We start from the raw sequence: 57671 nt of genomic DNA on the forward strand, positions 1-57671 counted from the left end.
GGTTAAAACCATTGTAACCTGTGATCCACATTCGTATAACACGCTTAAAAATGAATATCCTGGTTTGGGAGGTGTTTACAAAGTTTACCACCACACACAATATATTAGTAAACTCATTCAGGAAAAGCGTTTGGATATTGATGATTCGATACTCAAAAACAAGAGGCTTACGTATCACGATCCTTGCTATCTTGGTCGTGCAAATGACGTGTACGAAACTCCTAGAGATCTGATTCGAAGACTCGGTGTTAAGATGACTGAAATGAAACGAAATAAAACAACAGCGCTTTGCTGTGGAGCAGGAGGAGCACAAATGTTTAAGGAGCCGGAGAAGGGCAATAAAGACATAAATATTCTCAGAACAGAGGATGCCTTAGAAACAAAGCCCCAGATTATAGCAACAGGGTGTCCGTACTGTAATACTATGATGACGGACGGCGTAAAGTTTAAAGAACAAGAAGATCAAATCGTAGTTAAAGATATAGCAGAATTGATTGCAGAGGCAAATAGCTTATAATCTTACATATAATTATTTTTCAAAAAGTGTAATGGTCGTTTTCATTACACTTTTTTTATGAAATTATAGGATTTGTTTATTATTTTATTTCTCTAAAATGTCTTTTTTTCGATAATAAAAATGTGCGATTTTACCCGCTACAATAGCCTATATTATCCTTAAATTTACTTCTAGTTTCTCCCTTTTATAAGTATCTTTGGAAGATAGAATATTTTTATGAAAAATTACATAAAAGCTGCTCGCTTAAGAACATTACCCTTGTCTATATCAGGGATTTTAGTTGGAAGCTCTCTAGGTTTAGTAGATGTAAATAGAGAATATTTAGGTAGTTTACAAAGTCTTGGGATTTGCGCAGGTGTAACACCAATATACAAATCAACTATATTTTGGCTAGCTATTTTTACCACTATAGGCTTTCAAGTACTCTCCAATTTTGCAAATGATTATGGTGACGGTGTAAAAGGAACCGATGATAATAGAAATGGTGAGTTACGAATGGTTTCCTCTGGAGCTATAAGTCCCCGGCAAATGAAAGTTGCAATGCAGATTACCGCAATTCTTAGCTTGTGTAGTGCAATATCATTAATTTACGTGGCTTTTGGAAAAACCAACTTCGGATATTCCCTAATTTTTTTCGGTATAGGCATAGCGGCAGTAGTAGCTGCAATTACATATACGGTTGGAAAATCTGCATACGGATATAGTGGTTTTGGTGATCTTTTTGTCTTTTTGTTTTTTGGATTAGTCGCTGTTTTAGGAACGTATTTTTTGTTTACAAAAAAAATAAATTTCTTTATTTTTCTTCCTGCTTTTTCTGTTGGCTTATTAAGCACTGCCGTTTTAAACCTTAACAATATGAGAGATCGTGTAAATGACGCGAAAGTTGGGAAGAATACATTAGTAGTTAAAATAGGTAGTGAATTCGCCAAGTATTACCATTATTATTTGATTGGAGCGTCTCTTCTTTTTGCTTTATTATACACTATTTTACGTTATTCCTCTCCCTACCAGTTTTTATTTTTAATAGCCTATATACCATTATTTAAGCATGTTTTATTTGTAATGCGCAACACAGAAGAACCTCTGTTAGACGGTGAATTGAAGAAAGTAGCTTTGAGTACTTTTGTTTTTGCTTTACTTTTTGGAATTGGGCAAACAATATAATCTGCCAGGAAATGTTTTATAGCTAGAATTTGAATAGTAAATTTGTAAAGTAGATTGGTTTAAATCTTACCTTAGACCAGAAATAGAATTAACTATTGCATGCGATGCAGTGCACAAAACAACTAAATTATGAAGATTACTTTTTATGGCCATGCGTGTTTTGGTTTTGAAATTAATGGAAAGCACATTGTTATAGACCCATTTATATCGGGTAACCCCAAAGCTTCCCATATTGTATTGGATGAAATCAAAGCAGACTATATTTTACTAACACATGCACATCAAGACCATGTTTTAGACGTGGAAGTTTTGGCGGAAAGAACCGGAGCTGTAATTGTATCGAACTTCGAGATTGTGGGGTATTACAATGCTAAAGATTTGAAGGGGCATCCTTTAAACCACGGAGGTACCTTTGCAACGGAATCTTTTTCAGCGAAGTATGTTACAGCAGTACACACATCTTCTTTTGCAGACGGAACTTATGGAGGCGAACCAGGAGGTTTTGTAATTTCAACCAAAGACCAAGCTGTCTACATAGCAGGAGATACGGCATTAACCATGGATATGAAATTAATTCCGATGCAAACCAAATTGGCCGCCTCAATTTTACCGATAGGAGATACTTTTACCATGGGTGTTGACGATGCAATTCTAGCTTCTGATTTTGTAGCTTGTTCTAAAGTAGTAGGCTGTCATTACGATACCTTTCCTCCAATAGAGATTGATACAGACGAAGCGAGAAATAAATTTGAAAGTCAGGGAAAAGAACTTTTGTTGCCAGAAATTGGCGAAACAATTGTATTATAAGTAGCCAAACAGATTTTCGTTAGATGAAGAGAGTAAAGATTATTTTAGGTATTATCATTGTTTTTTCCCTTGCATTTTTTTCCATTGGTTTGTTTGTTCCAGAGATTAATTACTCTAAAGAAATTCAAATTGATAAACCTCTTGAAGAAGTTTTTGGGTTATTTAGTAACCAGCAATTAGCATCCGAATGGATGCCCGAAATACAATCGGTAACTACAGTTAAAACAACACCAGAAGTCACTGGAAGTATTTTTAATCTCGTGGTTAAAGATCAAGGAAAAGAGGTTTCTTTTGAACAAAAAATTCTCGATTTTGAGGTTAATAAGAAAATTGTCTTGTTTTCTATGGTAGGAGGTTTGGTAAAAAGGGATGCATATACCTTTATCGCAAAAGATTCGAGAACTATTCTAAAGCTAAATGCCAACTTCAAGAGCAGTAATTATATTCTTGGCTGTATGTTCCCATTTGTAAAAGGAAGATTAGAAAAACAAGACCTAGGATATTTACAAAATTTTAAAAACTATGTAGAATCTAAATAATGATGAAAGCATCGTACAAAAGACACCTATTGCAATTCAAACAAGCAAGTGGAACTTCTAGGGGTGTATTAAGAACTAAGGAAACTTGGTTTATACAAATAGAAGGTACCAATGGAATTGGTATAGGCGAATGCGGTTTATTTAGAGGTCTTAGTATCGATGACAGACCAAATTATGAGGAAAAACTCCAATGGGTTTGTGAAAATATAAACCACGAATTATCTTTTCTCCTCAACGAATTATTAGAATATCCATCGATTCAATTTGGTGTTGAACAAGCTTTTTTAAGTTTGCAAAGCACGAGCCCTTTTCAGTTGTTTTCTTCAGACTTTTCAAATGGGAAGGATGTTATCCCTATAAATGGTCTTGTATGGATGGGGGATAAAGCATTTATGCAGCAACAGATAAAGCATAAATTAGCCAAAGGTTTTACTACTATTAAAATGAAAATTGGTGCCATTGATTTTGAAACGGAATTTGCACTTCTCAAGGCTATTCGAAGAGAATTTACAGCTAAAGACATCACGCTTCGAGTAGACGCTAACGGGGCGTTTACACCAAAAGAAGCGCTAGAAAAGTTACATAAATTAGCAGCATTAGATATACATTCTATCGAACAACCTATACGACAAGGGCAATGGCAAGAGATGGCTTTACTGTGTGAACAATCGCCCTTACCTATTGCCTTAGATGAAGAATTAATAGGAATATTTAGTTACGCGCAAAAAGTAAATTGTATCGCTACAATTCGGCCGCAATTTATTATATTAAAACCGAGTTTAGTTGGTGGTTTTACCGGTAGCAAAGAATGGATTTCTATCGCAGACCAATACCGTGCAGGAAATTGGATTACGAGTGCCCTAGAGAGTAATGTAGGATTAAATGCTATTGCGCAATGGACGTACACGCTAAAAAACCCATTACCACAAGGTTTAGGTACTGGAAGCCTTTTTACCAATAATATTTCGAGTCCTTTGGAAGTTACCAATGGAAATTTACAATACAATTCCAACGCAGCTTGGAACTTTAATCTATAAAAATTATGAACTTTATCCAACAAGCATACAAAGGAAACAACCAATGGTATATATACGTATTTGTACTCTTTATGGTGTTTTTTGGTTGGCAGTTTATCGGAGCATTGCCATTGTTGGGCTTGGCAGGTTTATACGCTAATAATACGCAAGAATTTATGCTAGCAGCGAACGATAATTTTACCTCACTTGGCATCGATAAAAATCTGTATTTATTTGTTGTTATTTTAATGTTTGTTTTTGCTTTGGCATTCTTGTATATCGGCGTAAAATTTATACATAAAAGAGCATTTAAAACGGTTGTTACAAGTAGAGAGCGTATCGACTGGAGTCGCTTTTTTAATGGTTTTGTAACTTGGGGGCTTGTATCTGCTGTTACTATTGGATTAGGAATAGCTTTTACCCCAGAGCACTATGTGTGGAATTTTCATCCAATTCCATTCATTATCCTGGTATTTGTTTCTTTTCTATTTTTACCCCTGCAAACAAGCTTTGAGGAGTTGTTTTTTAGGGGGTATTTAATGCAAGGAATTGGCGTATTAGTGAAAAACAGATGGTTTCCGTTGCTAATTACTTCTGTTATTTTTGGTTTGTTACATGGAGCAAATCCAGAAATTGAAAAATTGGGATATATTGCGATGGTTTTTTACATAGGAACTGGTTTATTTTTTGGTATTATTACCTTAATGGATGAGGGCTTAGAGCTTGCCATGGGATTGCATGCTATTAATAACATAATGGCTGCATTTTTAGTAACTACCAATTGGACAGTTTTTCAAACGGATGCTCTTTTTATTGATGTTTCAGAACCCTCGGTTGGGTTGGAAATGTTCTTGCCTGTATTTGTACTTTATCCATTGTTATTGCTTTATTTCTCTAAAAAATATAGTTGGAAAAACTGGAAAGAGAAACTTACAGGTAATATTACAAAGCCAATACTAAGTCCCTCCGAAGAGACACAAGCAATCAAATAGTACGACCGATGCATCCAGAGTTTAAGCTAAATGGAAATACCTTTTCCTCTACTACAGAGATTTTACGTTATGCGTCAGGTATATCTAGTGGTCTGTTTCGGTTTTTACAAGATTGGTTAGATGAAAAATCCTCTGTAGTTGTTAACACTTCAGGATCTACAGGGACGCCGAAACCGATTTCTATTCCGAAAGAATTTATGGAGAATTCTGCAAAGGCTACCGGTGCTTTTTTTAATCTGAACGAAGGGACATCTGCCCTGTTGTGTTTGACTCCAGAGTACATTGCTGGCAAAATGATGTTGGTAAGAGCCATGGTGCTAGGGTGGCACTTAGACATTGTATCTCCAGTGTCCAATCCGCTAGCAAAGACAAACAAAAGCTATGATTTTTCAGCAATGGTTCCAATGCAGTTGGAGGCTTCTCTTCACGACATATCAAAAATTAAGAAGTTAATAGTTGGCGGTGGTGCAGTTTCTTCCAGCTTACAAGCAAAGTTATCGAATATTCCAACAGAAGTATATGCAACCTACGGAATGACGGAAACAATAACCCATATTGCAGTTAAAAAACTTAATCAGTACAGCGAAGCTAACCACAATGCAGTAGACAAACAGTTGTATCATGTTTTACCGAATATTAGCATACATACTAATGCTAATGCGTGTTTGGTTATAGACGCTCCTAAAATTTCGAATACACAGATTGTAACCAATGATGTGGTTCGTCTTTTTTCTAACACTACTTTTATTTGGATCGGTCGAGCAGATAATGTTATTAATTCAGGTGGCGTAAAGCTCCATCCGGAACGAATTGAGGAGAAATTACGTACGGTAATTACGGGAAGGTTTTTTGTCTCGGGAATTTCGGATAAAATTTTAGGCGAAAAATTAATTGTAGTCATAGAGGATCCCGAAAATTGCAATGACAAAGATGCACTGTATCGCAATATTAGTGCGCTATCTACGCTTTCAAAATACGAGGTGCCAAAGGAGGTATTTTTTCTTCCTCGATTTGTAGAAACACCAACAAAAAAAATTCAACGGCAACAATCTTTAGCACTTCTTTTTAATACAGATGCATAAGAAATTAAAATACTTCTAACGTGTAGTGATTTTCATACGATTGCTCTGGTTCTAATGGTATAATTCCCGTTTTCTCTGAAAGTATCTGATTGCTTGTATCTGCGTCATTGATTCCCATCCATGGTTCAAAGCAAATAAAGGGGGCTCCTGTACTTTGCGTCCAAAATGCTAGATACTGCCATTTAGGAAGGTGCATATGAATACCGTTTTTATGTTTTTTGGAATGTAAAGAAACCTTTTTAGATTCGATGTTTTCGAAGATTAAAGCATCGTTTTCAAATAGTTTGTGCGATAATGGAAGTTTTTTGTTTATGCGTACATTTTTACTTTTACCATTCCTAAATCCAGTGGTTTTATTCAGGAATAGCTGTGAGGCATTTTCTGCGGTATCAAATGCAATATAGTAATCCTCAAAGGCATCCTCGGGCTTCATCGTACATGAAAATGCAGGATGCGCACCTAGAGAAAAATACATCCTTTTCGTGTCGTTATTTACGACTTTAAAATGAACCATTACGCTGTTTTGTCTTAAGCTGTAGGTTACTTCTAGATTAAATTTAAAAGGATAGATTGCTAGGGTTTTTTCCGAATAATTAAAAGCAAGAGTTACACTTTCTTTAGTTTGCCTAAGCACAGTAAAAACTGCATCTCTTGCAAAGCCGTGTTTAGGCAAGGTGTATTTGGTATCGTTTTCGATAAATTGATCCTCTTTTAGGCGACCAACTATCGGAAATAGAATTGGAGATTGTCGTTGCCAAAAGGGCTCTTTTGGACTCCATAGATAATCAATATTTGTTTTTTTAGCATATAATTTATTCAATTCTGCCCCTTTCTTATTGATTGATATTTCAAGGGTTTCATTTTCAAGAGTAATTTTCATGCAATATGCTTTTTTAAATTTTGAATCTTTCCGTTCTACTACAATTTTTTGGTACTCTCTATGCTGCAACTATCTTTCATTGGAGTGTATTTCTACTGGCAAAAGTATCTTTAACGGTGTTTTCTTTTGTATTACGTTTTGTACCAATATTGTTAAGGATACAAAAAGCTGCAAAATTATTGCAGCTTTTTATCGATTGGATAGTTTAAATTTATTTTAAACTTCCCGTCATTTCTTCTGGTTTTACCCATGAATCGTATTCTTCTTCTGTTACGTATCCAAGAGAAACAGCTTCTTCTTTTAGGGTGGTGCCATTCGCATGTGCTGTATTTGCTATCTCAGCTGCTTTGTAATAACCTATTTTAGTATTTAAGGCAGTTACAAGCATTAATGAGTTGTTTACGAGTTCTTTAATTCTTGTGTGGTTAGGTTCAATCCCAGCAGCACAATTTACATCGAAAGACACACATGCGTCTCCAATTAGTTGCGCAGATGCTAAAACATTGGCAGCCATCATCGGTTTAAACACATTTAACTCGTAGTGTCCTTGTGTTCCTCCAACCGTTACAGCTACATCATTCCCCATTACCTGAGCACATACCATCGTGATAGCCTCTGCTTGTGTTGGATTAACTTTTCCTGGCATGATAGAAGAACCAGGTTCGTTGGCAGGAATGATAATTTCTCCAATACCTGATCTTGGCCCCGAAGCCATTAATCGAATATCATTGGCGATTTTGTTCAAAGAAACCGCTAATTGCTTCAAAGCGCCGTGCGTTTCTACTAAAGCATCATGGGCAGCCAAGGCTTCAAATTTATTTTCTGCTGTTACAAAAGGTAACTTGGTGAATTCTGCAATGTATTTAGCAACGAGAACATCATATCCTTGTGGTGTGTTTAACCCAGTCCCAACAGCAGTACCACCAAGGGCTAGTTGTGCTAGGTGCTCTAAAGATCGCTTTAAAGACTTTAATCCAAAGTTTAATTGCGCTACATAACCTGAGAACTCTTGTCCTAGGGTTAATGGAGTAGCATCCATTAAATGGGTACGACCAATTTTAACCACATCGCTAAAAGCTTCTGATTTTGCTTGTAACGTATCTCGCAATTGCTCTATTCCCGGAATAGTTACTTCTACGATTTTTTTATAAGCCGCGATATGCATTCCTGTAGGAAAGGTATCGTTAGACGATTGTGATTTGTTAACATCATCGTTGGGTTGAATTGTTTTGTCGCCCTCTCCAATAGTCTTTCCAGCTATTTCATGTGCTCTGTTAGCAATTACCTCATTGACATTCATATTAGACTGTGTACCCGAACCAGTTTGCCAAATTACAAGGGGAAATTGGTCGTCGTGTTTACCTTCTAAAATTTCATCACAAACTTTTGCAATGAGGTCTCTTTTTTCTTCTGATAAGACTCCTAATTCACAGTTGGTATAAGCAGCAGCTTTCTTTAAATATGCAAATCCGTATACTACCTCTAACGGCATAGAGCCAGCAGGTCCAATTTTAAAATTATTTCGAGAGCGTTCTGTTTGTGCTCCCCAATATTTATCTGCAGGTACTTCCACCTGACCCATAGTGTCTTTCTCAATTCTATATTTCATTTCGAATGATTTATATTGCTAAAAAATATGAAGTTCAAAATTACAAATTCTCGCAGTTTTAGGAGATGATTTTTAGCATATTTTATTGCTCGTATTAAAAATTAGTTTTAATTTTGTCATCGTAACAAATTTTAATAGATACAGATGTTAGATTTTTCACAGTTTTCCGGATTAGTTTTATTTATGTTCATATTTACAGCCGGTTTTTGGTTATTAATATTTTTATTAACATTTGTAGTTCCATACTGGATTGGAGGAACTATTTGGGAAAACTTCAAATTGAAGAAAGAAGCAAAAAAAGTTGCGGAAGGCAAGTAGGTAACTTTATGTAATATATTTAAAAAGCTCGTTATTTTGTAACGAGCTTTTTTTAGTTATTCAAGTTTGTATATCGGGAGTCGTAGGTGCGCCTCTTCGTAATGTGGTGTTTTTTGGTATATAAAGTATAATTGCTGGTAAGGATTTTTTGCAAAGCTACTATCCGTTTTAATTTTTTTATCTAATTCGGCTTTAATTTCAGGGTTGTTTTGTAAAAAATCAAATGCGATATCTTCAAATACATAGGAGGAAAATCCTTCCTTTTGTTGGAGAATTGTGTCGAAGAAATTCCAGTTGAAAAAAGAATCTGTCGCCTCTGCTTCAAGCGTTTCTACCAAGTAGCGTATTCCTTGTTGACGGGTTGGAATGAAAAGATCTCCTTCAGAAAAAGTAAGGTGCTTTTTGTTTTTCCTCACCACGGTGTTATAGTGTAAATAATGTCCTTCGTATGCCTCCTTTTTGGTGTCAAAACTTTCAATATGTTGCTCCACCACTTGCATCATGGTATCCTTTTCTAAAACCCTGTAGGTAATATTATTGTTGTTTAGTCTTTCAATAACTTCATGCCATCCTTGTTTTAAAATATAGGCCTCAGGAACTTGTACTTCTTTGGATACGGTAAAATTATTAAAGTAATTTACCTCTTTTTCATACGGTTTACTTTTATCGTAAAACAATCGTTTTCCATTAGTCACTTTACTATCGATATAGTTTCCTTCATAACCCTTAAAAGTGATACTACTAGGATTTTCGTTATCCACACTGTAATGAATTGGATAGTCTTTTTTATTTTGCCAGAATTCTATGGCATCTTTTCGTTTGCTTTTAATAGTAAGGTTGTTTTCCACAGCAAAATTAACGACAGAGAACAGTAAAGCGTAGGTTTGCTCTACTCTTATTTTATATGGTTTTAGCATATGTGTTTCTACCATTAAGCCCAGGGTGTTAAATAAACTTGTATACCCTGTCGAGTATCTTGGAGAATCAAAAAACTGAGACCATCCTTTTTCTGGTGTACTTCCCCAAACATTAACATAAGGTGTAATTGGAATATCTTGCTTCGCTAAGGAACTTTCCAAATAAGGTCGCATTTCTTTTTCTAAGTAAGTGCCGAGAATTCCTCCTAACTTATTGTGTTGGGTAAACAAATGCGTTATGGCATATTGATAATCGGCACCATTACTTACGTGATTGTCTACAAATATATCTGGGTTAATAAGATGAAATATCTTTGCAAAACTCGCCGAGTTTTTAGTGTCTTGCTTTATAAAATCTCTGTTCAAATCATAATTCCGTGCATTGCCCCGAAAACCGTATTCTTTCGGGCCGTTTTGATTGGCTCTAGAATGTGAATTTCTGAATAAAGCGCCACCAATATTATACACAGGGATTATTGTAATAAGTGCATTTTGATATTGTTTTTTTAAAGTGTCGTTACGAACAATATCTCTTAAAAAAAGCATGGAAGCATCAATTCCATCGGACTCTCCAGGATGGATTCCGTTATTAATTAAAACCTTAATTTTTGTACTATTGGCTAGTTCTTTTTTTGATATTTCACCATCGGTGTTAAACACCACTATATGCAGCGGTTTTCCTGTATCTGTGGTTCCTATTTCAAACATGGAAATTTCTCGATACGCATTAGATAGTGACCGGTAATATTCGATTACCTCTTCATATTTCGGAGTTTCTGTTCCATTTGATGTTTCAAATAAGGTTATAAAATCACTTTTTGTATCCTTACAAGCAATTGCTCCAAGGAGCAGCAGGAATAGGGTAATTTTTCTCATAAATTAAATTCTTACAGCCTTAGGTACTAGACCGGTATAGTCTCCATTATTTCGGATAACATCTCTTACTATAGAGGATGATATATAGCTTTTTCCGGAGGATGTCAGTAAGAAAACTGTTTCAATTTCCGATAATTTTCTGTTGGTATGCGCAATTGCTTTTTCGAATTCAAAATCTGCAGGATTTCGAAGTCCTCGGAGTATAAATTGGGCATTTTGTTCTTTACAAAAATTAACGGTTAAACCACTGTAGGTAACTACCTTTATTTTTGGTTCGTGTGCAAATGTATTTTCTATAAAAGCTTTTCTTTCCTCTAAAGAAAACATATATTTTTTATCTGCATTGATTCCTATGGCAATGATCAATTCATCAAAAAGAGTAACTCCTCTTTCAATTATGTCAAAATGGCCCAATGTGATTGGGTCAAAAGATCCGGGAAATATTGCTTTTTTCATTTTGTTGTGGGTTTAGATCTGGAGATACCAGTATTTGTATTATGTTTTTTGTTGCGTCTGTGTAATAGCATTGTCAAATAAGTCCTCAAGAGAAATGCCATATGTTGCTGCCTGTTGTGGTAAGATACTGGCTTCAGTTAGTCCTGGAACAGTATTAATTTCTAAAAAATGTGGTTCTCCATGCACTATAATAAATTCTGATCGGGAGAATCCTCGCATTTGTAAAACTTCATACACTTTTTTGGCGATAGCGCGAATTTTTTCTTCTTGTGTTTTGGAAAGTCTTGCAGGTGTTATTTCTTCAGATTTCCCTAGATACTTTGCTTCGTAATCAAAAAAATCATTTTCAGAGACAATTTCTGTAATTGGAAGTACTATAATTTCATTTTTATACTCAATAACACCAACAGAAACCTCCATCCCGTCTAAAAAACTTTCTATTAAAATTTCTGAATCTTCTTTATATGCCTTTGCAATAGCAGGTAGTAGCATTTCTTTTGTATGTACCTTGGAGATTCCGAAACTAGACCCAGCATTATTTGGTTTCACAAAACAAGGAAGTCCTATCTTTTGTACAATTGCTTCGACATCGATACTATCTCCACTATTTAGGTAAACTGATTTTGCCGTTGGGATTTTGTAGTGTTTGATAACACTAAGAGTGTCTCTTTTGTTAAAGGTAAGTGCCATTTGATAAAATGGAGCAGAGGTGTGGGGTAAATTTAAAAGCTCTAAATACGCGAGAAAACTGCCGTTCTCTCCTGGATGCCCATGAATGGCATTAAACACACAATCGAAAATTATTTTTTTACCATTTTTAACAAATGAAAAATCATTTTTGTCGATAGGGTAAGTTGTTTCTCCCTCCTGAACATACCATCCTTCCACTACAATATGTACTTTATAAGGGCTGTATTTTTTTCGACTTAGATGTTGGTATACTACTTCGCCACTTCCTAATGAAATAGCAACTTCCGAGGAATATCCCCCCATAACAATAGCTATATTTTTTTTCATGTTATCCAAGTTTCGAACTGTTTTTTTAAAATTAAATGCTAGTTACAAACTTACCAAAAAAAACTCTTTATCCCCTTTGATATTTGGAAGTTTAATAATTCACCGAATAACCAATTTAGTATGGTTAGTTATATACTATTTTTAATGTAAATTTGTTTTTTATTATAAAAATCAGTTATGCATAATTTTATGGAACATATAAAAGGATTCTTTGGCTTTTTAAAAAGTAAATCATTTTTAGTACAAATAGGTATTGCTATTTTATCGCTTTTATTATTTGTATTTTTATTACAATGGTGGTTGGGAATGACCACGAATCACGGGCAAAAAATTCAAGTTCCTAATTTGGACAAACTAGCTTTAGCAGATGTGAAAACTAGGTTAGAAACACTAGATCTACAATTTGTAGTTATCGATAGTGCAAATTACAATCCGGATTACCCTAAAAAATCGGTAATTGAGCAAGATCCTGAGGCTGGAGATTTTGTAAAGGAAAATAGAAAAATTTACCTCACGCTAAATCCATCCAAATACCGAGATGTTGAAATTCCTGATTTAAATGGTAAAACCAAACGATTGGCTACTAGTATTTTACTTTCTTCCGGATTTTTAGTTGGAGATGAGATTACTTATGTGAAAGATAAAGGGAAAGACGTCGTTAGAGGTTTAAAACACAATGGGGAAGATTTACAACCTGGAACAAAACTACCCAAACAATCTACTATAAATTTTATATTAGGCGACGGCAATTAAAAATGTAAAGCCATTCGTAATGATGCAAGAAGACAAGAATAATAATTCGGAAACAGAGAACGATGATTTATACGAACATTATCGCTTTGTTGCAACAGAAGGTCAAGAACCGTTGCGCGTAGATAAATTTTTAATGAATTTCATTGAAAATGCCACTAGAAATAAAATTCAACAAGCTGCTAAAGCCGGAAATGTTTTGGTGAATGAACTTGCTGTAAAGCCAAACTATAAGGTAAAACCTAAAGACGTAGTACGCGTGGTTCTTTCGTATCCTCCACATGAGAATTTGTTAGTAGCGGAAGATATTCCTCTAAACATCGTATTCGAAGATGATGAGGTTATTGTGGTGAACAAGCCGCCCGGTATGGTGGTGCATCCAGGACATGGTAACTATTCCGGTACCTTGGTTAATGGTCTTATTCATCACATTGAAAATTTACCGAATAATAGTAGTGAACGACCTGGTTTGGTGCACAGAATCGATAAGGACACCAGTGGTTTATTAGTGGTAGCCAAGACGGAATATGCGATGGCACATTTATCAAAACAGTTTTTCGATCGCACAACAGAACGGTTATACTATGCCCTAGTTTGGGGTGATATTGCAGATGACGAGGGAACAATCACCGGGAACATAGGACGCAGTTTTACCGATAAATTACAAATGACTGTTTTTCCAGAAGGCGACTATGGAAAACATGCAGTTACACATTTTAAAGTAATAGAGCGTTTCAATTATGTGACCTTGGTGCAGTGTAAACTAGAAACTGGTAGAACGCATCAAATACGAGCTCATTTTAAATACATAGGGCATACGTTATTTAACGATGAGCGCTATGGTGGCGATCGAATTTTAAAAGGCACTACATTTTCTAAGTATAAACAATTTGTGGATAATTGCTTCAAAGTATTACCAAGACAAGCGCTTCATGCAAAAACACTTGGTTTCACACATCCAAAAACAGGTGAGTTTTTGCAATTTAATTCCGAACTTCCACAAGATATATTAAATTGCTTGGAGAAATGGCGAAGGTATGCTGCGAGTTCTACTACGGAAACTTTAGAGGAAGATTAAGCTACTATGCACGATGTAGTAGACCTTCTTTTGGTATTGTCTGATTTTTTTTTCTTTACTATCTCTTTAAAAACTAAAATATTATAATCATCTGTTTTTTAAAGGTTTATGTTTTGTTTAAAATAACAAAGTACTGTTTTCCAAAGGTTTAAAATATTGTTGTAATTCGTGAGAATTGCGTATTTGTTTTATTACGCACCTTTTACTTGAAATAGACGATTCTAAAAAACCTGTTTTTAGTTACTAAGATAATTTATCGTTAACCAAAGATAAGATTTGAGAGAATTGTTCGTCTTTATCTATTTTAGAGTTGTCGATAGCAATTGCGTCTTTTGCTTTTACCAACGGAGAATCGCTTCTCGTAGAGTCTAGATGATCTCTTTCTTTTACATTGTGAAGTACGGCTTCAAAACTCACTTGATCCCCTCTTTCGACTAGTTCTTGAAAACGCCTTTGTGCACGAGTTTCCGCAGATGCAGTCATGAATATTTTTAGCTCAGCATCCGGAAAAACAACAGTACCTATATCACGGCCATCCATAACAATTCCCTTATTCTTTCCCATTTCTTGCTGTTCTGCAACAAGTTTTTTTCTAACAGCAGAAATGGCGGCAATTTTACTTACTAAATTAGAAACTTCAATGGTTCTTATAGCTCTTTCTACATTTTTACCATTCAAATACATTTCTGCAAAGCCTAGGTCTTTGTTAAAGTGAAAACTCAGCGTGATAGTTGGTAATTTTGAGATAAGTTTTTCGGTATGTAAAAATGTTTCGGAAACAAAATTATTCTCCATAGCGTATAAGGTTACTGCTCGATACATAGCTCCTGTATCTACATAAATGTAAGATAATTCTTTTGCCAACTGTTTAGCAATGGTACTTTTTCCTGTGGAAGAAAACCCGTCTATCGCTATGGTAATTTTTTTCGTCATTTGTAAGTAATTAGGGATACAAATATACGTCAGATTTTAGTATCTACTAGGGGTTTTTCCTCGGGATTTTCTGTCTAAATCAATTTGCAAGCTGAAGGTACTTGTGTTTGCAGCGGAATGAAATTTTGAATAGGCATAATTGAATTTTAAACGGTTCATTTTTAAACCAAAACCAAAGGATAAACCACCAAAAGATCGCACATTTTGCAATTGCAGTTCTTTACTGCGTCTAAAATTGTAACCTATTCGTAAATTTACTGGGCTGGTTGGAAATAATTCAGCGCCAACAATTACATGTCTAAAAACATTGTCTAAAAATGTAATATTTTCTTCGGTAACGTTACATCTAAATCTGAGGTTTGGTTCGATGGATTGGGAACTGCTACCTTCCATTTTTGTAAATTATCTAGCGTTAGGTACCAACGCAATGGAACACGTTCTAAGCGATAAGAAACACCTAATGCAACTTCTAATGGTAATTTTTCTTTTGTTGCATCATACGCTACAAGTTGGGTTCCAATATTTCTAGCTACCAATGCTACTATAAAAGGATGGTTGGCACTGTAATAGGTAATTCCTAAATCGATAGCTACTCCTGAGGAAGAAAAAGAGTCAATTGCCGAATAAATTAGTTTTATATTTCCGCCATAATAAAAGTCACTACGTGGAATATTTCTCGCATACCCTATAGAGATTGCAATGTCATTCGCACCAAAAGTACCTTGTTCGTTTCCTTCTTGGTCTGCTCTAATTAAGGTACCGTAATTCACGTATTTAATACTTCCGTGTAAGGTTTCAAAATGTTTGTTAATTTCATAAGCATACGATATGGAACCAATATTAATCCCAGCAAGATAACTTGTGTAGTTTACTGCCAGTTGCTTGTGTAAGCTATTATTTATAACCGAAGGATTCCAGGTTGGCTGATTCACATCATCAATAAAAGTGAGAATTTTTCCACCCAAAGCAACCTGTCTTGCAAAGGTTGAAGTGTTTAAAAAGTTAAACGTACTTTCTCCGCCTACCTGTGCGTTTACTATTTGACTTAGCATTAATAGTACTATGATGTGTTTAACTTTATTCACAATGATTTTTAGTTCTGTCTCTAAAAAAACGCTAATTTAGGATATTATTATACTTCCGTCTTTAAAAAATCTTGTAATTATAATTTTAATTTTCTATTTTTAGCCAGTCAATTTTAACATTAAATTATGTTTTTTTAAAAACAATCGTTAAATTTGACCACCCCTAAATGCCCCTTAAATGAATAGTATGCTAACTAGAAGTATTAGACTATGCATTATAGCCTATACTCTAATCTTCTCGACCACATCTTTGGTTGCTCAGGTTCTCTTGAAGCCCGAGTTAAAGTTTAGCGATGCTTGTAGTTCTAACGGTAATCGTGATTTTCAAATAGGATTTAGATACAATACCAGTACTTTTCAAGACGATAACATCTTCACTTTAGAATTATCAGATGCTAGTGGAAGTTTCGCAAATCCTGTCAATCTAGCCACGGTGGCAAATAAAAATGCTACATTTTCTGAAATTTTAGTCGCATTTCAATTGCCCGATAATACAAACGGAAGCGGCTATAAAATTAGAATAAAGGCAGACAAACCGAGAACCTCTTCGCAGGAAATGTTCAGCCCAGCATCAGATGCTTTTGCAGCATATCTTTTGTTTTCAGAAACCTTGTGGATTAATGATAACAAGGCTAGTGAAACAATATGTGGTTCAGGTTCGGTGAGGCTTACTTTGAATACCGATGAAACCGCTTCTTTTGATTGGTTTAAAGATGGAGATTTTTTTGCTACGACAACAGAACCGTTTATTGAGGTTAGCGAGCAAGGAAAATACCAAGGAAAAATTAATTATTTCGAATGTGGGTATGTAGACTCCAGATTAATTGACGTATACGTCGTAAGTACTACAGACGCTGCAATACAAGGAGGAAATGAGGTGGAAATCTGCTCCGATGAGACCTATACTTTTGAAGCTTCTATTTCGGATACCTCGTACACCTATAATTGGTATTTGGATGATCAATTAGTCGCTTCGTCGAATTCCTCAACCTATACTACACCAAATACCGGGCAGTTCGGTATCTATTACCTTATACTTGAAAAAGATGGGTGTGAAGCAAAGTCACAGGATGTAGAATTAAAACAAAAAACAGATTCTGCAATTGAAGAGATTACCGGAGATTTTGGAACCTTTTTATTGCTTCCTGGAGAAAACAAAAAGCTAGAGATTTCAATTGCACCATCTTCAGTTTCTACCGATATCATTTGGTTGAAAAATGACGTGGTATTGCAGGGAGTTTCGGGCTTGTCTATGACCCCTAATGGTCCCGGAATTTATAAAGCTAGAGTTACCGAAACAGGTACGTCTTGTCCTTTTACCCAAGATTCCGATGTTTTTGAGCTCGTAGACCTGCAGTCTTTAAGCCCTAGCATTCGAACTGCTTCCGATTATGTTGCTTGTGGTATCGATCAAACAAGGTTGTTAATGGTAGGCATTACCGCTACTGGAACGGATGGTAACACCTATGAATTATCCGATACACAAGTAAACGATTACGTGCAATACCAATGGTACAAGGGCGGAAACATTATTAATGGAGCCACCCAAATGGAGTTTGCTATTGCTTCCTACCAAGAGAATGATAGCTATACTTTGGAAGTTAGTTCTGGTACTTTTTCAGGTGTTTCTGATGCAATCGATATTCAAGTCACTATTGAAAGTCCGGAGATACTCTCAAGTTCTACTTCCAATGCTTTATGTACGGATGGAACTATTGTTTATACTATAGAAGAGGTAGTTGCAGATTTTACGTATACCTGGTTTAAAGACGGAGAGGAAATCGAAACAGATACGCCAGAGACCCTAGAAGTAATAGAAGAGGGCGTTTATTTTTTGCAAATTTCAGGGTTTGGCTGTGTAACCGATCTAGAAAGTATTACTGTAGTACCTTTCGACGATTCTGCAGTAGAAGTCACTCCCTCTGAAGTGGTGGTAGTTCTGCCAGGACAAAATGTTACTGTAACAGCCAGTGGAGCGAATACCTATGAATGGTATGAAGACAGTTCAGGAAGCTTACTTTCTACCAATGAAACCTTAGACATTAATACAGTAGGTACGTATACATTAATAGCTACTGTAGATGATTGTGAAGTTATTAAAACAATAGAGGCAGTAGAACAAGACGATCAAATAATCGTACCAAACATCGTATCTCCATACTTACAAGATGGCATCAATGACACTTGGACTTTATCGAATAAATATGCTTTTCAACCATCGGTAACCATTGCCATATACGATGCTAATGGGGTAGAGGTTCTGCGAACTAACGAATATAAAAACGATTGGCCCAATAAAGATTTAAGGAACCAACAAGTTTTTTACTATAAAATTATACGGGATGACATGCTAATAAAAGCAGGAAGTATTTCTGTGCTAGATTGATAAACTATGATTAAAAAAAGAGTTGTATATATTTTATTATTTATTTCTGTCGTTGCTCAGGGGCAAGTATCGAGCAATGCAGATGTTTATAATAGTTTCACATCTCGAAACTTTATGAAATTTAATAGGTTCCTTACTGTTCCTACCTTTTCTGCGCTGCGAGAGAACAGTAGTTCTATGAGTGCGATTGTAAGGAATAGTTTTGTAGAGTTTGAAGATGCACCAAGGCTATATTTATTCAGTTATTCGGGGAAAATGCGTGAAAACGTAGGTGCCGGATTAGCGATATACCAGCAAGAAGTTGGCGTGTTTAAAGACTTTGGTGCTGTAGCAAATTATGCACAAAGAATAGCATTAAACCAAGATTTTGATCTGACTTTTGGTTTTAATGTGGTATATAGTAGAAGGAGCGCAGACGGATTAAAAGTGAATTCTGTAGTTCCAGATCCTGCGATTAGTAATTTTCAAGACATTCCTGTGGTAAACTTTCAGCCGGCATTAACGGTATCCTACGGAAATTTTGATTTTGGTGTATTTTTTGAAAACCTATTAGATTTTAATCTAAAGGAAAACGAATTACTAACCTCTTTTTCAGAAAAAACTTTTTCAGGGCATGCTATGTATTCGTATGAGTTTACCTATGCTAATGGTATTTTCGAAGGTGCTGATTTGCGTATTCTTGCTTTGGCTAGAAAACCAGGAAGCGGAAGTTTTGGTTTTGGAGGGAATGCCATAATCGATCTTCCCAAAGCAGGTTGGTTAAAGGCAGGCTACGATAAGGAGTACGGTATGTCTGCAGGAGTCGGGGTGAATTTGTCAGATCGTTTGTCTATTGGTTTTACCTATGAGAAAAATGATTTTGCATCTACTAACGAGGTTGGAATCATCTATAATTTCGGGATGAAATCCTTTACAAGAAAACGTCCTACGCGACGTGTTGGTAATGTAAGTGTGACACTTCCTGAACGCAAAACAAACAAAGAGTATAAAAATCCGGATCACAACAATTTATCTATTGAAATTCAAGAAGCTTATGATTCTATAGGAATTTTAAACGATAAGGTAGACGAGATATTACGCATACTTAAAAATAGACCTGCTCCAAAAAGCACTACCAATACTAACGTTGGTGTAGTGCCGATACTTCCTGCTGATGGAGCTGAGGAAAAAGATACCAGTTTACGAAGAAGAGCCGCTACACCATGGAGAAATCCAACCATTAGACGCTCTGGTGGTGGCGGAACCATGTATTATGTGGTAGAAGACCAATTCAAGAGCAAAGAAAATGTAGAGTCGTTTATTGCTGAAAAACAATGGAAGTACGATCGTGAGGAAATCGAAGCCAAGTATATCTATGATCCTACGACAGAACTCTACTACCTGTATTTTGATAGATTCGTAAAAGAGGAAGATGCTGAGGAGATGAAAGAAGAGTTTAAGGAAAAGAAAATGTTTGAAGGCGATGACGATGATCCATTAGGCTTAACCGATAAAAAAACCATCAAAGAAGCGGTATATGTGGTTAAAATTACACTTGGTGGAGATGGAGATTCGTATGAAGAACCCAAACCACAACCCCCTGCGAGAATTGCCAACCTAAATACCAATGGTGAAATTGAAGCTGGATATTACTTGCAAATCGGAGCTTTTGGTAGTAAAGCCAATGCCGATCGTTTTGTAGACGAATTGCGAAATGACGATATTGATGCCAATTATTTTATAAACCCCGGAACTGGTTTACGACATGTATACATATTCAAAACGAAGAATAGAGAAGAGGCTCTTGCAGCATATAATAGTAACTTGAATGGATCGTATTACGATCGTAAATCCATTGTAAACGTTAAATAAAAAAGATACAGAGCACTAGAAAATATTAATTCCCCTTTCCCCATGAAAAAACTCTTACTAACCCTAATTGTCATTTTTTCTGTTGTTATCATTCATGCACAGGAACAGAAAATTGTATCTGAAAGTACAAGACCTTTATCTGCTGCAGTCAAGAGAGCAGACGTACCTTTTCAAAATAGATTTAATACTGTTACAAGAGGTGAAATGACCTTTGTAGGAAACAATATTTTGAATAGAGCAGATTTTAACGATCCGTATGATGGAAATGAAGCAAATAGTAACTTTACCTTGGGGTATATTGACGTAGATTCCGATGCATCAACTTTTTCGTCCTCGATGTCTACACTTACTTTACCCAGTTGTTCAAAAATAGTATACGCCGGTTTGTATTGGACTGGTATTTATCCCTTTGAAAATTGGGCAGATGAAGCTGCAGGTGTTGATACTACAGATCCTGACTGGAACCGTATGAAGTTTAAGGTGCCTGGAGGAAATTATATAGACATCGTTGCCGATAATTCTGATGTTAATGCAGGGGATGTCATTTATAGAGATGGAGATCCTGATGAGAGGCCTTATGTTTGTTATAAAGATGTAACCGATTTAGTTTCGGGATTAAGTAACCCTGAGGGAGATTACTATGGCGCGAATATAAAAGCAACTTTAGGACAAGATACTTTTGATGGTAGATTGGGTTCCTCTGCGGGATGGGCTTTAGTAATAATTTATGAAAATGAGACATCCTCTAGCAAGAAGTTTTATATCTATGACGGATTTTCTACCATTAGAAAAGCAGATGGTAGTTCTGTAGATGTAAATGTTTCTGGTTTCCAAACCGTTCCTACAGGGCCTGTTCGAGCAAAGTTATTGGTTGCGGCCTTAGAGGGTGATCGTCAAATTGTAGGGGATGCTTTTCGAATTAAAGATGTAAATGATAATTTTGTTGATATAACTTCTGGAGATAACAATACCTCAAATAATTTTTTTAATAGTTCCATTACCCGCGATAATAATTTTGTAAATACCAGAACCCCAAATAGTATAAATACTTTAGGTTTTGATCTTGATTTGTTCGACTTAAATAATACAGGTAATAGTATTTTAGGGAATAATGATACCGAAACAACGTTGAATTTTACAACCGACGGAGATTCTTATTATCCATTTCTTCTTGGTATGGCGGTAGAAGTAATTGAACCAAATATTCAATTAGTGAAAACTATAGAGGATGCCGCAGGGAATGATATTTCTGGTCAAGCTGTGGCACTTGGAGGAGAATTGTATTATAATATTAGCTTTCAAAATGTAGGAACAGATAATGCTTTAAATACTGAACTAATTGACATATTACCAAAAAATGTCGATTTAATTGAAACGGACATAACTTTTCCGTCTGGTATATCTGCCTCCGATTATACGTATGAACAACCTGTTTTAGCCAATGGTTTTCGCGGTAAATTAACCATTGATATTCCAGATAATTTGGTGCAGGAAAATGGTGCTAAATACGATATACGTTTTAAAGTAAAAGTAGTTGCGACATGCAACGATTTGCGTGACGTCTGTTCGAACGTTATCCAAAATCAGGCCTTTGCGAATTACGATAGTGACAAAGGTGGCTTGCCTAGAGTTGAAAATGCACCTAGTTTTGCAGGAATTGATGCTTGTAATTTTGGTATTGTAGGTACCTCAAATTTCCTTGCAGATACAAGCGGTTGTTCTTTTGAGCGTGATGTAGTACTCTGTGGTACGGAAATTGTGTTAACGGCAGGAAGTGGTTTTGCTACCTATGAATGGACGGATAGCAGTGGAAACGTTATTGGAAACGAACAAACAGTAACAGTAACTCAAGCTGGAACCTATACTGTAAATAAAGTTGCACCTGTTGGATGTATCGATGGATCAGAAACAGTGAATGTTATCACTTTTAATAACGAGCCAAACCCCTTACTTCCCTTTGCAGATATTATGCTAACATGTCCGGATGATGGTTCTGATTTGGCAGAAATTTATTTATGTGGTACTGGAAGTTCAAGAACGATTAACTTACCTTTTGATGCCGCTACAGGAACCACGGTAACTTGGCAAAAGTTAGATGAAACTTCTTGCCCAGATACCGCAAGTACTGTTTGTGGTAATTTTAATACCGCTTGTACTTGGGATACCATAGGAACTAATTTTACACAAGATATTTCTGAAGAAGGCGAATACCGATTGGAGGTTTTATACGATGGTAGATGTCCTAAGACCTATTACTTTAATGTATTTTCTTCTACCTTAAACCCTGATATTACAGTAACAGACATACTTTGTGGGGCGAATGGAGAAATCGTAATTAATGGGATACCAAATAATTACCAGTTTAAAGTGGTAGGACCAAATGGTTATGAAGAAGGATACCAAGATGCCAATACGTTTGTAGTTACCGAGCCAGGAGATTACAATTTAAGTATCCGACTAAACGACGCTACTGCCGCTTCTTGTGAATTTACATTCGATCCTATAAACATACAAAGAAGAGATATCGCATTAGATTTATTACCCACAGATATTAATTGTCCTGGGGATATTGGAGAGGTTCGCGCACAAGTAACTAACGTACCAGGCTTATATACCTATACCTTAATTAAGGATGGCGCAACCATTGCCACTGAAGGTCCAACCGATGTTAACGATTTTACTTTCGACGTTAGTACTGGTGGTGAATATTCTGTTCAAGTAGATACCGATGCCTGTTCGATCACAGAAACAGTGATCGTTAACCAAGTGGACGATTTGGTTTTATCTGCTACCAAAACTAAAGATATTACTTGTACCGATGGCACATCGAACGGTATAATTACTTTAAATGCAACTGGAGGAACTTTAGTAGCCAATGCTAATTATTCGTATGCGATTTGGTCGTATAATGGAATCGATAGGTATGCCTCAGTGGATGCTATTCCTGCTGCAGATTTTCAAACTTCGAATACTTTCGATATTGCGAATGCAGAGGAAGGTACCTATGTATTCATAGTACTCGATAGTAATAATTGTTCTGCATTCTCGAATCCTGTTGAGATTGTTGTTGAGCCACCTCTTGAATTTAGAAGAAGTAGACAAAATATTTTATGTACTGGTGATGAAAACGGACAAATTACAGTCTCGGTTAAAGCAAGTTCAAATCCGGGCTATTTAGTTGAATATAGTATAAACGGTGGAGTAGATTATTTTACCTCAGGTACGTTTACCAATTTAGCGGTAGGGGATTATACAATTGACATTCGCGCCTCTAAAGATTCGTACCAATGTTTCTATCAAGAAACTTTTAAAATTAAAGATAAAACCGATATAGCTGCCACTGCTGCCATAACCCAAGAGTATACTTGTGCGCAAAATGCCACAATTACCTTTACCCAAGCTACTGGCGGAACTGCTCCTTTTACCTACGGTATTAATGGAACGTATTCTTCTAGTTTGGTTAAAGATAATTTACAAGACGGTACTTACCAATTATCGGTAAAAGATGCCAACGGTTGTGAGATTATCATAGACGAAATAATTATAGATCCACTGCCAAACCAACCAACTTTAGATGCTCCGATAACCTATAATTGTGATGGTACAGGAAATGTAACGGTTAGCCCAGCTGGCTTATCTATAGTATTGATAATGGTGCTTTTGATTCTTCCAATGTCTTTACTGGTTTAAGTACAGGAAACCACGTAATTACTGTAGCCTATGGAAGCGGATGTACTACAGATATTACCGTTACTGTCTTATCGAATCAAATTTTTAACGGTACTATTTTAGGAGAAACGGATAATTACTGTAATACGCGAGGTAATGGAACTATTACTATTGAGGTATTTAATTTTAACGATGGTGATTACGAGTATTCCATCGATAACCAAAACACATGGATTACTGTAACAGAAAGCCCTTATACCATAACCGATTTAGACTTCGGTACCTATAGCGTATTCGTAAGAGATAAAAATGCTATTGAAACCTGTGTTTTAAGTCTTGGCGATGTAAATATTAAAGAACCAGACGAATTAACCATAACTGCCACAGAAATTTCACCTGCTTCGTGTGCAGCTACTAATTCTGGGGCAACCGTAGAAGTGCAAGCTACCGGAGGAATACCTCCTTATCAGTACAGTATGGATGGTGAAAATTGGCAATCCTCTAATATTTTTACCGATGTCGCACCAAGCGATGACGAATATACATTTTACGTGCAAGACAGCCGAGATTGTAGTGAGTGTGATTGCGATTCTGATGGAGGTGGAGCAGTAGGACCAGGGCCTGCTTGTACCCCCGGATTTTACCAAATCATAGAAAAAGTTTTACGCGTTATTGATCCGGTGACAGGAAATAACGAATTTATATACAATCCTGTTACTGCCTCTGGTGCTCCTTTTGAAACCAATACTATTGCGGTTCATCCAACCAATTACTATATCTATGGGGTACAAATTAGTACTGGATATTTATACCGTATGGATCCGCAAGACCCAAATGGTCTCGTAGAAATTTTAGGACCGGTTACTAATGGCGGGGCTGATTTAAATTTTGATCCTAATATTTGCTCCTTTGATGATGATGCAAATTTATGGTTACGTAAAGGAAATGGCGATTTTTATAAAGTCGACGTAACTACCAGAGCCTACAATAAAATATCCTTTACTGGGCCAAATGCAAAACTTGCAGATATGGTAATTATCAATAACATAGGGTATTCTATTAGAGCAAATAAACTATATACCTTTGATTTAACCACTAATCCTATACAAGGAACAGAAAAAACCATTGCCGATTTAAGTGGAAGCGCGAATAAAGGTTTTGGTAGTGTATTTACTACCCAAGACGGTGATTTGTATGGGTTTAGTAATAATACTGGTGAGGTTTTCCGCATCGATGACTTTAAAACAGCAAACCCTGTTGCCGTTAAAATATACCAAGGTACTCCTTCTAATTTTAACGATGGAGCCTCATGTCCGGGAGCTTGTTTACCGGTACAATTCGAATGTGTATCTTCTACCACAACAACTTTAAAAATAAATGAACCAGAGTCGGTTATCCATACGGCTACTGTGGAAGGATGTTACGACGGAACCAATGGAGAGATAGCTGTAGAGGCTACACAAGGTGAAGGGAACTTCCAGTTTTTAATAGAAGGGCAAACTTGGCAAACTCCAGATCCGGTATCTGCAACTAATTACACCTTTACTGGTTTAATTCCCGGAACGTATAGAGTTCGTGTTAAAGATGCCTTGGGTTGTCTTTCAGAATGGAGCGAACACACCATTGCCGCTCCGGTCACTGCAACCTACACGATAGTTCCGGTAACTTGTAACGATGGCGTTGTAGAAATAACTGCTGCCGGTGGTGACGGTAATTTTGTGTATAGTTTTGTGCCAGTTGGACAAGCGTCTTCTTTTGATACAGTTACGACTTTCAATATTCCTACTGCTGGAAATTACGATCTTTTAGTTAGAGATAACGGCGGAAATTCACCTTATTGTGAATATACAGAAACGGTTTCTGTAACAGCAATTCCTAATCCAGTTGCGGTATTAACAGCAATACAGCCAAATTGTAATTCGGGTGAGGGTGCCATTAGCGTGGCGTTATCCGATGGGACAAACCCTTATGAGGTACAAATTTCGGCTACCGATGGCTCCTTCTCAAATACAGCAGGACCAAGTACTGCAGCCACAGTACTATTTGAAAATTTACTACCAAATACTTACGAAGTAACAGTAACAGATGCGAATGGATGTACAAGTGTACCGGTTACCACAACAATAATTGCACCCGATAGTATTGTAAGTAGTGCAAGTTTAACTACCGATTTTACGTGTTCGGGTAACGGTGTAATCACTTTCGTAGCAGCTACTGGAGGTACTGCACCTTATACTTATGGTATCGATAATGTTTATTCCGACCTTTTAGAGAAGGATGGTTTAACCGAGGGAACTTATGCGCTAACGGTAAAAGATGATAATGGTTGTGTGTTAGATTTGGGTAGTATTACTATTGACCCTTTACCAAGCAAACCAAACTTTAGTAGTGCAATTAGCTACAATTGTGACGGTACCGGAAACCTAACGGTTACCCCAGTAGATCCTAGCTATACCTATACCATCACCGATGGAACTTCTACTACCGGGCCGCAAGCATCTAATTTGTTTTCTAATCTGGTAGCAGGGGTAAACTATACCATTACCATAGATTATGGTAAAGCATGTACCACAGAAATAACTACTAAAGTACAACCTAATAATGAATTTGGAGGAACTATTGTATCGAGTGAAGACAGTTCTTGTTTTGAATCGAATAATGGTTCCATTACTATTGCTGCTAACAACATCACTAATGGAGATTTTGAATATTCTACCGACGGCGGAGTAACCTGGGAAACCGCTATAGACAACCCATACAAAATAGTAGGTTTAGCTGCAGATGCGTATGATATCGTAATTAAAGAAGATACCTGTGAGGTAGCTCTTGGTTCGGTAACTATTAACGAGCCTACGCCAATTACCTTAACGGCGGAGGTAACCCAGTTGCCATCGTGTACCGCAACAAATTCTAATGCTACTGTAACTATAAACGCTTCCGGAGGAACACCACCATACCAGTACAGCATAGACAACGGTGTAACTTGGCAAACCTCCAATGTATTTACCGATGTACCGCCGAGTACCACCGATTACATTGTTAACGTTATTGACAGCAGAAACTGTAACGAGTGTGGCTGCTCTTTAGACCCTTTTGAAAATGGAAGTTTTGAAGAACCAGTGTATAATGGAACTGGTTTTAAAATAATAGACGAAAATCTTGTTCCTGGTTGGGATTCGGATGCCACGGATAATAAAATTGAAATATGGCACAATAATTTTAAAGGAGTGCCTGCTTCTGATGGGAATAATTTTATTGAATTGAATGCTAATTTAGTTTCAGCAATTTACCAAGAATATTGTACGCAACCTGGAGATATTATCAGTTGGTCTGTAGACCATAGAGGAAGAAGTGGTGTGGATGTTGCGGAGGTGCAAATAGGCGGTTCTTTAGCAACAGCTACCACGCAAGAAACTATGAGTGATGGAAAGTCTGCTTGGGGAAGTTATTCAGGTACGTATACCGTACCTGCAGGACAAACTGCCACCATTATTGCTTTTAAAGCGATTTCCACAGCAAGTGGTAGTTTGAGTGTTGGTAATTTTATTGATAATGTAAATATTCAAATCAATAAAGTAAATTGTACACCAATTACCATAAGTGTTCTAGAACCAGAGGAGGTATTGCACCAAGCTACAGTAGAAAATTGCTACGATGGTACCAATGGAGAAATAGCAGTGAATGTTACCCAAGGAGTACAAGATTACTTGTTTAGAATTAATGGTGGTGCATGGATTTCTCCCGATCCTATCGATGCTACTAACTATACTTTTACAGGGCTTGTTCCAGGAACCTATACCATAGAGGTACAAGATGCTTTAGGGTGTATTTCTGATCCATCAACCCATGTTTTAAAAGATGTTTTAACAGCTACGCACACCGCCGGAATCATTACCTGTGATCCTACCAATGTTAGTATTGCCGCCTCGGGTGGTGATGGAAATTACGTATACAGTGTCGTACCAACAGGAACAGCACCTTCGTTTAGTGCTGCTACAGATATTAGTATTGCTACCGCGGGAAGCTATTCCATACTGGTAAGAGACAATAACGGAAATGCCCCATACTGCGAATTTTCAGAAACGATAACTATTGATGCCATTCCTAACCCTACTGCAACACTCGCGGCAACGCAACCTAACTGTGATGGGGATACAGGAAGTATTCGTGTGACCATTTCCGATGGGCAAGCACCATTTACAGTAACTATTGTAGACAGTGGTGGCGCCTCACAAACTACTCCAGCAAGTACCGATACTAATGTACTATTCGATACTTTAGGTACTGGTACATATACAGTTACTGTAACCGATGCTAACGGTTGTTCAAGTGTTGCGCAAACCGAAAGTATTGCAGTACCAAATCCATTGGTTAGTAACGCGAGCCTTACGACCCCATATACATGTACTGGAGAAGGGGTTATTACCTTCGACATTGCTACTGGCGGAACACCAGATTATACCTATGGTATTAATGGCGTATATTCTAATGATCCGGTAAAAACTGGTGTAACAGCGGGAACCTATGTGCTAACAGTAAAAGATGCGAACGGTTGTACATTGGCCCTGCCAGACATTACTGTTGCCCCATTGCCTAGTGAACCTACATTTGTACCTGCGGTAACCTATGCTTGTGATGGAACCGGAACGATAACCATGGATCCTAGCAATGCCGGATATACCTATCAAATTGATGGGATAGCGAACACCCCAGCAACTTCTAACGTATTTACAAATCTAGCTCCTGATGACTATGTAATTAGCATAGACTACGGTAGTGCTTGTACCAAAGAAATTACCGTTAGAATAGAAAACAACCAAGAATTTACAGCGAGTATTGTAAATACTACCAATAGCTCTTGTAATGGAGCGGATGATGGTAGTATCACGATTACCGCTTCCAATTACGGTACTTCTTATGCATATACTACCAACGGAACAGATTGGGTGACAGCTACTAGCGATACGGTTGAAATCTCGGGCTTAGCCCCGGGTGCTTACTCAAATATTCAGGTAAGAACTAGTGCAACAGGATGTACTTTAGACTTAGACGATGTAAACCTAACAGAACCAGCTTTATTAGAGGCTTCTGCAACTATTTTAAAACCAGTTTCCTGTACTGCTCCAGAAGGTGCTACTATAGAGGTAGATGGCACGGGAGGTACTGCAGGGTATACCTATAGTATAGACGGTACCACCTACCAAGCTAGCAAAATATTCACGGAACTTTCCGACGGAACCATTACCGTGTATGTTAAAGATGCCTTCGGTTGTATCGCTACGGAAGATATTACGATTGCCCCAGCTACTCCAATACTATTTGATGTTAGTGCAACCACTTGTTATAATGGTTCTAATGGAGAAATTAATATCACTGTTACCCAAGGAAATGGCAACTACCAATTTAAATTGAATGGTGGAGCTGCGCAAACGCCAAGTCCAGTAACTGCCAATAACTTTACTTTTACAAGTTTAAGCCCAGGTACCTATACCATTGATGTTACAGATGGTGTTGGATGTGAGGGAACACAACAGTCAGTTACTATTTATGATGAATTAGTAGCCACGGCAGTGCCTACCAACCAAAGTTGTGCTGCTGGAAAGATTGAAATTACGGCAGTTGGTGGTGATGGAAATTATGTATACAGCGTTGTACCAGCAAATACAGCAGTTGGTACTTTTGCTTCGGATAATCCTGTAGAAGGTTTAGCAGCAGGTGTTTATGACGTGTATGTTCGAGATAAAAATGGTCTTGCCGATTTCTGTGAGTATTTAATTGAGGATGTAGAAATTTTAAATACAGTTCCTGTCGGTATCACAGCAACGGCCAACCAGCCAACCTGTAATGGAGATTTAGGAAGTATAGAGCCACTATTGCCAATGGAAATGCACCACATACTGTAATAATTTCCGATACTGCTGGTGTTTTACGTACGATTAGTGATTATGTAGGTAGCACAATTGTCTTTAATGATTTACCAGCAGAAAATTATACCATAGCAATAACAGATGCCTTGGGGTGTTCTGTCACTACTAATGTTAGTATAATAAATCCTAATGCTTTAGTAATGGATATTAAGGAGGCTTTACCGGAGAATTGTGTAATTGATACGTCCCTAACTGGATTTGATTTTATAAATATAAATCCTGCTGATTATGCACCTTACCAATTACAATACAGTATCGATAATGGTGCAAGTTGGGCCGATTTTAATACCATTTCCGATGGGCAACTTAGAGGATTTAATTCTGGAGATATTGTTTTTCCAGTACTACGAACAGTAGAATCAGATGGTATAACCACTCGCTGTCTTATCGCATATGGGCAGTATGAAATACCATATCCAGTGGAAGGTTTAATCGTTGATCCTGTGGCAAACCCTACTTCATGTACCTCTGGATTTAGTGTAACTGTTGAGGCATTTGGTGGAACAGGGCCTTATGAGTTTGCTATCGGAACACCAACCACTTGGTTACCACCAGACGGAACGGACCCAAATACACTAACATTTTATAACTTAATTCCAGGATTGACCTATGAATTTTTTGTAAGAGATGCCTCAGGATGTATCAAAAAGAATAATGAAGATGTATATGCAGATTTTACACCCTCTGTTCCTATTAGCGCAACGGTAGATAAAGCATCTTGTAATGGTTCTTCTAATGGTGAAATTACTTTTTCTATAGACAACACCTCTGGTGATTTAGTAGCGCCGTTTACCTATACATTATTCAAAAGAGACGCAACCAATACCGGTGTAGCTGTAACGGGGTATGAAAATATTTCGCAAGCAGATTTTGCAGACATTACAGTTACAGGGCTAAACCAGGGCGAATATTATATTTTAATTACCGGTTCTGGTGCAGGATGTCAGTTTGGTAGTACCGATACATTAATTCAAGAAGGAGTAGCTATTAATGGTAGTATTTCAAAAGTAAACGATATTACCTGTGATGTTGATGGTGCCGTTCGTGTAGACAATGTTACTGGTGGTTTTCCCGGGTATACCTATTCTGCTAAAGTTTATGAAACTGGAAATAATACAAATGCCATTGCATTTAATATCACAAACGCTGGCTTGGTAACCGTTAACGATACCGATCTTGGTGGTGTTACTTCTGTAGATGTGGAAATTTCAGTTACAGATTCTAATGGATGTCCACAGGTACTAGGTATAGAAACACTTACCCTATTACCACCACCATCTATTGCTAGTGTGACCTCTAGTTCTTGTGATACGAACAAAACAATAACCGTAGTAGCATCTGGTGGAACTGCCCCTTACCAATATTCAATAGACGGTGGAAGTACTTATACCAATACAACTTCAAATACCACCTATACTTTTGATGGCTTAGTAGCCAACAGCTATGATGTTGTAGTAAAAGATGCTAATGGTTGTACCGATACACAAAATAACCAAATTGTATATCCGGGTACTAACTTTACTTTAACCACTGGTCAAAATTTAAATTGTGTTCCAGGAGAAGCCGAAATTAACGTTACTTTAAATTCTGGCGCAAGTTGGTACTGCGGGAGACTTTACTTATGTAATTAACGCTGTTTCAGCTCCAGCAATTACACCTTCACCGAATACAGGAACCATAGTAGGTACCGATACTACAGAGGTAATTACTGTTGCGGCAGAAGGAACTTATGAAGTTACGGTAACGGATGTAACCTCTGGTTGTGTACTGTCGCAACAAATTACCATCGCACCCACCATTTCACCAAACTTTGATTTGGTCGTTACTGCTGATGATATTTGTTTCGGTTCTGCGACAGGAGAAATTCAAATTACAGAGATAAATACTAATATTAATCCGTTAACTTATGCGATAACAAATAGCCCTGCTAATGCTTTTAATGGGCCTGTAACATCGTTAACTATTGGAAATTTAGTAGCAGGTAATTATACTATTGAAGGCACAGGAACCAATGGATGTACGTTTAGCAAGTCTATTGAAATAAAAGAAAACCCGCAATTGGATGTTCCTGATGCGGCAGTAGCAGTTTCAAACTTTAGTTGTACAACAAATACCAACGATGTAAACTTTGCCACCGTTACCGTTGATCCAACTAAAATAACTGGAGGAAGTGGAACTTTTGTCCGTTATGTGTTTGAATTTGAAGAAACTGGTTCCGGTATTGTAATTGCTACAGATACACAAGATAGTACCAACCCTAAGTATGTGGTTACTAACGAAGCAGGAGGAACGGTAAATATAACTGTATACGACAACCAAGGATGTGCAGGTACGGCAACTACCACTATACCGCCTTTCTCTAAACTAGAGACGATTAGTGTGGCTGTAGATAATGCAATTACTTGTACTACCCAAGAGGATATAACAGTTAGCTATACAGGAATTAATATTAATCCATCGCAATTAACCTATCGCGTTGTAAATGCAGATACTTCTGTAGATACAACAAATAGTTCGGGAGATTTTGATGGTTTACCAACAGGTTTTTATACGGTTTCTATTATAAATACGGCAACGAATTGTATCATTAGCACAACCCATGAGGTATTCGACAAGCCTGAATTTTTCTTAGAGCTAAGCAAAGACCAAAACGTATCTTGTTTTGGAGCCACCGATGGTGCCTTTACAGTTACTTTTAGTACTGCTACTCCGTATGCAGATACCTATGACTATGTGGTGTATGATGCAATTACTAATACGGCAACAAGTATTACTGGAACTAACATTACTGGAGGAGAAACAATAAATGGTTTAGGCGCCGGAAGTTACTACGTGGTAGCTACCATGACAGCTTCTCCGTTCTGTCCGGTGACCTCACCAACCGTAACCATAGAAGGTCCTGCAGCTGCCTTAGACCTTTCGCTAACAAATACTCCTGTTAGTTGTGTTGGCGGTAGCGATGCATCGATAACTGCAACTGCAACTAATGGTTGGGGTGGCTACGAATTCCAACTAGAAAATGCTAGTGGTATTATAGAAGCATATAGTACTACTAAAGTGTTTAATGGTTTATCTGCAGGTACCTATACCATAACAGTTCGCGATGCAAATGGTTGTCCAGTTTCTCAGGATATTACCATAGATAATCCAGACCCAATAGTCTTTACTTTAGCTAAAGACGACCAAGCTTGTGATGCTACTTCTGGTGGCAGCATAACAGTTATTGCTACTGGAGGAACTGGTAGTTATACCTATGTTCTTTTAGAGGGAACAACAGTTATTCGTACCCAAACTACCAATGTTTTTGACGATTTGGGGGCCGGAACTTATACGGTAGAAGTATCGGATACCAATTCTTGTAGCGCTGCAGCTAGTACTCCGATAACCTTAGTGCCAAATTTAGTATTTACAGTTACAGAAACGAAAAAAATAGATTGTTCACCAACACCAGATGGTACCGTTGAAATAAAGGTAACACAAGGTTCTGGATCGTACGCCTACGAGGTAGAGGATAGTGCAGGTAACGATTTATTCGGTAAACTTGCGATTACCGGTACTTCAGAATCGTTTGTGGTTACTACTGCGGATACTTATAAAGTTCGTGTCTATGATACAGCTGCTAACCCCGAATGTGCTATTGAAAAAAACATTGTAATTGCAGAACCTATTCTTCCGATATTCCGATACGAAAAAGAAGATAGTACTTGTGCAGGTTCTAATTCTGGTGTGATTCGATTGTATGCCGATGCCAATGGTATTTTACCATTAAGCTATAGTATAACACCTGATGTTGGTAATTTTAATGCTACTGCGAATAGTTTTGAAAATTTACCCCCAGGAACCTATGCGGTAACCGGAACCGGAACTAATGGTTGTGCAACAACAAAAACAGTTATTATATCAGAGCCACAACCAATAGTACTGCCAACACCGGTAGTTACCGAATTTAGCTGTATCACTGCCAATGAAACGGAATTGGCAGCTATTACCATTCCAAATTCTGGTGCCGATGTAATAACAGGAGGTTCTGGTAACTATATACGTGTAATTTTCACCGACACAAAAGGGACTACCGATGCCGCAGACGATGAAATCGTTCAAGATGGTCCAAGTTTAACGTATACCACAGCAAACGAACAAGGTGGAATTTTCCAAGTTGAAGTATTCGATGACAAAGGTTGTTCCGCGATAGAAACAGCTACCATAGCAGCATTTTCTAAGTTTGAAGATGCAACGGTTACTGTAGATAAATTAATAGAGTGTACTGCAGGTGAAAATATTACCGTTACCTACAGCGTTACCAATCCTTTGGCTGCTGGTGTAGATGTGTCGTTTACCATAACAAAAACTGGAGATTCTTTTACGGAAACAAATACTACAGGAAGTTTTGTTGATTTGAGTCCTGGTTTTTATACCATAGCGATAACCAACCCAACGACAGGTTGTATCTACGCCGTGAATCATGAGGTATTAGAAACACCAGAATTCTTATTAGACATCAATAAAACAAGTAATGTTGCCTGTTTGGGTGGTACTGAGGGAGAAATTAGCTTTACGTTTAGTTCTACTACACCATATACAGGCTTGTATTCGTATGAAGTATTTAATACAACAGGTTCTGTAGGAAGTATAGTTACTGGTGCAAGTGGTCTTTCTACTGCAGGTAATTTGCCAGCAGGAGAATATTATGTTGTAGTAACGATGGAAGAGAGTCCTTTCTGTCCGGTTACTTCTTCTACAATTACTATTGAAGGACCTACAACAGCTCTAGATATAGCCCTTACCAGCACTGCAATTAGTTGTATTGGAAGCAGCGATGCATCGATAACCGCAACTGCAAGTAATGGCTGGGGTGGCTACGAATTCCAACTAGAAGATGCTAGTGGTACTGTTTTAGAAGGTTTTAGTACTAGTACGGTATTTACCGGGCTTGCTGCAGGAGATTATGTGGTAATAGTTCGCGATGCCAATGGTTGCGAGCAACGAGATACGATCACCATTACCGATCCTACTGCTATTACTTTTACGCTTAGCAAAGACGACCAATCGTGTGATGCAACTTCTGGAGGAACTATTACAGTTAGTGCTTTAGGAGGAACAGGAGATTACGTGTATATTTTATACGATACTGTGAGTGGTAATGAATTACGTCGTCAAACAGATGCAGTATTTACCAATTTAGGTGCTGGAGAGTATACCGTAATGGTTAACGATTCTAAAGGGTGTAGTGCTGCTTCTAATGCATCGATTACTTTATTACCCGATTTAGAGTTTACTATTGCAGAAATTAAGAAGTTAGATTGTTCTGTTACACGCGATGCGGAAATTGAAATAAGTATTACTTCTGGTTCTGGTTCTTATGCCTATGAGGTTAGTAATAGTGCAGGGGTGGTATACCCAAGAACGCCAATTACAACAGGAGCTACTTCTGTTATCTTTACAGTAAACACTGCAGATACTTATACCGTACAAGTGTACGACGTTGCAGCAACACCAGAGTGTATTGAAGTTTTATCCGTTTCAGTATTAGATCCAATTCTTCCAATTTTTAACTATGATGTAGAGGATAGTACTTGTTTCGGAGCCAATAATGGAGTTATTCGACTGTATGCTGAAGATAATGGTGTTTCTCCTTTAACCTATGCCATTACGAATGCTCCGGATGCTAGTTTGATCGGAACTACGAGTTCTTTTGAATTTACTAATTTGCCTCCTGGTATATATGAAGTGACTGCTACGGGTACGAATAGTTGTACCACCGCAGAAAATATCACTGTAGAAGAGCCACAAGAAATTAATGTGCCATTTGTTACGGTATCGGAATTTGGTTGTACCATAGGAAACGATACTACTTTTGCAAGTATCACCGTGGATGAAGCCCAAGTTACCGGAGGATCACAAACTTACAACAGAGTAGTGTTTACAGATACCAGTACTAATGCTGTAGTGCAAGACGATTCTAGTTTTGTATTTACCTCTACCGATACTGACGGAGGAACCTATTTGATTCAAGTATATGACGATAAAGGTTGTGTTGGAAGTACTACTGCCACGATTCAGCCATTTGAGGTTCTATTAAGTGCTGTAGTAAATGTAACCCAAGAGATAGATTGTGATACCAATGAAACTATCCAAGTGGATGTTAGCTCGAGTATACCAGTAGCAGCAGGTGATCTTACCTATAGTATCTCAGGCCAGAATTCTGGGTTCACAGCTACCAATACTACCGGAGAGTTTACAAATTTAGTAACGGATATTTATACCATTGCAATAGAACATACTATTACTGGTTGTATTTTGGAAACTAGTCATGAAGTAGATGCGATACCAACGTTCTCTTTAAACGTTACCAAAACATCTAACGCTACATGTATTGGTTCTGCAACCGGTTCGTTTACCGTAGACTTTAGCACTGCATCGCCATATGCAGGCCTGTATTCTTACGAAGTGTATACGGCAGCTGGAACCACTACCGGAATTACTGGTTCAGGAGCGACTGGTGTTACCACTATTAGTGATTTGGTGGCTGGAGAGTATTACGTAGTAATTCGCATGGAGGAAACTCCAGACTGTGAAGTTACGTCACCAACAGTTACGATAGAAGATCCTACTGCAGCACTTTCTTTGGTTGCAGATGCACAATTGATAAGCTGTATCACTTCAGACTCTGGAGAAGTAGTACTAACCGCTGCAGGAGGTTGGGGTGGCTATACTTATGAAGTAACGAATACCACTACCGGAATTGTGATACAATCGTTTGCAAGTACCTCTAGTGTTACAGGTTTAAATGCAGGATTGTATGAGGCTACGGTAAAAGATGCTTTAGGATGTGAAGAAACCATAACCTTCGAATTGTTAAATCCTGAGCCTATAACCGCTGATTTCAGTGTTGTTGAAAACCTTTGTAATGGAGAACAAAATGCTACGATTACCATAACTAACGTTCAAGGAGGTCAAGGAAATCCTGCAAATTATACCTATGCATTAACTTATCCAAATGGAACGATTTCTGCGAATCAAGCTAGTAATGTATTTACAGATTTAACTGAGGGTAGTTATAGTTTTGTGGTGTATGACGAATTTGTATGTGCAAGCCAACCAGTAACCGTTACTATAACAGATCCTACGAAGGTTATCGCTTCAGCTTCTGTGGTCGCTCCTATTACTTGTGATAGAACCCAAGCAATTGTGGAAGTTTCTGGTGCAGGAGGAGCAGGCACTTACGAATACAGTACAGACGGAATTACCTTTGTAAGTTCGAATGTATTTACGGTAGACGCTGGAAAACACCAATTATATGTTCGCGATGCGAATGGCTGTGTATCGGATCCTTTCGAGTTGGTAACCGTAGATCGTTACGATCCTATAGACATTAATTTAGATATAGAGTCAGCCTTTATTACGTGTAAAGGAGAAAACAATGGTGTATTAACGGCTAATGTAATTGACGGAGGATTCAATAACTATGAGTACGAATTATTAGATGCAAGTGGTGCTATCGTAAGACCGGTACAAGCCTCTAATACTTTTGAAGACTTAGCAGAGGGTAGTTATAAGATTCGCGTGTACACTACCAATTCGAATGGTGATGTATGTATCGAGGATACCGCTGTACAAAGTATTGCCGAACCAGAACTTCTTCAGGTAGCTGCATCGCAAATTAATTTAAGTTGTAACGGTGGAGCAGACGGCAGTATTACGGTAAACGCAGAAGGTGGTAATGAAGGCTATGAATACAACATAAGCCCTGGTTTCCCATCGAACAAGTTTGTAGACTACAATGTTTTTGAAAACCTAACAGCAGGAGAGTATACAATAACGGTAAAAGATAAAGTTGGATGTTTCCAAACGATTACTAGAACAATTGTAGAACCAAGCGAAGTGGCTGTAGACTTATCGGCCGTAGTACAACAAGAATGTATCTTAGACCCAAGTCCTACGATTACTATTGAAGCTTCCGGTGGATCTGTTACCCCCGGAACTGCAACCTATATCGTAAGTATTAATGGTATTGATTTACCGGGTACCTATCCGGAAGGAACAATTACGTTAGGAGCTGCCGAAGGGATTGAGGCCAATCAGTTCTATGGAATTTCAATCCGAAGCAACGATACTTGTGCTCCGAAAGAGTTAGATGTTGTGGCTACAACAAAACCAGTAGATTTGCAGTTAGAAAATCTATTGGAATACAATTGTCCTAACGGAAATGTACTATCAGCATCTGTACAAGAGGAATACAAAGACGTAGTTGTGTATTCTTTATACGATGATGGTATTTTACAAGCCTCAAATGATACTGGAATATTTACTAATCTTGCTCCAAGCGATAAGTATACTATTGAAGCGGAGCATATTAATAAAGGTTGTCCGGTGGATATCCCAATTCAGGAGGTAATTGAAGTACAAGAACTAGAATTAACTTTAGACGATTCTCAAATGAATCTACTAATTGCTAACGGAAACTTCGGAGTACCACCGTACGAATACAGTTTTGATGGCGGTGACTTCGATATTTCTAATCAAATTACCATATACGAGACAAGAGATTATACGGTTAGAATCAGGGATGCTCGTGGTTGTGAGTTAGAGTTAATTATTCAAGGAAATTATATTACCATTGAAGTACCAAATATATTTTCACCAAATGGCGACGGAACTAATGATTACTGGTATCCGAAAAATGTAAGAGATTACCACAATTTGGAAGTGTTAATATTTGATAGATATGCACGTAATATCGTTTCCTATACTGGCTTACAAGAAGGTTGGGATGGAACTTACGAAGGGAAAAACCTTCCAACCGGTGATTATTGGTACACGATATACTTTACCGAACTTTCCGGGCAAAGAAGAAAAATAATGGGTCACTTTACACTTTATAGATAGAAGAATAATGAGAAAGATATTTGTAATTTTAACAATGTTAATGTTTGGTGGGTCACTTTACTCACAAGAAGTTGAACTACCGACCTATGTGAGTCATTTGGCAGATAATCCCTTTGTGATTTCGCCGACCTACGCAGGAATTGGTGCAGGTTTGCAAATGCGTTTAAATGGAGTGAGCCAATGGATTGGTTTAGAGAATGCTCCCGATACACAGTCGCTGTCGGTAGAGGCGAGGATAGCGGAACGATTTGGAGGAGGAATTATATTCTTTAACGATAAAAATGGATATACCTCGCAGCAAGGTGCAAAGCTTTCCTTTGCTAGTCACTTAACCTTGAGTGATTTTTACAATAGCTTTTTGTCTTTTGCATTGAGTTATTCGTACACCCAATTCAATTTGGATACTTCTGAAAATAATTCCGGAGAAACACTTCCAAATAGATCTTTTGGAAATTCAAATTTCGATGTAGGAATGCTTTTTCGTTTTGAAAAATTTAGTATAACCTTTAATATTGGAAATTTATTAGATAAAGACGTTCGAGATTTTGATACTAACGAACCAAAAATTTTGCGAAAATACACGGTGTTTTCTTCCTATGTCTTTTCAAAACTAAGCACTAGATTTGAGGTAGAGCCTTCGATGCTCGTGGAATATAGAGAATTTGATAAGCGTTCGAGAACAGATTTAAACGTAAAGGTAAGAAAAGGAATACGAGACGGTTATTTATGGGCAGGATTGAGTTATACATTCTTGAACGATCAATTTTTTAATCCCAACTCCCTAGGACCTTTATTAGGTTTGAAAAAGAATAATCTTTACATGTCTTATGGATTTGGTATCAATTTAAATAAAGTACAAGATTTTAATTACGGAACCCATATGATAACACTAGGCTTTGATTACGACAAAAGACCAAGTTTAGCACGATGTACACAAAAAATGATGATTTTTTAGTAGTAGTGTATATACCAATATTAAATCCTCAAGATACTTTCAGTACTTGAGGATTTTGTTTTTCTTTGTAGTAATGAAAGATAATGCTATTTCCACCAATCTGAATAAGTATATCAGCACTACAGGAATTTGTTCGCGTAGGGAGGCTGAAAAAATGATATTGGCAGGAAGAGTAACCATAAATGGTAAGCCAACTCAACTCGGAAATAGAGTGTTTGCAGGAGATATCGTTAAAATTGATGGTAAGCCTTTAAAAGCAAAGCCTAAAACGGTATACATCGCTTTAAACAAGCCCATAGGTATTGTTTGTACCACAGACAGTAAAGAAAAAAAGAATATCGTAAAGTTTATCGGTCATCCACAGCGATTATTTCCAATTGGTAGATTAGACAAACCTTCAGAAGGTTTAATTTTTTTAACCAATGATGGAGATATTGTAAATAAAATACTAAGAGCTGGAAATAATCACGAAAAGGAATACATAGTTACGGTAAACAAACCGATTTCAGAACGTTTTTTAAAACGTATGGCCAACGGTATTCCTATATTAGGAACGGTTACCAAAAAATGCAAAGTAACGCAAGTTAATACCACTACTTTTAAAATAATTTTGGTACAAGGTTTAAATCGTCAAATACGCCGTATGTGTGAATATTTGGGATATGAGGTGCAAAAACTGAAACGTACCAGAATTATGAATGTTTCTCTTGGGACATTAAAAACAGGAGATTGGCGAGAATTAACAATCGCAGAGATGAATGCTCTTAATGGATTATTGGTTACCTCATCTAAAACAGAAGAAGCCTCTTTAAATAACTCTAGTATTCCTAAAAGCAAATCTAAAAAACCAAACTTTAGCCCTAGATCTAAATTTGGAAGAACACGAAAGAAGAAGCACCGTTAGTGTTTTCTATGCGAGAGTATTTTACATATGCTAGGAAACTTTTAACACAGTCTTTTTTACCATTCCGTTTACAATTGTATCTTTGTCGACTATGCAATTTAATTTAAAATCAACCGATCCTAAAAGTAAAGCACGCGCTGGTGTGATTACTACCGATCACGGAACTATTGAAACGCCAATTTTCATGCCTGTTGGTACTGTTGGAACGGTAAAAGGGGTGCATCAATCCGAACTGAAAAATGAAATTAACCCCGACATCATACTAGGAAACACCTACCACCTCTACTTGCGCCCGCAAACTAAAATTTTAGAAGCAGCAGGTGGGTTACATAAATTTATGAATTGGGATCGCAATATACTAACAGATAGTGGCGGTTACCAAGTGTATTCTTTATCTGGTAGAAGAAAAATAAATGAAGAAGGGGTGAAGTTTAAAAGTCATATTGATGGTTCTACCCATTTTTTTACTCCGGAAAACGTAATGGAAATTCAGCGAACTATTGGAGCGGATATAATTATGGCATTTGACGAATGTACACCTTATCCTTGTGATTATGGGTATGCAAAGCAATCGATGCACATGACGCACAGATGGTTAAAACGGTGTATTTCCCACCTAGAAAAGGTACCAGTGAAATACGGTTATCAACAAACCTTTTTTCCAATAGTACAAGGGAGTACATATAAAGATCTTCGAAAGCAGTCTGCCGAATTTATTGCATCGGTAGAGGCAGAGGGGAATGCCATTGGTGGGCTTTCGGTTGGGGAGCCCGCTGAAGAATTGTACGCCATGACAGATGTGGTTTGCGACATACTACCAGAGGATAAACCGAGGTATTTAATGGGTGTTGGTACTCCAATTAATATTTTAGAAAACATTGCACTCGGTGTAGATATGTTCGATTGCGTTATGCCTACCAGAAATGCAAGAAATGGAATGCTATTTACAGCACACGGTACTATTAATATTAAAAATAAAAAATGGGAAAATGACTTTTCTCCTATCGATGAAATGGGCATTACCTATGTAGATACGCTGTATTCCAAAGCGTACCTGCGCCACCTCTTTGCGGCAAAAGAAATGTTGGGAAAACAAATTGCATCCATTCACAATCTTGGTTTTTATTTGTGGTTAACACGAGAGGCGAGGAAACACATCATTGCAGGCGATTTTGCACAATGGAAAGATACCATGGTAAAGCAAATGAACAAACGATTATAGGTTGAAATTAATTGATAGATACATACTGAAAAAGTTTTTAGTAACGTTTTTATTTACCTTACTAATCTTATTGCCAATAGCTATAGCGATTGATATAGCTGAAAAAATAGATAAGTTTTTACGAGAAGAAAACCTTACTATACTGGAGGTAGTTAGAGATTATTATGTGAATTTTATTATCTACTATGGCAATACATTCATGCCGTTAGCATTGTTTATCTCCGTAATATTATTCACCTCTAAACTAGCTAATAATACTGAAATTGTTGCCATAAATAGTTCGCAAATTTCATTCACAAGATTTTTATATCCGTACTTAGTTGGGGCAACTATTATCGCATCTGTAGCTTTTTTGATGAATCATTTTGTAGTTCCATCGAGCAGTAAAACGAGAAAAGCTTTTGAAAAGAAATATCTAAAAAAGCGAAAATTCACCGATAATACCATTCGTGAATTTAGTTTGCAGTTGAATGATAGCACCTATGTTTTTATTCAGAACTTTAACTTGAAAAATAACTCTGGTTATAATTTTTCTATCGAAAATTACGATGGAATAGCATTAAAATCAAAATTTACAGCAGACAATTTAAACTGGAATAAAAAAGATAGCACCTTTAAACTTTATAACTGGAAAAGAAGACTAGTTTTTAAAAATAGAGATAGTATCTCTTTTGGTAATTCTATAGATACCGTTTTTGCTTTTTCGCCAAAAGATTTTAACTATAAAAATATCGTGGCACAAGAAATGCAATCCGGTGAATTAAAGGATTTTATAAGTATTTCCAAAAAAAGAGGTATTAAGAATTTAAACCAATATTATGTAGAATTGTACAAGCGAACTAGTTTGCCAGTAGCCTGTTATATTTTAACACTTATCGCCGTGGTATTGGCACATAAAAAGAAACGAGGAGGCCTAGGACTTAATTTAGCCTTAGGAATAGCAGCTATGTTTATCTATGTCTTCTTTATGAAAATTGGGGAAGTACTTGGAGCTGTAGCTGGTGCCAATCCTTTATTGAATGTATGGATGCCAAATATCCTATTTGGAACCTACGCAATATACTTATATTTTAATGCAAGAAAGTAAACTAAAAAGTTATTTATTACTCCATTTAATAGTATTTATATGGGGTTTTACTGCGATTTTAGGCGCCTTAATAACCGTTGACGCGATACCGCTCGTATGGTTTAGAATGTCCTTAGCAGTTGTTTTTATTTTACTCTATTTTTTGATGACTAAGAAAAACTTTAAAATCGCACCTAAAGCGCTATTAAAATTTGTTTTTTCGGGCATTATTATTGCTGTGCATTGGATTACTTTTTTTAAGGCAATAAAAGTATCTAATGTTTCCGTGGCTCTGGTAACGATGAGCACAGGTGCTTTCTTTGCGTCTCTTGTAGAACCTATTTTTTTCAAAAGAAAAAATTAGGTCTATAGAAATACTTTTAGGTATTATGGTGATCTTAGGCCTGTATATCATTTTTAATTTTGAAAGCCAATATACTATGGGTATTGTTTATGCGCTAATTTCGGCGTTCTTATCGGCCCTATTTTCGGTCTTAAATGGTTTGTATGTAAAACGTTATGAGCCCGATGTAATTTCTTTTTACCAACTTTTTTTTGGGGCATTAGCCATAACGTTCTACTTTATAGTTAACCAGACATTTTCGCTGTCTTTTTTTACGCTCTCCGGCACCGATTGGATTTATCTGGTTATTTTGAGTAGTGTTTGTACCGCCTATGCTTTTATAGCATCCGTAAAAGTCATGAAGCATTTGACTCCTTACACGGTAATGCTAACTATTAACTTAGAGCCTATTTACGCCATAATTTTAGCTTTACTTGTTTTTGGAGAAAAAGAGCAAATGAACCCTGAGTTTTACTATGGAGCATTTATTGTTTTATTTGTAGTTTTACTAAACGGCCTTTTGAAAAACACCAAATTACCGAAAATAAAAATGCGAACGAAAAATAACTAAAAAAGCATTAGTTCTAAACTAGCTTTATAAATTTTTAGTATGTTTGTCTTCACAAACAACTATTGAAAGTAAGTATAAAATCAAACTATACATTATGGAATATTTAGATTTTGAAATGCCAATTAAAGAATTAGAAGACCAATTGGCAAAATGTTACGACTTAGGAAAGGAGAGTGATGTAGACGTATCAAAAACCTCGAAGGAAATTGAAAAGAAGATAGAAAAAGTAAAAAAAGATATACATAAAAACCTAACGCCATGGCAACGTGTGCAGTTGTCTCGTCATCCTAACAGACCCTACACGTTAGATTATATTCATGCGATATGTGGAGATACCTTTATGGAATTGCACGGGGATAGAAGTGTTAAAGATGATAAGGCAATGATTGGTGGTTTAGGAAAAATTGGAGACCAGTCTTTTATGTTTATCGGACAACAAAAAGGGTACAATACCAAAACAAGACAGTATCGAAATTTTGGGATGGCAAATCCTGAAGGGTATCGCAAGGCTTTGCGTTTGATGAAAATGGCCGAAAAGTTTGGTATTCCTGTGGTAACCTTTTTGGATACTCCAGGTGCCTATCCTGGTTTAGAAGCTGAGGAACGAGGGCAAGGAGAAGCGATTGCGAGGAATATTTTAGAAATGACTCGTCTAAAAACACCTATTATTACGGTAGTTATTGGCGAAGGTGCCTCTGGTGGTGCAGTTGGTATAGGTGTTGGTGATCGTGTTTATATGATGGAAAATACTTGGTATACGGTAATATCTCCTGAATCTTGCTCTTCTATTTTATGGCGCAGTTGGGAATACAAAGAACAGGCTGCCGAAGCATTGAAGTTGACCGGTGCCGACATGAAAAAATTAGCCTTGATTGACGGTATTATTAAAGAACCTTTAGGTGGAGCACACTTTGATCGTGATGGTGCTTATGAAGCTGTAAAATCACAAATACTAAAAGCTTTCAAGGATTTAAAAGATTTAGATTACCCAGAGTTAATTGAACAGCGTATGGACAAATATGCCAACATGGGCGTCTATAAAGAATAAAATTACTCTTTAACAAGCTAAGTAAAAAAGGTCGTTAGAATACTGTAATTATTCTATCGATCTTTTTTGTATTACAGCTGTTTAACAGAGTTAAAAATTAAACGATACTTTTTTCTTTAGCGACATTGTATCCTTGGCGAATAACCTCATGTTTTGCCTCGCTATTTTGATCTAGCAGAGGATTTGTATGATTAAAATGTATAAAGTGAATTTTATTTTTATCTCGCAGTGATAAATCGTTAAATAATGCCATGCTCTCGGTAACAAATGGATGTGGCACTTCTGCCATGTCTCGTTGAATTTCTCCATTTTTATAAAAAGTAGCATCCAAAAATGCTATATCTACAGCGGTAATAAGTGCAGTAATATTCTGCTGCCATTTTTCCCATTTGTCTATATCCGGAATAAATAGTGCTTTTTTATTATTACACTGAACTATATAGCCAACTGTTTCTGTGTATTCGTCTCGATGGGGTACTAGTATGGGGGTCACTGCTATTCTGGAGTTCAATACAATTTTTTGATTTTCTTTTATTTCGTTAAGCTGGATATTTTGATTGGTTACTAATTGCTCCCATGGTCCGTTAGTAGAAAGGTATTCCACCATTCGTGACATCCCATATACTGGTATTTTTTTTGCACTCATAGCTTCCTTTCCAAGATACATTAAGCCAGTATAATGGCCAATATGACCGTGTGTTAAAAAAATACCATCAGGAATTGTTTTTTCTTTTACGTGAGAGGTAATAAGTGAAACTTGCTCTGTAAAATCTGGCGTTGCGTCAAAAATCCAACACTGGTTGGAAATGGGATCAACCAAACCAATAGAGCTTACCATTTTTCGCAACGATGGCTCTGTTTTAACGCGATTACAGCATTCTTTTGTACAAGATATTTGCGGATAGCCAGCATCTTGCGTAACACCTAGAATTACAAAAAAAGGGTCTTTTGAAGAAGTAGTTTTAGGTTCTTTTCCAGAACAACTAAATAACAGAAGCATGTAAAAAAAGAAGAAACTACTTGTGATTTTCATTTTAATTATATTTGAATAATTCTGGTTTTGCACCTTGAACACCTCTATAAAAATCATAAAAGACCTTGAAATCTTTCTCCATATTATCCGTAGGGTAAAAGGGTTCTGATACTGCTACTTGTTTTTTTCCAAAATCTAGCGTAAACATAATAATAGGAATATTGGCACCTTTGGCGATGTAGTAAAATCCAGTTTTCCATTTTTCTACTTTTTTGCGCGTGCCTTCCGGAGATAATGCCAAGCGAAATTCCTCCCTTTCTTTAAATAATTGGACGATAGCATCTACTTTATTGTTACTTTTAGAACGATCAATAGGCGCGCCTCCTAACCACTTAAAAAGGAAGCCAAAAGGAGGTTTAAACAATGCTTTTTTTCCTATAAAATTAATTTTCATACCCCAACTATTTCGAGCGAGAACAGCAATAGGAAAGTCTTTCCAGCTGGTATGTGGCGCACCTATTGCAATAAATTTTTTAATGTCTTCCGGGAAATTACCAACTAATTTCATCCTAATATTTTAGTGTAAATAAACTTAGAAATCATAATGCATAAATATAATTCAATGTTACGGTTTTCTATAGAGATATGAAATATAATTCTGTGAAGTTAGCTTATATTTGTATATTAAAAATAGAACCAAATGAATACCACCTTATTTTTAGTGTTAGCTTTGCTACTTGGTTTACTTTTAGGGGTTATAATCGGACACCTTCAAGCAAGACTAAAACGAGTTAAAATAACCGAAGCATTGGAAAATAATTGCAGTGTTTTGGAAGCTAAAATAGCTACTTTACAAACTCAAAATACCGATAGCCATAACGTATTTACTTTGCAAAAAGAAGATTTTCAGAATCGATTAGCACAAAAAAATGAGGAAATTAAAGTACTTCGGCAAGAAAAAGAGTTTTCAATATCCGTGCTAGCTCGTAAGGAAGAAGAATTAAAAAACACAGAAGCTAAGCTTCATGAGAATAAACAGGAGGTAGAAAATCTTCAAGCAAAATTCACTAAAGAATTTGAAAATTTAGCAAATAAAATTCTCGAGGAAAAATCAACGAAGTTCGCAGCCCAAAATAAAGAAAACTTAAAGCTGATTCTAAATCCTCTGAATGAGAAAATCCAAACCTTTGAAAAGAAAGTAGAAGACTCACAAAAGGAAAGTATTTCCATGCATTCTGCATTAAAAGAACAATTGCTCGGTTTAAAAGAGTTAAATATGCAAATGAGTAAAGAAACTCTCAACCTAACCAAAGCCCTTAAAGGAGACAGTAAAACACAAGGGAACTGGGGAGAGTTGGTTTTAGAAAGAGTTTTGGAAAAATCAGGATTAGAAAAAGATAGAGAGTATTTTGTACAACAATCTTTTACCACAACAGACGGAAATCGAGTGCTTCCTGATGTAGTAATTCACCTGCCAGATAATAAAAAAATGATTGTAGACTCCAAGGTTTCTTTAACGGCTTACGAACAGTATATTAATGCAGATCAAGAAGCGGATAAGGAACGTCATGGTAAAGAGCATTTGAATTCACTTAAACGCCATGTAGAACAACTTTCCCAGAAAAAATACGAAGACTTGTATAGTATGGAATCTCCAGATTTTGTTTTGTTATTTGTTCCTATAGAACCCGCATTTGCGGTAGCTTTAAATCAGGATAGTACATTGTACAACAAAGCTTTCGAGAGAAACATAGTTATTGTAACGCCTACTACTTTACTAGCAACACTTCGAACCATTGATACCATGTGGAATAATGAAAAGCAGCAAAGAAATGCTATCGAGATCGCAAGACAAGCTGGTGCTTTATACGACAAATTTGAAGGATTGTTGAAAGACTTGATAAATATCGGAAAAAAAATAGAGGCGACCAGAACGGATTACAGTGCTGCCATGAATAAATTAGTGGAAGGCCGAGGTAATTTAATTACCAGTGTTGAAAAGTTGAAAAAAATGGGAGCAAAAGCAAAAAAAGCACTTCCAGAAAATATAATTGAACGGGCAAGTGAAGAGTAATAAAAAAGCGACCAATAAAGGTCGCTTTTTATTGCTTGTATGTTTAGTTACTACATTACAAATAATCTTCTGTGATGCATTAAATCATATACTTTTTCACTAATAGTTTCTAAAACATCGTCATTCGAAGCATTCCGAATAGCTTCGTCTATTAAATCAACTACTGTTTTCATATCTTCCTCTTGCAAGCCACGTGTAGTGATCGCTGCTGTACCAACTCTGATACCTGAGGTTACAAATGGAGATTCTGTATCGAAGGGAACCATGTTTTTATTAACCGTTATTTCTGCTTTCCCAAGCGCTATTTCTGCATCTTTACCTGTGATGTTTTTATTGCGTAAATCAATTAACATCATATGGTTGTCTGTCCCTCCAGAGATTAAATGATAGCCCTTTTCTACAAAAGCACTTGCCATCGCTTTCGCATTTTCTCGTACTTGTATTTGATATTCTAAAAACTCATCGGTTAAAGCTTCTCCGAAAGCAACGGCTTTTGCCGCGATTACATGTTCTAATGGTCCACCTTGGTTTCCAGGAAAAACAGCACCGTTTAATAGCATTGACATTTTTTTAGGTTTACCACTTTTTAGGGTTAGTCCGAAAGGATTGTCAAAGTCTTCTCCCATCATTATGATACCTCCACGAGGCCCTCGAAGAGTTTTATGAGTTGTACTGGTAACGATATGACAGTGCGGTAAAGGATCTGAAAGTACACCTTTTGCAATAAGACCAGAAGGATGTGATATGTCTCCTAAAAGTAAAGCTCCTACTTCATCTGCTATTTCGCGAAACTTTTTATAATCAATATCTCTTGAATAAGCCGATGCACCAGCAATTATCATTTTAGGTTTGTGCTTTCGAGCTTGTGCTTCAAGGTGTTCATAATCGATATATCCCGTTTCTTTATCCACTCCGTAAAATACCGGGTTGTACAATTTACCCGAGAAATTTACAGGCGAACCATGTGTTAAATGTCCACCATGGGAAAGATCAAAACCTAATATGGTGTCTCCGGGTTGTAAACAAGCAGCGAATACTGCGGTATTTGCCTGGCTACCCGAATGTGGTTGCACATTTGCATAAGCAGCTCCAAATAATTCCTTAGCTCTATCAATAGCTATTTGTTCTACAATATCTACTACCTCGCAACCGCCATAGTAACGCTTTCCAGGATATCCTTCCGCATACTTATTGGTTAAAACGGAACCTTGCGCTTCCATAACTTGATCGCTCGCAAAGTTTTCAGAGGCGATTAACTCTAAGCCGTGTAACTGACGATTTTTTCTTCCGTAATTAGGTCGAAAATTTGATGATCTTTTTGCATTATTGTGTTGTGTTAAATTTGCTTTCAAATGTAAACATTTTCGTAGTAATTTTCGTTTATCCTTCTGTGATTTTCTAACTTTGATTACCGATTCGTTAAATTTTTGAGAAATCATACCTTAATCGCTTTAATTTTCAAAGAGACCTTGGTCTAACTTGAAAAAAATATGTAGGTTTGGTAAAAAATTAAATAAATATACTATATGGAAATAACAGCTAATAATCCCAATAGAAAAACGTGGCTTACTGTTAAGGAGAATTCTGATTTTCCTATCCAGAATATACCATTTGGTGTCTTTATCACCAAAGATGATATTATAACCATAGGAACAAGAATAGGCGATTTTGCTATCGACTTAGGAGCCTTACATCAATTAGGATACTTTGAAGGAATTCCGTTAACCGATGATATCTTTTTACAAGATACTTTAAATGATTTTATTGCCGACGGAAGAAAGACATGGCGCTTAGTTCGCAATAGAATTGCAGACGTCTTTGATGTAAAAAACAGTAAACTTAGAGATAACGCGGAGCATAAGGATAAGATTATCTTCAGAATGGAAGAGGTTGAGATGCAATTGCCAGTTAGTGTTGGGGATTACACAGATTTTTATGCCAGTAAAGAGCACGCTACCAATGTAGGTTCTCTTTTTAGAGATCCTGAAAACGCACTTTTACCAAACTGGTTGCACATTCCAATTGGTTACCATGGTAGAAGTTCTTCTATTATTCCATCTGGAACGCCTATACGAAGACCTGTTGGGCAATCAAGACCAGTGGAAGGGTCAAATACTCCCGGTTTTGGTCCTTCAAAATTGTTAGATTTTGAGTTAGAAATGGCCTTCATCACTACGGTGGCAAACGATTTAGGAGAACGAATTCCAATTGAAGAAGCGGAGGATTATATTTTTGGATTGGTTTTATTTAACGATTGGTCTGCACGTGATATTCAAGCATGGGAATATGTGCCTTTAGGGCCATTTTTAGGAAAAAACTTTGCTTCTACAATTTCGCCTTGGATCGTCACTTTGGATGCTTTAGAACCATTTAGAGTTGCTAATCCAAAACAAGTACACGAGCCATTACCGTATTTGAAAAAAGAAGGAAACGATAGTTTGATATTCATCTACAAATGGCAATTCAACCAGAAGGCGCTTCTGAAACCGTGGTTTGTAATTCTAATTTTAAATACATGTATTGGACGATGGCACAACAGTTAACACACCATACGGTTAATGGTTGTCCGGTAAATGCAGGAGATATGATGGGAAGTGGTACTATTTCAGGACCAACTAAAGATAGTTTTGGTTCCATGTTAGAATTAACCTGGAGAGGACAGAATCCATTAAAAATGAGCGATGGTTCCGAACGTAAATTCATCAATGATAACGATACAGTCATTATGCGTGGATATTCGAAGAATGACAAAGTTCGTATTGGTTTTGGAGAGTGTGTTGGTAAGGTATTACCAGCAATAGAATAGGGTGAAAGAACACCAAATAAAAAACCATTTTCTCTAGAAAATGGTTTTTTTGTGTTTTTATTCTTCCTCTGGTGGCGGATGACCGTGAATTTCTTCGTAAACTTCATCAAAATTTACTCTTAAATAAGTGCTGAGTTTTTTTCGGTAGTCGTCTTGAAGCCAATCGATAAAATTATGGGTGCTTTTACAAATGCATTTGGAATACCTAAAAATTCTGTCGTCAATATCACCGCCGAGCTTTTTCGCTAGATCAGTGCATCAAAAACATCCTCACTATTTTCAATACACATTTTGGCGTGATGGGCTATCGATTTTTCCAATACTTTTTTAGAGGATTGGCCTGCTTGAATGGTTTGGGTATATATTTTTTTAACATCAAAGTACAAGTCCTCCGAGTTAGCAAATTCTTTTTTTACATCGGCGGGTAATTCGTACCTAAATTCATTTTCGATTTCTTCATCCGACAACAGGTTGTCTAAATAGAAATTAGGGGCTCTAAACATTCTCTGCCAATCGAGATCTGCTCCCCAAGGACCAAATCTGTGGAAGTTATTTCCCAAATCGATTACATTAAATTCCGATTTACCAGGAAGTATACGAGAGCCTCTTTCAATCATTTGATAGTAAAGTGTCAACGACTTGGTAGCTCTGTTGAGTATAATTGATTTTACGGATGGCTCATCGAATCCAGTGGTTAAAATACTAACTGAGGTGATGATAGCATTTGGGGTTTTATGAAACCATTTCAAGATAAAATCACGTTCTTTCTTGGTATTGGTGTTGTCTAGGTGGGCAATGGGGTAACCGGCTTTTTTAAAGGTGTCAAAAACGTGTAAAGAGGTATTGATACCGTTGTTGAAAATTAATGTTTTTGTTCCTTTCGCTCGCTCTTCATAAGCTTGAAGAAGCTTGGATAGCATGTCTGTATTCGTATACAGGTCTTCTGATGATTTTACGGTGTAATCACCATTAGCACCTACTTCCAAAGAGGTAAGCCCTACGTTGTAGGAATATACGTTTGCTTTTGCTAAGTATTCATTTTGAATTAACGTTCCAATGCTTTCTCCAACGATGAGCTCATCATAGTTGTTTTTCATTGGAAGTTTAATGTTAGAACTTAGTGGTGTTGCCGTTACTCCTAGAATAAAAGATTTATCAAAAAACTTGAACAGTTTCGTGAAAGAGTTGTAATGGGCTTCGTCAATAATGACCAATCCCACATCAGAAATATCGAGCATATCGTCATTTAAACGATTGTTCAATGTTTCTACCATAGCAACAAAACAGTCAAAATCTCCTTGGTCGTCTAAACTAGCCTTACTGTCTATTATTTTATTTTCTACCTTGAATTCACTTAACATTCTAGCGGTTTGCTTGCACAATTCAATGCGATGTGTCATTATCAGAACTTTCTTTTGATAATGCTTTAGATATTGCCGGGTAATTTCAGAGAAAATAACTGTTTTTCCACCTCCCGTGGGAAGTTGGTATAAGAGATGGTAATTGATAGGAGCATTTTCAAAGCTTTTAAATATTTTGAATAATGCCTCTTTTTGATAGTCGTATAAGTTTTTGCCTACGATTTGTTGCGTTGGTGTGTTGCTTTCTTTACTCAATGTTGTTGGCTTTTGCGAAATACAAAAATAAGAGGTATTTAAAAAAATACCAGTATAATGCTTCTAAATTTTAAAATCTTTTAAGTCTGTAGCAATGATATCGTTGTGTGATGCGTTCGCTATAGTTATACCATTTTTGATAATTAATAATTGCGGGGATTGGTGCTGCACATCAAATTTAACCGCAATTTCATTAGAAAGTGAACGATGATTTAATAAGTCTAGATAATACAACTTAAAGTCTTCCAATATCTCTTCCGATACGTTGTTTTCAAACTGTTTCAGTACCATTCTACTTATACCACATCGCGTAGAATGCTTAAAAATAGCAACTGGTACTGTTTTGGAAAAAGTTATAGCTTCGTTTAGGTCTTCTTGACTTTCTAATGGAATCCAAATACTTTTTTTTTCATCACCTGGTGTTTTTTCTTTTCCAAAAAACGTGTTTAATATCCCCATTGCTATACTTTTTTAAACTTTGGTTAATCCATTATACTCTAGACTAAATTTCTTCTCTAACCTAGATTACAAATTTACGCATTTAATCTTATTTAGTTGTGCTTGTTGTTCTTATTGCATTGAAGGTTTTGCAGAGTATACAGTTGCTTCATCTTGTTGTAATCTTTATACTATATGTTTTGTCTCATTATTTTAGTTAAAAAAATGTCATTTTGTCTGTTTTATTGTTATTTTAGTGACAATATGACTTGTTTTTAAGCTTAGTTTGGAATGGTATTACTTTTGAAATAGATTCTGTAAAAATTAAAAATAATGAATTTCAATAATTTTACTATAAAATCACAAGAAACGATACAAAAGGCAAAGGAAATTGCCCAGAGTAATCAAAATAATTTAATAGAAAACGAACACATATTTAAGGCCATATTTTTGGTTGATGAGAATGTTTTACCGTTTATTCTAAAGAAATTACAAGTTAATATAAACGTTTTACTTCAAATTTTAGATAAGCAAGTAGCTAGCTTTTCAAAAGTTACTGGTGCGGAATTGACTTTGTCTAGAGAAGCTGCGAAAACCCTAACAGAGGCCTCTGTATTAGCGACTAATATGAAGGACGAATATGTTTCGATAGAACATTTAATCCTAGCGATATTTAAGTCTAAGAGTCCGATAGCACAAGTTTTAAAAGATCAAGGTGTTACAGAGAAAAACCTTCTATCCGCAATCGAGGAATTGCGAAAAGGAGACCGAGTTACCTCACAAGGTGCAGAGGATACGTATAATTCTTTAAACAAATATGCAAATAACTTAAATCAACTTGCACAAGATGGGAAGTTAGATCCTGTAATTGGACGAGATGAAGAAATTAGGCGATTGCTACAAATATTGTCGCGACGCACCAAGAATAACCCCATATTGGTAGGGGAACCAGGAACAGGAAAAACTGCAATCGCAGAAGGCTTAGCGCATAGGATAATACGAGGAGATGTTCCAGAAAATTTAAAAGATAAGATAATATACTCCTTAGACATGGGGGCGTTAATAGCAGGGGCAAAATACAAAGGTGAGTTTGAGGAGCGTTTAAAATCTGTGATTAAAGAAGTAACCACTTCCGAAGGAGATATTGTTTTATTTATTGATGAAATACATACTTTAGTTGGTGCTGGTGGTGGACAAGGTGCAATGGATGCCGCAAATATTCTAAAACCGGCTTTAGCTAGAGGGGAACTTCGTGCAATTGGAGCAACTACCCTAGATGAGTACCAAAAGTATTTTGAAAAGGATAAGGCTTTAGAAAGACGTTTTCAAAAAGTTATCGTAGACGAGCCAGATACAGAAAGTGCAATTTCTATTTTACGAGGTATAAAAGATAAATATGAAACCCACCATAAGGTTCGCATTAAAGATGATGCTATTATAGGTGCAGTAGAGTTGTCGCAACGCTATATAACCAATCGATTTTTACCAGATAAGGCAATTGACCTAATGGATGAAGCAGCCTCTAAATTACGTATGGAAATTAACTCTAAACCAGAGGAGTTAGACGTTTTGGATAGAAAAATTATGCAGTTGGAGATTGAAATTGAGGCGATTAAACGAGAAAATGATGCGGTTAAACTTAAGTCGTTACATGCAGATTTAGCTAATTTTAAAGAGGAAAGAAATGAAATTAATGCGAAGTGGCAATCTGAAAAAAGTGTTGTAGATGACATACAACAGTTAAAGTCAGATATTGAAAATTACAAATTAGAAGCTGAAAAAGCAGAGCGAAATGGCGACTACGGTGTCGTTGCAGAGTTGCGCTATGGCAAGATTAAAGAAGCGCAGGAAAATTTAGAAAAACAACAAGAGATTCTTGCAGCACATAGTGAAAATGCACTGATAAAAGAAGAAGTTACCTACGAGAATATTGCAGAAGTGGTTGCAAAATGGACTGGTGTTCCTGTGACAAAAATGTTGCAGTCTGATCGCGAGAAACTATTGCAATTAGAAGATCACTTGCATCGAAGAGTTGTTGGGCAAGAGGAGGCTATTGAAGCAGTATCAGATGCGGTTCGTCGTTCTAGAGCAGGCTTACACAATCCATCTAAACCAATTGGCTCTTTTCTTTTTCTTGGAACCACAGGAGTTGGTAAAACAGAATTAGCAAAAGCATTAGCAGAATATTTATTTGATGACGAATCTGCCTTGACGCGTATTGATATGAGTGAGTATCAAGAACGACATGCAGTGAGTAGATTGGTGGGTGCTCCTCCAGGATATGTTGGTTATGATGAAGGCGGGCAGTTAACAGAGGCAGTTAGAAGAAAACCGTATTCTGTCGTTTTGTTAGATGAAATAGAAAAAGCACACCCCGATACTTTTAATATTTTGTTACAAGTTCTCGATGAGGGAAGGCTTACAGACAATAAAGGAAGGGTTGCTGATTTTAAAAACACGATCATTATAATGACCTCTAATATGGGTAGTCATATCATACAAGAGAAGTTCGAGAACGCAACAGAGGATAAAGATAGCGCTACAGAATTTGCAAAAGAAGAGGTGCTCACTTTATTGAAAAAGAGCGTAAGACCAGAATTCTTAAATAGAATAGATGATATAGTGATGTTTACTCCATTGACTAAAAATGATATCCGTGCGATTGTCGAATTACAGTTGGCAAATGTTAGGGCAATGGTAAGCAAGCAAAATATAACCATTGATGCGACAGAACAGGCTGTTAGCTACCTTGCAAATAAAGGGTATCAGCCGGAGTTTGGAGCTAGACCTGTAAAAAGAGTAATTCAAAAAGAAGTTTTAAACGCCTTATCAAAGGAGATTCTCTCTGGTAAAGTTTCAAACGATAGTATTATTTTGTTAGACGCTTTTGACGATAAGTTGGTTTTTCGAAATCAGTCTACTATTGCAGAAGTATAATGCATTAAATTAAACTTAAACTAAAAGAGCCTTGAAGTTAATTTCAAGGCTCTTTTTTTATGGATTTGTACTGTTGTGTATTTACTCTATAAAATGATTTGCTTTCATCCAATCGTCGGAATATATTTTATTCATATATCGGGAACCATGGTCTGGAAGTATAACCACTACATTACTTTCGGAGTTAAAATAACCTTTGTCTGCGTATTGTTGTACTCCTTGTAAAACAGCACCCGAGGTATACCCAGCAAAAATTCCTTCTTTCTTTACTAGCTCTCTAGCTTTAAGTGCAGCGTCTTTATCCGATACTTTTTCATACACATCAATAACGTCGAAATCTGTTGCTGTTGGTATTAACGTTTTGCCTAATCCTTCAATTTTATAGGGGCTTATTTCGTTTTCGTCAAATTTTCCAGTTTCATGGTACTTTTTAAGTACGGATCCGATCGCATCAATACCTAAAATTTTAATGGAAGGGTTTTGCTCTTTTAAAAATTGAGCAGTTCCTGAAATTGTTCCACCTGTACCACTAGCAGCAACTAAATGCGTTATTTTACCATCGGTTTGATCCCAAATTTCTGGCCCGGTGCTTTTGTAATGCGCTTCCGTATTTAGTTCGTTAAAATATTGATTGATATATATAGATCCTGGATTTTCTCTATGGAGTCTTTTGGCTACCTCGTAATAAGACCTAGGGTCATCCGCAGCAACATTAGCAGGACATATATGCACTTCCGCCCCCATTGCTTTTAACATATCTATCTTGTCATTGGAAGACTTGTCACTAACGGCTAAAATACATCGATAGCCTTTAACGATACTAATCATAGCCAATGAAAACCCGGTGTTGCCAGAGGTAGTTTCTACAATGATGTCTCCTTTTTTAACAATACCCTTTTTTTCTGCGGTTTCAATAATATGAAGTGCAATTCTATCTTTAGCAGAGTGGCCTGGATTAAAAGACTCTAGTTTTGCGAAATACTGCCAGGTAGTGCTTTGGTTATGTTATGTAAACGCAGCATAGGGGTTTGTCCAACCAAATCTAAAATTGAGTTGGTGATACCAATATGTCTCATTTGTTGCAATGTAAGATCCATAGTTTTCAGCGCGCAAAGATAGTATTAATTTTCTAACCTTCCTTCTAACATTAAAAAGAAGGCATACTCCTCCGCTGTTTCTTTTAAAGAATCAAATCTACCGGACGCACCTCCATGTCCTGTTTCCATGTTCGTATGCAAAAGTAGTAGGTTATCGTCGGTTTTGAATTCTCTCAATTTTGCTACCCATTTAGCAGGTTCCCAATATTGTACCTGACTATCGTGTAGTCCTGTGGTAACCAACATATTTGGGTATGCTTTAGCAGATACTTGATCGTATGGAGAATACGACTTAATATAATCGTAATATTCTTTGTTATTCGGATTTCCCCACTCATCGTATTCTCCAGTTGTTAATGGTATACTATCATCTAACATGGTAGAAATAACATCCACAAATGGTACTGCTGCAATGACACCGTTGTATAGTTCTGGGTTCATATTGATAACTGCTCCCATCAATAAACCACCTGCAGAACCACCCATTGCATATAAATGTGCCGGAGAGGTGTACTTGTTATCGATTAGGTATTTGGAGCAATCTATAAAATCGTTAAACGTATTTTTCTTGCGAAGCATTTTTCCATCTTCGTACCAATCTCTTCCTAAATACTGACTTCCTCTAATATGGGCCAAAGCGAAAATAAATCCTCGATCTAATAAACTTAATCTCGATATAGAAAATCCATCGGAAATCGTGTAGCCATAAGATCCATATGCATATTGCAGAATTGGTGTATTTTCATTTATTTCCGTGTCTTTGTGGTACACAATAGATAGGGCTATTTTTTTTCCATCTCTAGCAGGAACCCAAATACGTTTACTAATATAGTTGTCTTTGTTAAAAGTACCACCAAGAACTTCTT

General features: G+C 36.8%; 33 protein-coding genes and 5 pseudogenes (2 of these 38 cut by a window edge). 24 read left to right on the plus strand and 14 right to left on the minus strand.

What is annotated here, in order from left to right; translation table 11 throughout:
- The 7 genes from BSU00_RS02225 to BSU00_RS02255 form a co-directional block, all read left to right on the plus strand.
- Positions 1-517, plus strand: partial view of a (Fe-S)-binding protein gene (locus BSU00_RS02225; RefSeq protein WP_105002938.1) — the 3' portion only. The gene continues 263 nt to the left of window position 1, outside the view; 517 of the gene's 780 nt are visible here — the last part of the coding sequence; its start codon lies off the left edge, out of view; the stop codon is at positions 515-517.
- Between the two features lie 216 nt (positions 518-733).
- Entirely contained in the window at positions 734-1681 is a 948-nt protein-coding gene (menA, locus tag BSU00_RS02230) for a 1,4-dihydroxy-2-naphthoate octaprenyltransferase (RefSeq protein WP_369820240.1), read from the plus strand.
- A 129-nt stretch (positions 1682-1810) separates the two neighbouring features.
- Positions 1811-2488 (plus strand): metal-dependent hydrolase, encoded by a 678-nt coding sequence (locus tag BSU00_RS02235; protein WP_105002940.1) that lies wholly within the window; start codon positions 1811-1813, stop codon positions 2486-2488.
- Between the two features lie 23 nt (positions 2489-2511).
- Entirely contained in the window at positions 2512-3027 is a 516-nt protein-coding gene (locus BSU00_RS02240; RefSeq protein ID WP_105002941.1) for an SRPBCC family protein, read from the plus strand.
- Positions 3027-4064 (plus strand): o-succinylbenzoate synthase, encoded by a 1038-nt coding sequence (locus tag BSU00_RS02245; RefSeq protein WP_105002942.1) that lies wholly within the window; start codon positions 3027-3029, stop codon positions 4062-4064. Before BSU00_RS02240 ends, BSU00_RS02245 begins: the two co-directional genes overlap by 1 nt.
- A gap of 5 nt (positions 4065-4069) precedes the next feature.
- Positions 4070-5035 (plus strand): CPBP family intramembrane glutamic endopeptidase, encoded by a 966-nt coding sequence (locus BSU00_RS02250; protein WP_105002943.1) that lies wholly within the window; start codon positions 4070-4072, stop codon positions 5033-5035.
- A gap of 8 nt (positions 5036-5043) precedes the next feature.
- The gene (locus BSU00_RS02255; RefSeq protein ID WP_105002944.1) at positions 5044-6117 is read left to right on the plus strand and encodes an AMP-binding protein; all 1074 of its coding nucleotides are present in this window, start codon (positions 5044-5046) and stop codon (positions 6115-6117) included.
- A gap of 4 nt (positions 6118-6121) precedes the next feature.
- On the opposite strand, the gene BSU00_RS02260 is transcribed toward BSU00_RS02255, so the two are convergent.
- From BSU00_RS02260 to BSU00_RS02280, 5 genes are all read right to left on the minus strand, one after another.
- On the minus strand, positions 6122-6997 hold the full coding sequence (locus BSU00_RS02260) for an aldose 1-epimerase family protein (protein WP_146104775.1): 876 nt from the start codon (positions 6995-6997) through the stop codon (positions 6122-6124).
- Between the two features lie 211 nt (positions 6998-7208).
- The gene (gene fumC / locus BSU00_RS02265) at positions 7209-8606 is read right to left on the minus strand and encodes a class II fumarate hydratase (RefSeq protein WP_105002946.1); all 1398 of its coding nucleotides are present in this window, start codon (positions 8604-8606) and stop codon (positions 7209-7211) included.
- Positions 8607-8980: 374 nt separating this feature from the next.
- A complete protein-coding gene (locus BSU00_RS02270; RefSeq protein WP_105002947.1) occupies positions 8981-10717 on the minus strand; it encodes a M14 family metallopeptidase in 1737 nt (578 codons plus the stop codon).
- Positions 10718-10720: 3 nt separating this feature from the next.
- Positions 10721-11173 carry a pantetheine-phosphate adenylyltransferase gene (gene coaD / locus BSU00_RS02275; protein WP_105002948.1) on the minus strand — a complete coding sequence of 151 codons (453 nt, stop codon included), beginning with the start codon at positions 11171-11173 and terminating at the stop codon, positions 10721-10723.
- A 39-nt stretch (positions 11174-11212) separates the two neighbouring features.
- A complete protein-coding gene (locus tag BSU00_RS02280) occupies positions 11213-12190 on the minus strand; it encodes a D-alanine--D-alanine ligase (protein WP_105002949.1) in 978 nt (325 codons plus the stop codon).
- 189 nt (positions 12191-12379) lie between these two features.
- On the opposite strand from BSU00_RS02280, the gene BSU00_RS02285 reads away from it, so the two are divergent.
- Together BSU00_RS02285 and BSU00_RS02290 are read left to right on the plus strand one after the other, a co-directional pair.
- Positions 12380-12943 (plus strand): PASTA domain-containing protein, encoded by a 564-nt coding sequence (locus tag BSU00_RS02285; RefSeq protein ID WP_105002950.1) that lies wholly within the window; start codon positions 12380-12382, stop codon positions 12941-12943.
- A 22-nt stretch (positions 12944-12965) separates the two neighbouring features.
- On the plus strand, positions 12966-14018 hold the full coding sequence (locus tag BSU00_RS02290) for an RluA family pseudouridine synthase (protein WP_105002951.1): 1053 nt from the start codon (positions 12966-12968) through the stop codon (positions 14016-14018).
- 243 nt (positions 14019-14261) lie between these two features.
- On the opposite strand, the gene cmk is transcribed toward BSU00_RS02290, so the two are convergent.
- Positions 14262-14951, minus strand: coding sequence for a (d)CMP kinase (gene cmk / locus BSU00_RS02295; protein ID WP_105002952.1), 690 nt, complete (start codon positions 14949-14951; stop codon positions 14262-14264).
- Positions 14952-15262: 311 nt separating this feature from the next.
- A complete protein-coding gene (porQ, locus tag BSU00_RS02300) occupies positions 15263-16036 on the minus strand; it encodes a type IX secretion system protein PorQ (protein ID WP_233188552.1) in 774 nt (257 codons plus the stop codon).
- Positions 16037-16214: 178 nt separating this feature from the next.
- Here porQ and BSU00_RS02305 point away from each other — a divergent pair, with 178 nt between their 5' ends.
- The 12 genes and pseudogenes from BSU00_RS02305 (at position 16215) to BSU00_RS02360 (ending at position 44864) form a co-directional block, all read left to right on the plus strand.
- Positions 16215-18422 carry a gliding motility-associated C-terminal domain-containing protein gene (locus BSU00_RS02305; protein WP_105002953.1) on the plus strand — a complete coding sequence of 736 codons (2208 nt, stop codon included), beginning with the start codon at positions 16215-16217 and terminating at the stop codon, positions 18420-18422.
- Between the two features lie 6 nt (positions 18423-18428).
- Positions 18429-20273 carry a PorP/SprF family type IX secretion system membrane protein gene (locus BSU00_RS02310; protein WP_105002954.1) on the plus strand — a complete coding sequence of 615 codons (1845 nt, stop codon included), beginning with the start codon at positions 18429-18431 and terminating at the stop codon, positions 20271-20273.
- Between the two features lie 42 nt (positions 20274-20315).
- Positions 20316-23963 (plus strand): DUF11 domain-containing protein, encoded by a 3648-nt coding sequence (locus BSU00_RS02315; RefSeq protein WP_105002955.1) that lies wholly within the window; start codon positions 20316-20318, stop codon positions 23961-23963.
- Positions 23964-24331: 368 nt separating this feature from the next.
- Positions 24332-29845 (plus strand): SprB repeat-containing protein, encoded by a 5514-nt coding sequence (locus BSU00_RS02320; RefSeq protein ID WP_255402290.1) that lies wholly within the window; start codon positions 24332-24334, stop codon positions 29843-29845.
- 164 nt (positions 29846-30009) lie between these two features.
- A complete protein-coding gene (locus BSU00_RS02325) occupies positions 30010-31500 on the plus strand; it encodes a SprB repeat-containing protein (protein WP_105002957.1) in 1491 nt (496 codons plus the stop codon).
- A gap of 184 nt (positions 31501-31684) precedes the next feature.
- Positions 31685-38755, plus strand: a complete 7071-nt coding sequence (locus BSU00_RS02330) for a T9SS type B sorting domain-containing protein (RefSeq protein WP_105002958.1) — start codon at positions 31685-31687, stop codon at positions 38753-38755.
- Between the two features lie 7 nt (positions 38756-38762).
- A complete protein-coding gene (locus BSU00_RS02335) occupies positions 38763-39710 on the plus strand; it encodes a type IX secretion system membrane protein PorP/SprF (protein WP_105002959.1) in 948 nt (315 codons plus the stop codon).
- Positions 39711-39783: 73 nt separating this feature from the next.
- Positions 39784-40614 carry a 23S rRNA pseudouridine(2604) synthase RluF gene (gene rluF / locus BSU00_RS02340; RefSeq protein ID WP_105002960.1) on the plus strand — a complete coding sequence of 277 codons (831 nt, stop codon included), beginning with the start codon at positions 39784-39786 and terminating at the stop codon, positions 40612-40614.
- Positions 40615-40705: 91 nt separating this feature from the next.
- Positions 40706-41836 (plus strand): tRNA guanosine(34) transglycosylase Tgt, encoded by a 1131-nt coding sequence (tgt, locus tag BSU00_RS02345; protein ID WP_105002961.1) that lies wholly within the window; start codon positions 40706-40708, stop codon positions 41834-41836.
- A 1-nt stretch (position 41837) separates the two neighbouring features.
- On the plus strand, positions 41838-42923 hold the full coding sequence (locus tag BSU00_RS02350; RefSeq protein ID WP_105002962.1) for an LptF/LptG family permease: 1086 nt from the start codon (positions 41838-41840) through the stop codon (positions 42921-42923).
- Positions 42910-43816 (plus strand): annotated as a pseudogene (locus BSU00_RS02355) (DMT family transporter). Before BSU00_RS02350 ends, BSU00_RS02355 begins: the two are co-directional and overlap by 14 nt.
- 94 nt (positions 43817-43910) lie before the next feature.
- Entirely contained in the window at positions 43911-44864 is a 954-nt protein-coding gene (locus tag BSU00_RS02360; RefSeq protein ID WP_105003390.1) for an acetyl-CoA carboxylase carboxyltransferase subunit alpha, read from the plus strand.
- A gap of 97 nt (positions 44865-44961) precedes the next feature.
- On the opposite strand, the gene BSU00_RS02365 is transcribed toward BSU00_RS02360, so the two are convergent.
- Positions 44962-45897, minus strand: a complete 936-nt coding sequence (locus tag BSU00_RS02365; protein WP_105003391.1) for an MBL fold metallo-hydrolase — start codon at positions 45895-45897, stop codon at positions 44962-44964.
- 1 nt (position 45898) lies between these two features.
- A complete protein-coding gene (locus BSU00_RS02370; RefSeq protein WP_369820241.1) occupies positions 45899-46405 on the minus strand; it encodes a 1-acyl-sn-glycerol-3-phosphate acyltransferase in 507 nt (168 codons plus the stop codon).
- Between the two features lie 132 nt (positions 46406-46537).
- Here BSU00_RS02370 and BSU00_RS02375 point away from each other — a divergent pair, with 132 nt between their 5' ends.
- Complete coding sequence (locus BSU00_RS02375) at positions 46538-47911, plus strand: DNA recombination protein RmuC (protein ID WP_105002963.1); 1374 nt, start codon at positions 46538-46540, stop codon at positions 47909-47911.
- 50 nt (positions 47912-47961) lie between these two features.
- On the opposite strand, the pseudogene glyA reads toward BSU00_RS02375, so the two are convergent.
- Positions 47962-49235: pseudogene (gene glyA, locus BSU00_RS02380) on the minus strand (serine hydroxymethyltransferase).
- Between the two features lie 202 nt (positions 49236-49437).
- On the opposite strand from glyA, the pseudogene fahA reads away from it, so the two are divergent.
- Positions 49438-50717 (plus strand): annotated as a pseudogene (gene fahA, locus BSU00_RS02385) (fumarylacetoacetase).
- A gap of 57 nt (positions 50718-50774) precedes the next feature.
- Here fahA and BSU00_RS02390 read toward each other — a convergent pair.
- A pseudogene (locus tag BSU00_RS02390) lies at positions 50775-52333 on the minus strand (DEAD/DEAH box helicase).
- A 63-nt stretch (positions 52334-52396) separates the two neighbouring features.
- Positions 52397-52792, minus strand: coding sequence for a bacillithiol system redox-active protein YtxJ (ytxJ, locus tag BSU00_RS02395; protein WP_105002965.1), 396 nt, complete (start codon positions 52790-52792; stop codon positions 52397-52399).
- A gap of 312 nt (positions 52793-53104) precedes the next feature.
- Between ytxJ and clpB the strand changes: the two genes are divergently transcribed.
- On the plus strand, positions 53105-55708 hold the full coding sequence (clpB, locus tag BSU00_RS02400; RefSeq protein ID WP_105002966.1) for an ATP-dependent chaperone ClpB: 2604 nt from the start codon (positions 53105-53107) through the stop codon (positions 55706-55708).
- Positions 55709-55789: 81 nt separating this feature from the next.
- On the opposite strand, the pseudogene BSU00_RS02405 reads toward clpB, so the two are convergent.
- Positions 55790-56784, minus strand: a pseudogene (locus BSU00_RS02405) (PLP-dependent cysteine synthase family protein).
- 45 nt (positions 56785-56829) lie between these two features.
- Positions 56830-57671, minus strand: the end of a protein-coding gene (locus tag BSU00_RS02410; RefSeq protein WP_369820242.1) for a S9 family peptidase. It continues 1321 nt past the right edge of the window; the window shows 842 of its 2163 coding nt (coding positions 1322-2163); its start codon lies off the right edge, out of view; the stop codon is at positions 56830-56832.

It is taken from the genome of Tenacibaculum sp. SG-28 (genome assembly GCF_002954385.1).
Classification (GTDB): domain Bacteria; phylum Bacteroidota; class Bacteroidia; order Flavobacteriales; family Flavobacteriaceae; genus Polaribacter.

Excerpts from the sequence above, each read along its gene's own strand:
- clpB (WP_105002966.1), top strand. The coding sequence starts at position 53,105 with ATGAATTTCAATAATTTTACTATAAAATCACAAGAAACGATACAAAAG.
- BSU00_RS02260 (WP_146104775.1), bottom strand. The coding sequence starts at position 6,997 with ATGAAAATTACTCTTGAAAATGAAACCCTTGAAATATCAATCAATAAG.
- menA (WP_369820240.1), top strand. The coding sequence starts at position 734 with ATGAAAAATTACATAAAAGCTGCTCGCTTAAGAACATTACCCTTGTCT.
- BSU00_RS02335 (WP_105002959.1), top strand. The coding sequence starts at position 38,763 with ATGAGAAAGATATTTGTAATTTTAACAATGTTAATGTTTGGTGGGTCA.
- rluF (WP_105002960.1), top strand. The coding sequence starts at position 39,784 with ATGAAAGATAATGCTATTTCCACCAATCTGAATAAGTATATCAGCACT.
- ytxJ (WP_105002965.1), bottom strand. The coding sequence starts at position 52,792 with ATGGGGATATTAAACACGTTTTTTGGAAAAGAAAAAACACCAGGTGAT.
- coaD (WP_105002948.1), bottom strand. The coding sequence starts at position 11,173 with ATGAAAAAAGCAATATTTCCCGGATCTTTTGACCCAATCACATTGGGC.
- cmk (WP_105002952.1), bottom strand. The coding sequence starts at position 14,951 with ATGACGAAAAAAATTACCATAGCGATAGACGGGTTTTCTTCCACAGGA.
- BSU00_RS02365 (WP_105003391.1), bottom strand. The coding sequence starts at position 45,897 with ATGAAAATCACAAGTAGTTTCTTCTTTTTTTACATGCTTCTGTTATTT.
- tgt (WP_105002961.1), top strand. The coding sequence starts at position 40,706 with ATGCAATTTAATTTAAAATCAACCGATCCTAAAAGTAAAGCACGCGCT.
- BSU00_RS02375 (WP_105002963.1), top strand. The coding sequence starts at position 46,538 with ATGAATACCACCTTATTTTTAGTGTTAGCTTTGCTACTTGGTTTACTT.
- BSU00_RS02360 (WP_105003390.1), top strand. The coding sequence starts at position 43,911 with ATGGAATATTTAGATTTTGAAATGCCAATTAAAGAATTAGAAGACCAA.
- BSU00_RS02370 (WP_369820241.1), bottom strand. The coding sequence starts at position 46,405 with ATGAAATTAGTTGGTAATTTCCCGGAAGACATTAAAAAATTTATTGCA.
- BSU00_RS02285 (WP_105002950.1), top strand. The coding sequence starts at position 12,380 with ATGGAACATATAAAAGGATTCTTTGGCTTTTTAAAAAGTAAATCATTT.
- BSU00_RS02280 (WP_105002949.1), bottom strand. The coding sequence starts at position 12,190 with ATGAAAAAAAATATAGCTATTGTTATGGGGGGATATTCCTCGGAAGTT.
- BSU00_RS02305 (WP_105002953.1), top strand. The coding sequence starts at position 16,215 with ATGAATAGTATGCTAACTAGAAGTATTAGACTATGCATTATAGCCTAT.
- fumC (WP_105002946.1), bottom strand. The coding sequence starts at position 8,606 with ATGAAATATAGAATTGAGAAAGACACTATGGGTCAGGTGGAAGTACCT.
- BSU00_RS02325 (WP_105002957.1), top strand. The coding sequence starts at position 30,010 with ATGGATATTAAGGAGGCTTTACCGGAGAATTGTGTAATTGATACGTCC.
- BSU00_RS02235 (WP_105002940.1), top strand. The coding sequence starts at position 1,811 with ATGAAGATTACTTTTTATGGCCATGCGTGTTTTGGTTTTGAAATTAAT.
- BSU00_RS02310 (WP_105002954.1), top strand. The coding sequence starts at position 18,429 with ATGATTAAAAAAAGAGTTGTATATATTTTATTATTTATTTCTGTCGTT.
- BSU00_RS02270 (WP_105002947.1), bottom strand. The coding sequence starts at position 10,717 with ATGAGAAAAATTACCCTATTCCTGCTGCTCCTTGGAGCAATTGCTTGT.
- BSU00_RS02250 (WP_105002943.1), top strand. The coding sequence starts at position 4,070 with ATGAACTTTATCCAACAAGCATACAAAGGAAACAACCAATGGTATATA.
- BSU00_RS02290 (WP_105002951.1), top strand. The coding sequence starts at position 12,966 with ATGCAAGAAGACAAGAATAATAATTCGGAAACAGAGAACGATGATTTA.
- BSU00_RS02245 (WP_105002942.1), top strand. The coding sequence starts at position 3,027 with ATGATGAAAGCATCGTACAAAAGACACCTATTGCAATTCAAACAAGCA.
- BSU00_RS02315 (WP_105002955.1), top strand. The coding sequence starts at position 20,316 with ATGAAAAAACTCTTACTAACCCTAATTGTCATTTTTTCTGTTGTTATC.
- BSU00_RS02240 (WP_105002941.1), top strand. The coding sequence starts at position 2,512 with ATGAAGAGAGTAAAGATTATTTTAGGTATTATCATTGTTTTTTCCCTT.
- BSU00_RS02255 (WP_105002944.1), top strand. The coding sequence starts at position 5,044 with ATGCATCCAGAGTTTAAGCTAAATGGAAATACCTTTTCCTCTACTACA.